The organism is Pseudomonadota bacterium (assembly GCA_022361155.1).
Lineage (GTDB): Bacteria > Myxococcota_A > Polyangia > Polyangiales > JAKSBK01 > JAKSBK01.
This window is the reverse complement of the sequence record JAKSBK010000095.1, coordinates 57,672-103,248: the sequence shown is the minus strand read 5'-3', so window position 1 is coordinate 103,248 and position 45,577 is coordinate 57,672. Positions and strand designations below refer to the sequence as shown.

Annotated in this window: 41 protein-coding genes, 2 tRNA genes and 1 pseudogene (1 of these 44 running past the window's edge); 20 read left to right on the top strand and 24 right to left on the bottom strand. The window is 64.6% G+C overall.

Features of this window, described 5'->3' with window-relative positions; genetic code table 11:
• Positions 1-1,068 (top strand): adenosylhomocysteinase (gene ahcY / locus MJD61_03230; protein MCG8554289.1); only part of this gene is annotated, 1,068 nt, incomplete at its 5' end.
• Here ahcY and MJD61_03225 read toward each other — a convergent pair.
• Positions 1,065-1,691 (bottom strand): metallophosphatase family protein, encoded by a 627-nt coding sequence (locus tag MJD61_03225; protein MCG8554288.1) that lies wholly within the window; start codon positions 1,689-1,691, stop codon positions 1,065-1,067. The two genes, ahcY and MJD61_03225, sit on opposite strands and share 4 nt — an antisense overlap.
• 154 nt (positions 1,692-1,845) lie before the next feature.
• Here MJD61_03225 and MJD61_03220 point away from each other — a divergent pair, with 154 nt between their 5' ends.
• Together MJD61_03220 and MJD61_03215 are read left to right on the top strand one after the other, a co-directional pair.
• Positions 1,846-2,295, top strand: a complete 450-nt coding sequence (locus tag MJD61_03220) for a hypothetical protein (GenBank protein MCG8554287.1) — start codon at positions 1,846-1,848, stop codon at positions 2,293-2,295.
• Positions 2,292-3,290 carry a tetratricopeptide repeat protein gene (locus tag MJD61_03215; protein MCG8554286.1) on the top strand — a complete coding sequence of 333 codons (999 nt, stop codon included), beginning with the start codon at positions 2,292-2,294 and terminating at the stop codon, positions 3,288-3,290. The genes MJD61_03220 and MJD61_03215 overlap by 4 nt, the downstream gene beginning before the upstream one ends.
• Before the next feature lie 41 nt (positions 3,291-3,331).
• On the opposite strand, the gene MJD61_03210 is transcribed toward MJD61_03215, so the two are convergent.
• On the bottom strand, positions 3,332-8,356 hold the full coding sequence (locus MJD61_03210) for a hypothetical protein (protein MCG8554285.1): 5,025 nt from the start codon (positions 8,354-8,356) through the stop codon (positions 3,332-3,334).
• 196 nt (positions 8,357-8,552) lie between these two features.
• Here MJD61_03210 and pdxH point away from each other — a divergent pair, with 196 nt between their 5' ends.
• The 3 genes from pdxH to MJD61_03195 all read left to right on the top strand — a co-directional run bounded on the left by pdxH (position 8,553) and on the right by MJD61_03195 (position 10,179).
• A complete protein-coding gene (pdxH, locus tag MJD61_03205) occupies positions 8,553-9,143 on the top strand; it encodes a pyridoxamine 5'-phosphate oxidase (GenBank protein MCG8554284.1) in 591 nt (196 codons plus the stop codon).
• Positions 9,144-9,229: 86 nt separating this feature from the next.
• Positions 9,230-9,595, top strand: coding sequence for a hypothetical protein (locus tag MJD61_03200; GenBank protein ID MCG8554283.1), 366 nt, complete (start codon positions 9,230-9,232; stop codon positions 9,593-9,595).
• Between the two features lie 374 nt (positions 9,596-9,969).
• Positions 9,970-10,179: a cold-shock protein gene (locus tag MJD61_03195; GenBank protein MCG8554282.1), complete on the top strand. Its 210-nt coding sequence runs from the start codon at positions 9,970-9,972 to the stop codon at positions 10,177-10,179.
• A 278-nt stretch (positions 10,180-10,457) separates the two neighbouring features.
• On the opposite strand, the gene MJD61_03190 is transcribed toward MJD61_03195, so the two are convergent.
• Positions 10,458-13,238 carry a UPF0182 family protein gene (locus MJD61_03190; protein ID MCG8554281.1) on the bottom strand — a complete coding sequence of 927 codons (2,781 nt, stop codon included), beginning with the start codon at positions 13,236-13,238 and terminating at the stop codon, positions 10,458-10,460.
• Positions 13,239-13,481: 243 nt separating this feature from the next.
• Between MJD61_03190 and MJD61_03185 the strand changes: the two genes are divergently transcribed.
• Together MJD61_03185 and MJD61_03180 are read left to right on the top strand one after the other, a co-directional pair.
• On the top strand, positions 13,482-13,895 hold the full coding sequence (locus MJD61_03185; protein MCG8554280.1) for an aspartate 1-decarboxylase: 414 nt from the start codon (positions 13,482-13,484) through the stop codon (positions 13,893-13,895).
• Between the two features lie 11 nt (positions 13,896-13,906).
• Positions 13,907-13,988: transfer RNA gene (locus MJD61_03180), tRNA-Leu, on the top strand.
• 136 nt (positions 13,989-14,124) lie between these two features.
• On the opposite strand, the gene MJD61_03175 is transcribed toward MJD61_03180, so the two are convergent.
• Together MJD61_03175 and mtnP are read right to left on the bottom strand one after the other, a co-directional pair.
• Positions 14,125-15,036 carry a PfkB family carbohydrate kinase gene (locus MJD61_03175; GenBank protein ID MCG8554279.1) on the bottom strand — a complete coding sequence of 304 codons (912 nt, stop codon included), beginning with the start codon at positions 15,034-15,036 and terminating at the stop codon, positions 14,125-14,127.
• Positions 15,033-15,905: an S-methyl-5'-thioadenosine phosphorylase gene (mtnP, locus tag MJD61_03170; GenBank protein MCG8554278.1), complete on the bottom strand. Its 873-nt coding sequence runs from the start codon at positions 15,903-15,905 to the stop codon at positions 15,033-15,035. The genes MJD61_03175 and mtnP overlap by 4 nt, the downstream gene beginning before the upstream one ends.
• 249 nt (positions 15,906-16,154) lie before the next feature.
• Here mtnP and MJD61_03165 point away from each other — a divergent pair, with 249 nt between their 5' ends.
• The 3 genes from MJD61_03165 to MJD61_03155 all read left to right on the top strand — a co-directional run bounded on the left by MJD61_03165 (position 16,155) and on the right by MJD61_03155 (position 20,696).
• On the top strand, positions 16,155-17,858 hold the full coding sequence (locus MJD61_03165) for an FHA domain-containing protein (protein MCG8554277.1): 1,704 nt from the start codon (positions 16,155-16,157) through the stop codon (positions 17,856-17,858).
• Positions 17,859-18,131: 273 nt separating this feature from the next.
• Positions 18,132-20,126, top strand: coding sequence for an OmpA family protein (locus MJD61_03160; protein MCG8554276.1), 1,995 nt, complete (start codon positions 18,132-18,134; stop codon positions 20,124-20,126).
• A gap of 9 nt (positions 20,127-20,135) precedes the next feature.
• Positions 20,136-20,696 (top strand): hypothetical protein, encoded by a 561-nt coding sequence (locus MJD61_03155; GenBank protein ID MCG8554275.1) that lies wholly within the window; start codon positions 20,136-20,138, stop codon positions 20,694-20,696.
• On the opposite strand, the gene MJD61_03150 is transcribed toward MJD61_03155, so the two are convergent.
• The 4 genes from MJD61_03150 to MJD61_03135 form a co-directional block, all read right to left on the bottom strand.
• The gene (locus tag MJD61_03150; protein ID MCG8554274.1) at positions 20,665-22,422 is read right to left on the bottom strand and encodes a hypothetical protein; all 1,758 of its coding nucleotides are present in this window, start codon (positions 22,420-22,422) and stop codon (positions 20,665-20,667) included. The genes MJD61_03155 and MJD61_03150 overlap by 32 nt on opposite strands.
• Positions 22,423-22,508: 86 nt before the next feature.
• Entirely contained in the window at positions 22,509-23,393 is an 885-nt protein-coding gene (locus MJD61_03145; GenBank protein ID MCG8554273.1) for a site-2 protease family protein, read from the bottom strand.
• 70 nt (positions 23,394-23,463) lie between these two features.
• The gene (locus tag MJD61_03140; protein MCG8554272.1) at positions 23,464-24,051 is read right to left on the bottom strand and encodes a hypothetical protein; all 588 of its coding nucleotides are present in this window, start codon (positions 24,049-24,051) and stop codon (positions 23,464-23,466) included.
• Positions 24,048-24,539, bottom strand: a complete 492-nt coding sequence (locus MJD61_03135) for a hypothetical protein (GenBank protein ID MCG8554271.1) — start codon at positions 24,537-24,539, stop codon at positions 24,048-24,050. Before MJD61_03135 ends, MJD61_03140 begins: the two co-directional genes overlap by 4 nt.
• 68 nt (positions 24,540-24,607) lie before the next feature.
• Here MJD61_03135 and MJD61_03130 point away from each other — a divergent pair, with 68 nt between their 5' ends.
• From MJD61_03130 to MJD61_03120, 3 genes are all read left to right on the top strand, one after another.
• Positions 24,608-25,552 (top strand): Ig-like domain-containing protein, encoded by a 945-nt coding sequence (locus MJD61_03130; protein ID MCG8554270.1) that lies wholly within the window; start codon positions 24,608-24,610, stop codon positions 25,550-25,552.
• A 55-nt stretch (positions 25,553-25,607) separates the two neighbouring features.
• Positions 25,608-26,894 (top strand): cyclic nucleotide-binding domain-containing protein, encoded by a 1,287-nt coding sequence (locus MJD61_03125; protein ID MCG8554269.1) that lies wholly within the window; start codon positions 25,608-25,610, stop codon positions 26,892-26,894.
• A gap of 255 nt (positions 26,895-27,149) precedes the next feature.
• The gene (locus MJD61_03120) at positions 27,150-28,412 is read left to right on the top strand and encodes a hypothetical protein (GenBank protein MCG8554268.1); all 1,263 of its coding nucleotides are present in this window, start codon (positions 27,150-27,152) and stop codon (positions 28,410-28,412) included.
• Between the two features lie 30 nt (positions 28,413-28,442).
• Here the strand turns inward: MJD61_03120 and rsmI are convergent, their stop codons facing one another.
• The 3 genes from rsmI to MJD61_03105 are packed head-to-tail and all read right to left on the bottom strand — an operon-like array spanning position 28,443 to position 31,148.
• Positions 28,443-29,342, bottom strand: coding sequence for a 16S rRNA (cytidine(1402)-2'-O)-methyltransferase (gene rsmI, locus MJD61_03115; GenBank protein MCG8554267.1), 900 nt, complete (start codon positions 29,340-29,342; stop codon positions 28,443-28,445).
• Positions 29,343-29,344: 2 nt separating this feature from the next.
• Positions 29,345-30,418, bottom strand: a complete 1,074-nt coding sequence (locus tag MJD61_03110; GenBank protein ID MCG8554266.1) for an RNA polymerase factor sigma-32 — start codon at positions 30,416-30,418, stop codon at positions 29,345-29,347.
• Positions 30,419-30,470: 52 nt separating this feature from the next.
• Complete coding sequence (locus tag MJD61_03105; protein ID MCG8554265.1) at positions 30,471-31,148, bottom strand: hypothetical protein; 678 nt, start codon at positions 31,146-31,148, stop codon at positions 30,471-30,473.
• 387 nt (positions 31,149-31,535) lie between these two features.
• On the opposite strand from MJD61_03105, the gene MJD61_03100 reads away from it, so the two are divergent.
• The gene (locus tag MJD61_03100) at positions 31,536-32,330 is read left to right on the top strand and encodes an SDR family NAD(P)-dependent oxidoreductase (GenBank protein MCG8554264.1); all 795 of its coding nucleotides are present in this window, start codon (positions 31,536-31,538) and stop codon (positions 32,328-32,330) included.
• A 29-nt stretch (positions 32,331-32,359) separates the two neighbouring features.
• Here the strand turns inward: MJD61_03100 and lgt are convergent, their stop codons facing one another.
• Positions 32,360-33,244, bottom strand: coding sequence for a prolipoprotein diacylglyceryl transferase (gene lgt, locus MJD61_03095; protein MCG8554263.1), 885 nt, complete (start codon positions 33,242-33,244; stop codon positions 32,360-32,362).
• A gap of 124 nt (positions 33,245-33,368) precedes the next feature.
• On the opposite strand from lgt, the gene MJD61_03090 reads away from it, so the two are divergent.
• On the top strand, positions 33,369-34,424 hold the full coding sequence (locus tag MJD61_03090; GenBank protein MCG8554262.1) for a hypothetical protein: 1,056 nt from the start codon (positions 33,369-33,371) through the stop codon (positions 34,422-34,424).
• A 9-nt stretch (positions 34,425-34,433) separates the two neighbouring features.
• Here MJD61_03090 and MJD61_03085 read toward each other — a convergent pair whose 3' ends face one another.
• From MJD61_03085 to MJD61_03060, 6 genes are read right to left on the bottom strand one after another with little or no spacing between them, the layout of a single operon-like run.
• Positions 34,434-35,282 (bottom strand): HAD-IIA family hydrolase, encoded by an 849-nt coding sequence (locus MJD61_03085; protein MCG8554261.1) that lies wholly within the window; start codon positions 35,280-35,282, stop codon positions 34,434-34,436.
• Between the two features lie 27 nt (positions 35,283-35,309).
• Positions 35,310-38,231: a tetratricopeptide repeat protein gene (locus tag MJD61_03080; protein MCG8554260.1), complete on the bottom strand. Its 2,922-nt coding sequence runs from the start codon at positions 38,229-38,231 to the stop codon at positions 35,310-35,312.
• Between the two features lie 57 nt (positions 38,232-38,288).
• A complete protein-coding gene (gene accC, locus MJD61_03075) occupies positions 38,289-39,641 on the bottom strand; it encodes an acetyl-CoA carboxylase biotin carboxylase subunit (GenBank protein ID MCG8554259.1) in 1,353 nt (450 codons plus the stop codon).
• 60 nt (positions 39,642-39,701) lie between these two features.
• A complete protein-coding gene (gene accB / locus MJD61_03070) occupies positions 39,702-40,175 on the bottom strand; it encodes an acetyl-CoA carboxylase biotin carboxyl carrier protein (GenBank protein ID MCG8554258.1) in 474 nt (157 codons plus the stop codon).
• A gap of 39 nt (positions 40,176-40,214) precedes the next feature.
• On the bottom strand, positions 40,215-40,691 hold the full coding sequence (gene aroQ / locus MJD61_03065; GenBank protein ID MCG8554257.1) for a type II 3-dehydroquinate dehydratase: 477 nt from the start codon (positions 40,689-40,691) through the stop codon (positions 40,215-40,217).
• A gap of 15 nt (positions 40,692-40,706) precedes the next feature.
• Positions 40,707-41,078: a hypothetical protein gene (locus MJD61_03060; protein ID MCG8554256.1), complete on the bottom strand. Its 372-nt coding sequence runs from the start codon at positions 41,076-41,078 to the stop codon at positions 40,707-40,709.
• A gap of 222 nt (positions 41,079-41,300) precedes the next feature.
• On the opposite strand from MJD61_03060, the gene MJD61_03055 reads away from it, so the two are divergent.
• Positions 41,301-41,384 (top strand) — tRNA-Leu (locus MJD61_03055).
• A 94-nt stretch (positions 41,385-41,478) separates the two neighbouring features.
• Here the strand turns inward: MJD61_03055 and MJD61_03050 are convergent.
• The 3 genes and pseudogenes from MJD61_03050 to MJD61_03040 all read right to left on the bottom strand — a co-directional run bounded on the left by MJD61_03050 (position 41,479) and on the right by MJD61_03040 (position 43,321).
• A complete protein-coding gene (locus MJD61_03050; GenBank protein ID MCG8554255.1) occupies positions 41,479-42,285 on the bottom strand; it encodes an aldo/keto reductase in 807 nt (268 codons plus the stop codon).
• Between the two features lie 6 nt (positions 42,286-42,291).
• Positions 42,292-43,074: a hypothetical protein gene (locus tag MJD61_03045; protein ID MCG8554254.1), complete on the bottom strand. Its 783-nt coding sequence runs from the start codon at positions 43,072-43,074 to the stop codon at positions 42,292-42,294.
• A gap of 82 nt (positions 43,075-43,156) precedes the next feature.
• A pseudogene (locus MJD61_03040) lies at positions 43,157-43,321 on the bottom strand (two-component system response regulator).
• Between MJD61_03040 and MJD61_03035 the strand changes: the two are divergent.
• Complete coding sequence (locus MJD61_03035) at positions 43,247-43,429, top strand: hypothetical protein (protein ID MCG8554253.1); 183 nt, start codon at positions 43,247-43,249, stop codon at positions 43,427-43,429. The pseudogene MJD61_03040 and the gene MJD61_03035 sit on opposite strands and share 75 nt — an antisense overlap.
• Before the next feature lie 83 nt (positions 43,430-43,512).
• Here MJD61_03035 and MJD61_03030 read toward each other — a convergent pair whose 3' ends face one another.
• On the bottom strand, positions 43,513-43,959 hold the full coding sequence (locus MJD61_03030; protein ID MCG8554252.1) for an SCP2 sterol-binding domain-containing protein: 447 nt from the start codon (positions 43,957-43,959) through the stop codon (positions 43,513-43,515).
• Complete coding sequence (locus tag MJD61_03025; protein MCG8554251.1) at positions 43,952-44,383, bottom strand: SCP2 sterol-binding domain-containing protein; 432 nt, start codon at positions 44,381-44,383, stop codon at positions 43,952-43,954. The genes MJD61_03030 and MJD61_03025 overlap by 8 nt, the downstream gene beginning before the upstream one ends.
• Here MJD61_03025 and MJD61_03020 point away from each other — a divergent pair.
• Complete coding sequence (locus MJD61_03020; GenBank protein MCG8554250.1) at positions 44,382-45,341, top strand: polyphenol oxidase family protein; 960 nt, start codon at positions 44,382-44,384, stop codon at positions 45,339-45,341. The genes MJD61_03025 and MJD61_03020 overlap by 2 nt on opposite strands.
• A gap of 65 nt (positions 45,342-45,406) precedes the next feature.
• Positions 45,407-45,577: the beginning of an acetyl-CoA carboxylase, carboxyltransferase subunit beta gene (gene accD / locus MJD61_03015; GenBank protein MCG8554249.1), read on the top strand. It continues 666 nt past the right edge of the window; 171 of the gene's 837 nt are visible here — the first part of the coding sequence; it begins with the start codon at positions 45,407-45,409; its stop codon lies beyond the right edge, outside the window.

Sequence of the window (45,577 nt, the reverse complement as noted above, 5' to 3'; positions counted from 1 at the left end):
CAGGATCATGCAGCGGCTGCGATGGCGACCGCAGGCGTCGCCGTCTACGCGTGGAAAGGCGAGACCGAACAGGAATACGAGTGGTGCATCGAACAGCAACTTGGAGCGTTCCGGCAGGGCAGGACGCCCAATCTGCTGCTCGACGACGGAGGCGACCTGACCAAGCTCGTCCACGAAAAGCACCCCGAGCTCTTTGATGGGCCCGACGCGGTTCGAGGCCTGTCGGAGGAGACGACCACGGGCGTGCTGAGGCTGTACGAGATGAGTCGGGCCGGCAGGCTCAAGTGCCCGGCTATCAACGTCAACGATTCGGTCACCAAGTCGAAATTCGACAATCTGTATGGTTGTCGTGAGTCGCTCGGAGACGGAATCAAACGCGCTACCGATGTGATGTTCGCAGGCAAGATCGCCGTGGTCTGTGGTTACGGTGACGTTGGCAAGGGCTGTGCCCAGTCGCTTCGCGGCCTCGGTGCCCGAGTCCTGGTCACCGAAATCGACCCCATCTGCGCACTTCAGGCGGCCATGGAAGGCTTCCAGGTGGTGACCATGGAGCAGGCAGCCCCCATAGGGGATATCTTCGTCACCGCTACCGGGTGCTGCGACGTGGTTAACGGCGCCCACATGCAAGCGATGAAGAATCAAGCAATCCTATGCAACATAGGTCACTTTGATTCCGAGATTCAGATGTCCTACCTGGAAGGGCGCGAGGAGATTCGCGAAGAGAACATCAAGGCTCAGGTCGATCATTTCATCTTTCCGGACGGCAAACGTCTGATCGTGCTGGCGCGAGGCCGCCTGGTGAACCTCGGCTGCGCCACGGGCCATCCGAGCTTTGTTATGAGCAATTCGTTTTCGAACCAGGTTTTGGCACAGATTTCGTTGTGGAAGGAGGCGGGGCGCTACAAGGCCGGTCGCGTCTACACGCTGCCGAAGAAACTCGACGAGGAGGTCGCCAGCTTGCATCTCGAAAAGCTGGGCGTGAGCTTGTCACGCCTAACCGAAGCGCAAGCACGCTACCTTGGCGTTGCTGTGGAAGGCCCCTACAAGCCCGACCACTACCGCTACTAGTACTCGACCCAGTGCTGCTCGATCTCGAGCCCGTGGGGGCTGGGGCTCAAGACCGTGTAGTGGGCAACGGGGCCCTCCGGGGCGTCTCCCACCGATCCGACGTTGACCACGCGTACCGACTCCAGATCACGACGGAAAGGGACGTGCGTCGCGCCGCACACCACCACGTCGGCAGGGTCGTCCGAAAGCATGGCCATCAACTCCGTATCGTCGACGTCGTGACCAATGCCTTGGTAGGGGTCGGCCGGGCAGCCATGCACCATTACCACTTCGCTTCCGTCGATCAGGGGCACACGCAAGGAGGTGGGCATACGCTTCAGTCGTTCGATAACCAGGTCGCCGAGCGCGCGCCGGGCTTGAGCGAAGTGCTCCGCCTTTATGCGTTCTTGAGCAGTGCTCGGGCTCAGATTGTCGGGGTCGATCGTGGCGAGTGCCGCGTCGCTGGCGCCCCGGGTGCAGCGCGCGCCGATCTGCTGCAGACGGCGCCACACCTCGAGCGGCTCACGCCCGCCGAGCAAGTGATCGCCCGCCACAAGCACGTCGGTCACGGCGCGGTCGGCCAGCTCGCTCAACACCGCCTCCAGAGCTGTCAGATTGCCGTGAATATCCGACAGGAAAGCCATTGGCCGGGACGCAGGCACCGACATGCGTGCGATCATACAACGCTCCCACGGCAATCAACGTGGTCGCCTGCGGCTGTCACGGCTTGGGGCATGCACTGCACCGGAATCTGGTGAGCAAAGGTAGGAGAAGGTATGATACCAGCTTGGTTCGGCAATGGTAGCTCAGCTCAAGCCCCCGGTTCGGGCCCGCGGCGCTGCCCTTCATGGGCGGCCCCGACAGGAAACCGTGAGCTCGTGTCTCGAGGAGGCGCTGCTCGCAGGTGCGAAGGTCCTGTCGGAAGGGAGCTGTCGAGGCGGTGAGGGACAAGAAGTCTACTACGGTAGCACCATGATCACTTGTGAGCTCAACGGCCTGCGCCCACACTGGCGGGGCCTTGAGAGCGATGCCGAGCAACAGCGGCTTGTTGCAGCCTTGAGCCGCTCGCTGCGACTGCGGGTTCACGCCATGCGTCTTGCCCGCGCGGAGGCCGCACGGCGGCTGCCTCACCGCGTACTGGGGGCCGCGGAAGTGGAGACGCAGCTGCGTCTCAGTGGCGGTCAGCTGCAGATTGATGTCGACCTCGAGGTCGAGGTCGGCGTATCTTCCGGTCTGAGGAAGTGGTGACCGACGATAACGTCATCCACGTCCGCTTCGGGCCGAGTGGCTCCAGCAAGAGACGCAGCGGCGCACGTGCGTCCCGGGGTCGCGCAAAGACGAGTGATCGCCAGGCGCGGGACCCTGCAGAGGATCTGTACACGGCAGAGGAGGTATCGCGGCTTCTTGCCGTCAGTACATCGAGGCTCCGCTACTGGGATCGTACCGGTTTCATCCGGCGTTCTGCGAGCTGCGGCCGACGGCGCTACTACACCTTTCAGGATCTAATTGGTATTCGCACGGCAAAAGGGCTCGTGGACCACGGCATTCCGTTTCGCGACGTGCGACGTCAGGTGGAATCGCTGCGAGCCCACCTGCCTCGCGTCGCGCGTCCGCTGAGCGATCTGAGGATACTGGTGGACGGTCAAGCCTTGCTGGTGCGGGACCAGGGAACGGTGTTCGAGCCTTCCACCGGGCAGCTGCTGCTTGACTTCGACGTCCAAGCGCTCCGAGACGATGTGGTACGCGTGCTGCGCCCCCAGCGCGCGCAACGCGAAGGCAGGCATTCGGCCTACGATCACTACCTCGAGGGCTGCCGCCTGGACGAGGACCCCGAAGCCTTTGAGCGGGCCGAGCAGGCGTACCGGCGAGCGCTCGAGCTCGATCCAATGCTTGCCAACGCCTACACCAATCTCGGCAACCTGATGTTCCGCAGAGGCATGGTCCACAAGGCCGAGGACCTCTACATGCGCGCGCTCAAGGCCGACCCCAACCAGCCGGAGGCCTTCTACAATCTCGGGTTCTTGCAGTACGACCGCGGCGATTTCCAGGGCGCTGTCCGCAACTTCCGTCGCGCGTTACGTTGCGATCCGGCGTTCGCGGATGCTCGCTTCAACCTCGCGATGGCACTCGATCAGCTCGGCCAACGTGAACAGGCGCAGACGCAGTGGAAGGCTTACATAGAGCTCGATCCCGACAGCCGCTGGGCCGAGATAGCTCGGCGGCATCTGCGCACGCCGACCTGAGGGCTCGTCCCGGCATAACGGGTCGAGGACCGGCCCCTACCTTAGTGATCGTCCCGATTGGGCCCCTCGGGCTCGCCCGAGCCGGCCTTGTTTCGTTCGCTGTGCCCCGGCCTGCTTGGAGCGTCCTGCGGAGCATCGGGCGCTATGGAGTCTATGAGCTCTTGCAGCTGCGCGCGCGTCTCGTTCGCTTCAGCGATACCGTGGCCTGCACCAGCATGAGGCGTACGGAGCCGCAGCTTGTCGGCCCGCTCCGCGTCGGGGTTGTCACTATCGGGCCCGCCGGCCTCGTTCACCGGCGTGCCCTCTCCGGGAGCGAAGGGGGTGTCGGCGCGCGCCGCTCGCACAAGCGCTTCAGGGGTGCGCGCTACCATGGTAACCGTATCGTTCTCCAGCGGCGCTTCCCCTAGCTGGCCGATATCGGGGACCTTCGGAGCCCGTAGTAGGCCGGTGTCGGCGAACAAGGCTTCCTCGTCAGGCGGTGGCGGGTGTGTGGCTCGCTGCAGGCGCTCGATCGCCTCCTTCGCCTCCTCGTCTCCGGCGTCGTGCGCCGCGACCTTGTTCCACGCATCCAAGGCCTCCCAACGGTTCTTCAGGCGGTGCTCCCAGATATGGGCTACGTCCTTGAGCAGGCGAAGCTTCTCCTCGTCGTCTCCGGCGTGCTGCAACCGCTGGTCGATGGCAACCAACAGTTCCTGGTAGCGGCCGGCGCTGCGAAGGCAGCCAAACAGGTGATCCGGAGCTTCATCGTCATCGGGACGGATTTGCAGCAGCTTGGCATAGACGTCGGCCGCTTCCTCGTGGCGCTGCAGGTCCTCTTCCAGCACCCGGGCTCGGCGCCGCAACAACAGTACCGCGGTCTCGGAGTCGATTGCGGCGTCGACGAGGCGCCCCAGATGTACGTCGAGCGCGTCGAGGTGATCGCCAAGCTTGGCTATCTCCTCGAGCTCGTCGAGGGCTTGTTCGTCGTTGGGGAACAGACTCGTGGCGTGTCGCAGGATGTCCAGCGCCTCGTGGGGATCGTCAAGCTCGCTGCGTAGCAGATTGGACGCACGCAACAACAGCTGCACAGCAAAGTCGCCAGCCGACGCCTCGTCGGCCAACGCCCGGTAGGCCTTGACGAGGCCACGACGTGCGGTCTGCCGGAGCTGTTCGGGGCCCTCTTGATCGAAGCGGTGGGCCGCTTCCTCGAGCACGGCAACGAGCTCGGGCGCGCGGGGCGTGAGTTGCACGGCTTCGGCCAGCGATGCGGCGGCCTCCTCGTACGAACCGAGCTTCTGGCAGAGCTCCGCTCCACGCAGCATCAGCTTCTTCTTGGTCTCGCTGTCCTGGGTCTGCTCTGTGCGTCGCGCGTAGACCCTCGACAGTTCCTCGCGTCGGTCGCTCTGTTGCGCGAGCGTCTCGAGGCGCTCCAACAACCCCTCGTCGCCAGGCGCGAGCGAGGTGGCCGTCACCATGCGCTCGAACGCTTCCAGGGCCTTGTTGCTGCTCTCGAGCAACTGGATGTGCCGCAGCAGCAGGGCCAGCCGCTGCTCGTTGCCGGGGGCCGCCTTGGCCAGCCGGTCGTACACTTGGTGCAGCCTCGGCCATGCGCCGGCCGCCGCTGTCAGCCTCTCTACGCGAGCGAGCGCGGCTTCGCTCGAAAGGTCGGCGGCGAGCTCTCGCAATGCGGCCTCGAGCGCCTGCTTCGAATCGCCGAGCTGCTCCTCGTACAGGTCGGCCACCTGCCCCCAACGCCGTGCTTGCTGGGTCGCATCCTGACTCGCTTGTGCGAGCTTGATGTACACTCCCGCCAGGCCCTCGAATCGCTCCCCCGCAAACGCCAGCGCCCGCAGCGACTCCTCCGCGAGCTCGTCGCCGCGGCGCACCAGCGGCACGAGCCTCTTCCAGGCGGCACCCACGTCCTGCAGCTTTTCGTACGCCAGCTCCGCTGCATCGCGCGCCGCCTCGTCGCGCTCTTCGGCTTCGGTCTGTGTATCCGCCAGCCGATCCAGCACCTCGAGCAGGTCCTGCCAGCGCTCAGCTTCCTCGAGCTTGGTCCGCAGGCGTTGCAGGGGGACGGGATCGCTCGGGTCGGCCTTGGCCCACTCCCTGAGGGCGTGAAGACTGGCCTCGCTGTCGGGCTGCTCGTCTTCGTACAGTGCTGCCAATCGCTTGGCCACAGCCAGCTTTTTCGAAGGTTCGTGCAGGGCTTCGAGCTCGTGCGACAAGGCGCGGCCTAGCTGCTCGGTGTCCCCGATCTCCTCGCTCAGCTGTGCCCAGAGCTCCACCGCGGGCAGGAAGTCCGACTGAAGGTCCGTGACGATCTGCGCCAGCACGCCTATGGCGTCGGCCGCGCAGTCCATACGCTGGCCTAGCAGGCGCGCGCGCTCCATCAGCAGGTCACGCTTTTCCTGGGGCTGTTGGGACAGCTCCGCGAGCCTGCGCAGCGCATCTTCGAGCACGACGATGTCGTCAGCTTTCGTCGCCCTTGCTCGCAGCGCCCTGAGCGCCTCATCATCTTCTTGCAGCTCCAGCAGCTCGCGCCACGTGGCCGCGGCTGCGTTCTCGTCACCAAGTCGTTCAGCCAGGACGCGTGCCAGGCGTCGCAGCAGCTCCGTCCTGCTTCGCACCACGGTCTCGGCTCGCGCGCGTGCCTCGAGCAGCTTTGCGAGCTCCGAGAAATCGCCACGCGTGTCGAGCAGCTCGGCCAGCTCGCCGAACACCCCGGCGTCGTGCGGGGCGAGGTCGCAGGCTTGACGCAAGTAGCCGGCGGCGGCCAGCGAGTCGCCGAGCTGGCTCTGGGCAACAAACGCCATGCGCCTCAGCACAGCGACTTGCTCGCTTTCCGCGAGCGCGGCGCGGCGTCGCTCGAGCGATGCGAGCAACCGGTCGTAGCGCCCGTGCTGTTCGTCAAGCGCCTCGAGACGCTCGGCAATAAACATGTCGCCAGGAACGAGGTCTGCGAGCATCGCAAGTGCGTCGGCAGCGTCTTCGGATTCAGCCTGTCCGGTCGCGTCGAGCAGCTCGATCAGCTCACGCAGCAGCCGGGTCCTCGCCTCGGGATCGGCTTCGACCTCGAGAGCGTGCCTGATCAGAGGAATTGCTTCGGCATGTTGTCCGGCCGCAACCAGCGTGGCGCTCAGCGCCTGTCGGGTATCCTGGCTGGGAGCCAGCTCGTTCGCCTTCGCGTACGCGGCCGAGGCCTGGCCGAGATCCTGGCGTTGCTCGCGGTGAAGAGCGCCGATCCGCCCATAGAGCTCGGCTTGCTCGCGTCGCTCCTTCGTTGCCCGAGTCCTGCGTTCCAGCAAAGCCACCAAGTCGTCCCACCGGGCCTGTGCCCGCAGAAGTCGTTCCACCTCGCTGTCGGCTTCAGCGTCCTGAGGTTGCAGTGCGAGCAGCGCATCCCATGCCTCGAGGGCAGCAGCCGAATCGCCCAAGCGCTCTTCACTGAGCACGGCAGCTTGACGCAATCTCGCACGGCGCACGTCAAGTGGCAGATCGGCGTTTGCGGCGGAATCGACCAGCAGTGCCCGCAAGCGCATGTAGTCGCCTTGCTCGGTCAAGTACGCGGCCAGCTGGTCGAATGTTTCGGCGTCGTCTGGCCGCAGCTCGAGTATCCTCGTGCACCGATCCGCGGCGTCCTCCCGGCGGTTTTCCTGCAACAGCTGCCGGAGCTCCGCACGCAGCGTCTCGATCTCGCCCCCTGCGGCAGTCGAGACGGGCTCGGCTCCGGGGCCGGTAAGAGCTTGGGCCGGCTTGCTCGGGGCCACCACGCGCGGGGAGGTGGTCTCCTCGGCGTCTGGTGGGTCGCCGGTTCGGAGCGTCGGTTGCGGCGCGGCCGGTTGTGGAATCTCGGTTCCGCCAGCTGGCGCCTGTAGGGATTCGCCGGCGTTCTGCAGGCGTTCTTCGATTTCCTGCAAGGCTTGTCTTGCCTTCTTGCTTCCCTTGCTCGCCAGGTACTCGAAGCACACCCGAGCGTCCTGGAGTTGGCCGGCTTCCAGATACGCCTGCCCCAGTCGAGCGCGGCGTCGATCCGCTTCACGGCCGCCGGGTTTCACCTGCAGGAAGGCGACCCAGTAGGGAGGCAGCATGGCTTCGTTCTTGTTGCGAACCGCTATCAGCTCCAGCAGGCTCAGCGCCTGCTCATGGCCCGGCGCATAGCTCAGCGCAGTGCTCGCGTATTGTGTCGCCTGCTCGTCGGGCACCCCTCCCGCGATTTCGTAGAACAGCTCGGCGGCTTCTTCCCTGGCCTTGTTCGGCCCGCTCTGCGGTTCGGTATGGGCCTGCGGTTGCATATGGGTAGGGTGTTGCTGAGCGTCGGCCCACTTCAACAGACAGGTGGCCAGCTGGTGCTGTAGCTTGGGGTCGCTCGGCACTTCCTTGAGTGCTTGCCGCAACCCATCAATGGCTGCCTTGGTGTCGTTGAGCTGTTCGTCCTTCATGCGCGCCGCTTCGCCATAAAGGGCTGCCTTGCGGTCTTGATCCTTCTCCGCGCCCGCCTCCCGATCGCACAGGGCCACCGCATCGGGCCAGTCCTGTTGGGCCATCCGGATCTCGCGGGCCTCGTACATGGCTGCCAACATCGTCGGATCCAGCTCGTACGCCCTGGCGTAGTGCTGAAGCGCGAGCTGGTTGGCTCCAGTCTGCAGGCCCAACGCGCCGGCTTGCTTGTATGCCCCCGCTAGCGTGTAATGGGTAAGGGCCAGCGACTGGTCATCGCCACTAGCTTGCTCCAGCAGTCCAGCGAGGAACTCTGCAAGTCTCTTGGGCTGCCCCCCGCTGAGTGCCTGCAGGCGCGCCAACGCCTGCGCGTGTCCCGGGTAGTGTGTCAACGTGCGTCGCAGCAGAGTCTCTGCCCGTTGCGTGTCCTTGAGGTGTGCCAGTGCGATTTCAGCCGCTTCGAACGACGCAGAAGCGGCTTCGCGCGGGTCCTTGCGTCTGGCGGCCCAGCCGTCCATGAGGTTGACCAGCGAGGCAAACTGGCCATGCCGTTCGTAGCTCTGGCGCAGCGCAGCGAAGGCGCCGACGTCGTCCGGATTACTTCGCAGACGAGCCACCAGGTCGTCTGGGCCTTGCTGCTGCTCCACGATCGGGCAGACCTTAGTGGCTGCCGACCGGTGGGGCAAGCGCGAACTGTCCGTGTTTTTTGGTACTCCGCGGGCGACTCGTGCGGGGGCACTCGCCGGCAAAGCGCCTGAAGACCCGACCGCCAGGGCCTGGCCAGGGCCTGAATGGTTACGATACGCAAACTGTATTTTTGTTCAGCCAGGATCGAACGTCGTCATGAACAGCAAGCGAGAAGTGGATCCCATCGAGCGCTTCACACGCGCTTTGGAGCGCGCGAGAGAGACCGAGCTCTTCGACCCGACACGTGCCGCCCTCGCTACCAGCAGCGCCGACGGGCGTCCCGACGTTCGCTTCGTCTTGGTCAAGCTGGTGGACGAGCGTGGTTTCGTCTTCTTCACCAACCTGAATAGCACCAAGGCACATCAGCTCCGAGCCAATCCATACGGCTCGCTCGCATTCCACTGGTCCTCGCTTTCCATGCAAGTGCGGGCCTGCGGAGTCGCGGAGCTCGTGTCTGCCGAGGACAGCGACGCCTATTTTGCCACGCGCCCTCGCGGCAGTCAGCTGGGCGCTTGGGCATCCCACCAGAGCCGGCTGCTGCTGGATCGCGGTCAGCTGGAGGAAAGCGTGCGCGACTACGAGGCTCGCTTTTCGGGCGCCGCGGTTCCTAGGCCGCCGTACTGGGGAGGCTACCGAATAGTCGCGCAACGCGTCGAGTTTTGGCAAGGCCGGCAGGACCGGTTGCACGATCGGGACCTGTACGTTCGCTCCAAGCAGGGATGGACCGTGCAGCAGCTACAACCGTAGACTCGCGCATGTGCGCCTCCGGCGATGCTGCGACGCGCGGTCCTTGCGGGTGAACTGCCAACGTTCCAAACGTCTTTTCGCAGGGCATGCAAGACAACAAGCCGCCACCCATCCGCAAACCACCGCGTATCGAGTTGCCGGGAGAGCGTCCGGCAACGATCATTGTCCACAGGACCAACATATGTTTGATCGCTCGCGCGTTTCTCTCGAACAACGCACGCAGAATGGTGGTGTTTGTTCACCCGCACCCGCTCTGGCCCGAGCAGCTGCAGCCCGTGTGTGATCGAAGCTGCGGTGCACTGTGGGTGCTCAAGCGGGTAGGCGAGCACGTGGGCATCACGCAAGCGCTCGGCAAAAGCACGCACGCTCAGCGCGCCTTGTTCTTGGTGCTGGCTCGCATCGCCCACCAGGGCTCGCGCCTTTCAGCGGTGCGTTGGGCCAAGCAGTACTAGTTTGGTGTCGTACCAGCTCGGCGCCTCGCCCACATGCTCGGCGCCGAGCTGCACATCGAAGCCGGCGCGAATCACCTCTTTACATCCTGGCAGCGTAGGATGTCGGGGCACACGGCACACCTGGTCGTACCTGAGCTTGCATAAGTGCTGAAGCAAACCGTTTATTCACAGTGTCTTTCAATTCATTTGTTCAAGGGAGAATTTTCTTGACTGCCAGAATGAGTTGCTTATTCTGGCGAACTATAGGGTGACGCTCCAACAAGAAGTCCGATTTGTCTCTTTCAAAAGGTTGTGTCGAGTCTCGGGAGCCTGGTAGGTTGAACGGGGACACGTGCGCTGACCGATAGGTAACCGCTAGCATGGAGGAAGTGGGAATGGCCGTTGGAACGGTGAAGTGGTTTAACGATGCCAAGGGATTTGGGTTCATCAAGCAGGAAAACGCATCGGACGTTTTCGTTCACTACAGTCAGATCGTGGGCGATGGATTCAAGACGCTGGAAGAAGGTCAGCTCGTAGAGTTCGAGCTGAAGGAAGGGCCCAAGGGGCTCTTCGCAGAGAACGTCCACAAGACGGCCCAAAACTGACACCCTCGTGGTGGGGTGCTGGGCGGCACCAGGGCTCGAGTCGAGCGCTGTTTTTTGGCGCCTGCTGAGGGAGGGTTCGGTTCGGTGGTGGGGCGCGCGCGGGTTTGTCCTTGAGCCAGCTGCGGCCACCTTTGCTCGCTCGGGCCGGTTGCCCGACCGCTGCGCGGGCTCATCGAATTGAGCATCACCCGATCGGGTTAATGGCAGTTGAGTGCCGAACTCGAGGCTGGTACCTGCCCACAGGAGTCCAGATCGTTCGGCCCTCTTGCCACGGGCCTTTAGGGCGTCTGCGTGTCCGGTTGCAGTTCGCGCAGCAAGGCCTCCACCCGTGCGAGCGCTTGGCCGTACTCGGCCCAGTTGCCTTCCCGCTGCGAACGAATAGCGCGCTCGAAGTGCTGCAGTGCCTGCACGGCCAATGGCTCGCTTTTCAGGATCGCCTTCGACGTGTTCGCGCGTTGCGCAGTGGCGACAGCCTCTCGCGCGGAGGCGGCTTGGGGTGCAGGCGACCTGCCGTCTGGTGGGAAGATAGCGTCCATGGCTGCGCTGAGTGATGGTTCCATCGCGATCTTGTTCTCGTACACCACAATCACGCGTTTCAGTTCCGGTATGCGTCCGCCCGCCGAGCGCAGATAAAGCGGTCGCACGTAGATCAGGGATTCCTCGATGGGAATCACAAGCAGGGTGCCGAACAACGCTTCGGATCCACGCTGATCCCAAAGTGAGATCTGCCTGGAGATGTCGGCATCCTGGTTAATGCGGTTGATGATCTGTTGTGGCCCGAAGACAAGTCGATCCTTGGGGAAGCGATAAACCACCAGATGCCCGAGCTTGTCCCCGTCCGAACGCGCGACCATCCACGCCGCCAGGTTGTCCTTGCTCTTGGGCGTGAAAGGAAGCATGAGAATGAACTCTTCCGATTCTTCGCCAGGGAGTTTCATGATGGTGTAGTAGGGGTGCATTTGCTCGCGGCTCTCCCCGCGAGAAATCAGCGGTACCTCCCACTGATCCTCGCGGTTGTAGAGCAGCGCGGGCTCTCCCATGTGATACACCGTGAACATTTGGGTCTGCAGTTCGAAGATCCTTTCGGGGTAGCGCAGGTGGGATCGGACATCTGCCGGCATTTCGCTCAGGCCTCGGAACGTTTCGGGGAACACCGAGCGCCACATCCGCAGGACCGGGTCCTTGTCGTCGACCGCGTAGAACGTGACCGAACCGTCGTACGCCTCGACCACGACCTTGACCGAATTGCGGATGTAATTGACGCGTTTGGCAGCGGACTTCGCGTAGGGATAGCGATCGCTGGTCGTGTAGGCATCCAGGATCCAGACCAGGGTTCCATCGTGGCGCACCACCATGTAGGGGTCGCTGTCGTAGTCGAGGAAGGGTGCGATCTTGCGAACTCGCTCGTTGATGTTCCGGTAGAGCAGCATGCGGCTGTCGCCGTCGACATCCTGAGACAGCAGCAGCTTCACCGAGCCGATCCGGGAGGCGACGGCTGCACGCATGAGCCAGCTACCGATGGTGATTCCTCCCTTGCCATCGTACTCGGAGTACACATTTCCTTCGCCAGAGGGGTAGTTGAACTCCCTGGTTCGTGTGCCGACGAAGACGTGGTCGTTGGACAGTTCGCCGTAATAGATGGATGGACGCGTCACTGTCACCGATGCTTGCGTTGCACCAGGTGGGATGTCCTTGATCATCAGGACCGGCAGCCCTTCGTTCGTTGCCTCGTTGACTGGACCGAGTGTGAGGCCGTAGCCGTGTGTGAAGGTAAAGCGCTCGTTGATCCATGTGCGGTTGGGAAGGCTCTGAGTCGACAGCTCGCGTGGCGAGAGCATGGTCTGCCGCAGCCGGCCCTCGATTTCGTAGCGATCGTTGTCCACCGACGCGAACTCGTAATAGGTGCGGATCTCTTGGATCTGAGCGAACGTGTCCAGCAGCGGCTGATGATCCCATAGCCGGATATTGGCCACCGTGGGCTCGTTTCGCTCGATGTCCTGCCGGGTCAGCGCGATCTCGCCACTGAGCTCACGCTCGAGGACGTTTTCGAGACCATAGGCGGCGCGAGTGGCCGTGATGTTGTGTTGAAGGTACGGGCTCTCCTTCTCGAATTCGTTGGGAACGACATTGAAGCGGTGCACGAGATAGGGGTAGAGGCCCACGCCCAATACGTGTGTGGCGATGTAGCCCGCAAAAGCCGCCGCAAAGTAGGCCGGGCGCGTCTGCAGGATGGCGTACACGAGGACGCCCCCGGCCAGCAACGCGACGGCAGCCTTTACTCTCAGCGCCGGCAGGCGCGCGTTCACGTCCGCGTAGCTCGCACCGGTCATGGGCCCGAGCTCCGAGTAGAGCAGACCGTATGCGTCCAAGTAGGTGTCACAGGCCAGACCGAGGAAGAAAAGCCCCGCGAGCACAGCGAGATGATGACGGGCTCTGGGATGAACGCTGATTTGCCCGACCGAGCTCGCAATGGCGCCCCGCATCAAGTAGACGGCGCCGGACGTCAGCGCGATGAAGCCCACGGTCCACAGGAACAGCCCCGTCAGCGTCTCGAGCAGCGGGAGTCGGAATAGGTAGAAGCCCACGTCTCGGTCGAAGATGGGGTCCGCGGTTCCGAACTCCATCGCGTGGGAGAACTTCAGCCACAGGTCCCATTTCGCCAGGTTGCTGAGCATCGACACCAGCCCGATGGCGATGCTCATGGGCAGCACGAGCCGCTTGGCCGCCTGCCCCAGATCGACTCGCGGGATGCCATCGGGATCGGTGAGCTTGGCCGAGGTCAGTCCAGCCGAGGCACGCAGAGCGAACTGTAGGTTGGCCAGGAGCAAGGCCAGCGTCACCAGTCCCACCCCCGCGCCCAACCAGGCCTTCGTCGATAGCAGCGTGACGAAGACATCCTCGTGCCCGACCGAACGAAACCACTGGTAGTCGATGTAAAAGTGCGCCAACGCTGGAAGCGAGAACATCAACAACACAAGCAGCAGAATGCCGCCCTGCCAGGCGATGGTGCGGGACGATGGGCGTGGATAGCTGGTGGTCACAACGGCACGCGCTACCACGATTCAGGCTGCGCTCGCAATTAGACGCATGCCTTCAACGGCCGAGGACGCGCCCTTGCGACCCTCAGGCGGCGACGCTACACCGGGCGCAGGGCTCTCTCGGGAGGGGCTCAAGGGGGCTGTCTTCACGGCGATCATCGCAGGCTACGATCGCGGGCTGCAAGCGCAGGGCACCATCGCAGGGTACAATCGCAGGGCACCATCGCAGGGCACCATCGCAGGGCACAATCCATTAGGGTACAGATGCGTCGTCGCATGTTCTTGGGCAAGATTCATCGGGCCGTCATCACGCACGCGGATCTCGACTACGAGGGGAGCCTGACCGTGGATGCCGACCTCATGGACGCGGCCGGTATGCTTGCCCACGAGGAGGTCCACGTGTGGAACATCACACGCGGCTCACGTCTCGCCACCTACCTGCTGCCCGGCCCGCGACAGTCCGGCGTGGTGTGCGTAAACGGGGCTGCGGCGCACCACAACCGACCGGGTGACATGGTGATTCTGGCGGTTTTTGGCGAGCTAACCGAGGAAGAGGCAAGGCGCCACCAACCCCGCGTCGTGCGTGTCGATAGACAGAATCGTCCATGCGGCATCGAGCCCGAGGTGCCTGGTCCCGGCCGGCGCCCTTCGGATTCGCCGGCACCGAGGACGTTGTGATCCCTGGAAACGCCGGGGTGGCGGAATGGCAGACGCAGGCGACTTAAAATCGCCGACCCCAGTGGTGTGCGGGTTCGAGTCCCGCCCCCGGCACTCCGTAACTTGTGTGATACCGGCACGTTGGCGTCGCCTGCAGCCGATGTGTCGGCGCTTGCGTCGGCGACCCCGCCGGTACTGCCCGGTTCCACGCCGCAAGCCGGGCGACTGGAGCGAGCTCTGGAACGGGGTCTTACCCCTCACCAAAAGCCACAAGCTGCCGAAAATGGGCAAAGCGCCGGCGCAGGTCCGTGTTTGATGCGCTGATCAGGCGTTCGGGACCGATTCCCTCCACGCACAGGGAAGCCACGACCGAGCCGTAGACGACGCCGCGCCGCAACAAAGCGGGGCTCACGTCTCCGCGGCTGGCGAGAAAGCCGAGCAGACCTCCAGCGAAGCAGTCGCCGGCTCCCGTCGGGTCCGAGATCTGGTCGAGGGGTAGCGCCGGTGCCGTGAAGATCTCCTCGCGATCGAACAGGAGAGCTCCATGCTCTCCCTTCTTTACGATCACCGCCGAGGGGCCCATTTTTTGCAGGGCGCGGCCTGCCCGAACGAGATTGGGCACGCGAGCCAGCTGTCGAGCTTCCTCGTCGTTGATGACCAACACATGCACGCGCTCGAGCACTCGCTTCAGCTCTGCAGGCTTGCCTTCGATCCAGTAATTCATGGTGTCGGCCACCACCAAGCGCGGTGCGGTCACCTGATCCAAGACCAGCAGCTGCAGGGACGGATCGATGTTGCCCAACATGAGGAAAGGCGTTTGGCGCCACGAGTCCGGGATTTCGGGGCGAAAATCCGCGAAGACGTTGAGGTCCGTGCGCAGCGTGGTGCGAGCGCCGAAATCATCGGAGTAGCGGCCCTCCCAGTGGAAGGTCTTGCCATCGCGCTGCTCGAGTCCCGCCAGATCGACGCCCCGCTCGCTCAGTGTGTGCTTGGCATCCCGAGGAAAATCCCGTCCCACGACGGCTACCAGGCGCACGCCCGTGAACATCGAGCCGGCGAGCGAAGCGTAGGTGGCAGAGCCGCCCAGCACCCGCGGATACACCTGCTGCGCGATGTGGAGCGTGTCGAAGGCGACCGAGCCGACGACGAGCATCGAGGTCATGCGTTACCTTTCGGTCGAGCAAGGAGCGGCCCCAGGTCGGCCAACGTTGCGGGGGGAAGGCCCGCCAAGTCTGTCAAGACGGCATCCTCGAGAGCCTTCGAGGCTGGGCTCTTGGCCGGGTCCGGCAGGCGCGAGGTCAGCTCGGACAGTATTCGCTGTGAGTTGCGTGCGTTCGCTTGCAGCACGGCGAGCACGGCCTCCACGCTGACGGGCGCCTCGGTCTGGTGCCAGCAATCGTAGTCCGTCACCCACGCCATGCTCGCGTAGGGAAGCTGGGCTTCTCTTGCCAGGCGGGCTTCCGGCAGGTTGGTCATGCCCACTACCGCGGCGCCCCAGGCCCGGTAGAGGTGCGACTCTGCGCGTGTCGAAAACTGGGGCCCTTCGATGCACACGTACGTCCCGCCCCGGTGCACGTGCACGCCCACCCGCTCGGCGGACTCGGTGATGGCGTCGGCCAAGGCCGGGTCGATCGGGTCCGCAAGCCCCACGTGAACGACGACGCCGTGATCCTCGAAGAAGGTGTTGGCCCTCTTGGTCGTGCGGTCGAGGAACTGGTCCACGAGCACGAGCTCTCCCGGCCGCAGCTGCTCGTCGAGCGAGCCCACCGCCGACACGCTGACGATTTGTTGAGCGCCGAGCTGCTTGAGGGCGAGGATGTTGGCCCGGTAGTTGATCCGATGCGGCGGCAGGTGATGTTCCCGGCCGTGACGAGGCAGAAACAAAAAGCGCACCTGCCCGAGCCTGGCCTGCACGATGCGGTCGGACGGATTGCCGAACGCGGTGCTGACCTCGATCTCGTCGACGTCAGCCAAGCCTTCCATCCGATACAGGCCGCTGCCTCCGATAACTCCCAAGGTTGCTGGCGACATGGTCTGGCTCACGGGGCGAGGAAGCTAGCACGCCAAGGGCCCGCGAAAGAACAACTTACGCATTTGGGCGAGGACCGCCGTGCTCCAAGGGGCCGCCCAGCGCTGCCCCGCGTCCGGGTCTTACCGGACAGTTCGGACTTTGGTATACTTTCCAGGGTCGCCTTCGCGCTGCCCGTGACATGGTACAATACCTTCCGCCGCGGGAATCGGGCCAACACTGACGATGGGATAAGCTAACACACTGGACGGATGTACAAGCTTGTCATCTCCGATGATGAAGGTCGGACGACCGTGGTGCCGCTGGTGCGTGACGAAATCGCGATCGGCCGAACGGAAGGAAACACCATTCGCCTGACCGAGCGCAACGTCTCGAGGCAGCATGCCGAGCTGCGGCGGTACAACGGCGCCTACCATCTGCGGGATCTACAATCGTACAACGGGGTCTACCTGAACGGCCAGCGGGTGGAGGGCGAGCCGGAGCTTCAGGCCGGCGACAAGTTCTCGATCGGTGACTACGTCCTCGCTATCGAGCTTGACCGGGACACCGACAGTCCTCCTGCCCCCGTGGCGGCAGCGATCCCAACCCAGCCCGCTCAGTTACCGCCGCGCGTGGTGATGATAGGTGGAGCCACGCCGGGTGCCGAGTTCTCGCTGTCGGACGGGGTCTACCGGATGGGCCGCGCCACCAACATGGATATCCAGCTCAACGATCGCACGGTGGCCCGCGAGCACGCCCAGATTCACGGGCAAAACGGAGTGTTCCGTCTCATCGACTCGGGAACACCGCTAACGACCTACCTCAACGGCGCTCCCGTGACCGAGGCGACGCTCGGTCCGGGCGATGTCATCCAGGTCGGGCGCGCCGTGTTGCGGTATGTGCCGGCTGGACTCGATTTCCTCTTCGATCCCGAGGAGGCAGCGCAATACATCATCGATGTCCCCGTCGCGCAACGCCGGCTGGCTCCGGCGGTCTTCGCAAGCGTCGCTCTGGCCTGCCTGGCCGGGGCCATTTGGTTTGCGACTAGCCAGGGAACCACACCCGGGTCCGGCGGGAGCGCCAAGGTCGAACCGGCGCCCGACAATCCGCCGGTGACTCGAGGTGTCACGAGGATCGACAAGCGGGAGAGCGTCGCCGAGTTACGGGCGCGGTGCGAGGCGGCCGTGGCCGCGGGCGACTATGCGCTCGCCGTAAGGCATGCGAAGCGCGCTCTGAAACGGGAGCCTCGCGACCGCGCAGCCAGGGCCTGCAGGGACAGGGCACGCCTTCAGCTCGACGATCAGCAGGCCTACGCCGCCGGCAAGCACGCGCTCGAGCAGGGGGACGCCAAGGGCGCCTACTTGCACTTCTCGCAGCTTTCGCCTGATGGCGCTTTTGCTGCGAAGCCGGAGCTTGCGGAGGCCGCGCGACGGTATGCCGGCGAGCGCCTCGAGCAGCTGCGCCGGATGATCGAGGCCAAGGACACGACGGGGGCGGACGCCGAGTTGCGTGCGGTGCGCAAGCTGTCCGATCTGCCACAGCAGGTACTTCAGGAGCTTGAGACCTTGGAGACGCGGCTTGACGCCTTGAAGCAACCCGCGCCCGCCAAGGTCGTGCGGGCGCCGGCGCCTCGGCGTCGTCGCCCGCGTCGACGAGCCGCAAGGAGCCCACAACCGGCGGCCGTCAAGGAGGTCCGGGCCGCCAATCAGGAGCCAGCGCCGGAAGCCGATCCAGCCGACCTCGACAAGGTCGTCAACGACTGCCTGGTGCGAGGCGATCAAGCCTGTGTGATCCAGGCCCTAGGCAACGGTCAGGCGCGTACCGCGCAGCAGTGGGCGATTCTCATAGAGACCTACAGGGCGGCAGGTCTGATGGACGACGCCCTTAGGGCGATGAAGAGCTATAGCGAGCGTTATCCGGGATCAAGGCGCACCGCGGGGTACTTGCGAATCCTCGAAACCTACTCGGAGAAATAGACCGGTCGCCTGCGCGGCCGGCAGCGTTTTGGCCGAAAAACCGACTTCCAGGGGCCTGAACGGTTACGTCGCCTGTTACACTGGCAGTTCGGCGGTCTCGTGAGTTTGACACGATTAAACGTTACGTGATAGTTCGCCTCCCACGCCGAAGGTCTGGGATGTGAGCGAGAGGTCGAGGGGTCAGTGTAAATGCTGCACCACCTGAGTGGGTGGGTACCGCACTCCTGGATTGGCCGTATTGGGTGTGTCCTTGCACTTGCCCTGACGCCCAGCGTGGATGCCGTCGCTCAGACCGCCGAGCTGACGAGCGGTGGGGGTCTTGACGTGCGCCTGTTCAGACAGCCCATCGACTCCAAGGGCTACCTCGCGCTCAACGGCACCGACGTGCTTGGCCACAAGGACTACAGCTTCGGTCTCATTCTGGACCTCGGCTCGGACATCCTTCCGTATCAGGGCTTCACGTACAATCCGGACGTCTCTATCGGGGGAGGTTTGGCGTCCTCGCCTGAGATGCTCGAGCGTAACAAGCACCTGGTCGCGCGAGCGTTCACCGGAACGCTCAGCTTCAACTACGGTTTGCTCAATCGCTTCGTGCTGGGCGGCCAGCTTCCGATTCAGGTGCTCAGCGGTCCGAAGACCGTGATCCCGAACCTGTACAACGACGTCGCGCTTCCTTCGGGTCTCAACGCTCAGGGCATTGGCGATCTGGTGTTGCACGCCAAGGCACGTCTGTTGCGGGCCGAATACGATCCGCTGGGCGTCGCATTGACGCTGCAGCTGGGGCTGCCAACCGGCAATACGGCGGCGTTCAGCGGGGAGCCGGGGATCTCGGTCTGGCCAAGCCTGGCCGTCGAGTGGATGCCCGTGTCTCGGTTTCGGGTTGGCCTGAACGCGGGCTACCGTTTCAACGCGTCGCCAGGCGCCACGGTCCGGTTGAATGCCCGCTCGGATCCTCTTGCGCTGGTGCCGCCCGTTTCGCCGCCACCACCATACTGCCAGGCGCAGCCCGCGACCGGTGTGGTCACCAACGCCACCTGTCCGTCCCTGCCCATGGGAGGCGACGAGATTCGGTACGACGACCTGATCACGTTCGGCTTGGCCACGAGCCTGCGCATCGGTGGACCGCTCGAGCTTGTTGGGGAAGCCTACGGCGCCCAGGTCATGGGTGCGTTCGGGCAGCGCGGGGGCCTCGGAGTCGAGGCGCTTGGAGGGATAAAGGTCTTCGTGGAGCGCAACAGCTACTTGACCCTGGCCGGGGGGGCCGAGGTCCAGCAGGGCGTCAATACCGCGGAGCTTCGGGCGGTGCTGGGTTTCGTGTTCGAGCCTTCGATCGGCGACCGGGACGGCGATGGCTACAAGGATGACGTCGACCAGTGTCCGGATGAGCCGGAAGATTTCGACGGTTTCGAGGACGCCGAGGGTTGCCCCGATCCGGACAACGACCGAGACGGGCTCCTCGATGTGGACGACGAGTGCCCACTGATCCCCGAGGACCACGACGGCGACGCAGACCACGACGGCTGCCCGGAGGAGTCGCTCGGGGATCGTGACGGCGACGGAATTCTCGATAACGCGGACGAGTGTCCTGATGACCCGGAGGATCGAGACGGCTTCGAGGACGAAAACGGCTGCCCCGATCCGGACAACGACAAGGATGGGATTCTGGACTCCGACGACATGTGCCCGGAGGATCCGGAGGACATCGACCAGTTCGAGGACGACAACGGTTGTCCCGATCTGGATAACGACCAAGATCGGATTCTGGATCGCGACGACGAGTGTCCCAACGATCCCGAAACCTACAACGGGACCGCGGATGAGGACGGCTGCCCGGATGAGGGCTCGGTCATCGTAGAGGAGGATCAAATCGTCGTTCTCGACAAGATCTACTTCGCCACGAACAGCGCCGAAATCTTGCCACGCAGCTTCCCCATCCTCGATGCGGTAGCGGCAACGCTGCAAGGCAACCCGCAGCTGCGCCTGGTGGAGGTTCAGGGCCACGCGGACGAGCGCGCGAGCGATGCGTACAACATCAAGCTGACGCGGGCCCGTGCGGCATCGGTGGTGGACGCCCTGCTGTCACGCAGGATCATGCCCGATCGTTTGCGAAGCGCGGGTTACGGCGAGCGCTGTCCTGTAGATGCCGGCCACGATCCCGCGGCTTGGGAGAAGAACCGGCGCGTGGAGTTCAAGATACTGCGTACCGACATGGGAGAGACGGGTGTTGAGATCGCTTGCCCTGCGGGACGAGACTTGATACCTGAGTAGGCGTGACCCATGTCGCGAGAGCGGTTCATAGAGTTCATCCGGGAGGCCATCATCGGGCTGCCTCATAGCCTCAAGGCGATGCTGAGGATCGTGGAGGACCCCGATGTTCCCGACGATGGCCGCGTGGCAGCGGCCGGCGTATTGCTGCATTGGCTCTCGAGCGCCAATGTGATTCCCGGTGCACGTGGCGTGCTGCAGTACGTCGATGACGTGCTCGTGATGAACCTCGTCCTGGAGCAGCTGCAGCAGACCGCACCCGACGCGATGTCGGCGCACCGGCGGTTCTCGCCGGAGCTGTTTGTCGGGCTCGAGGATCGTCTCAGCGCGAGTCGTTCGTATCTTGGGGAAGCGGTGTTCGTCTTGGAGAAAGCGGCCGCAAGCGCCCACAAGCTCAAGCTCAAGGGGCACACGGCGAGGTCGTGCGCTCTGCACGACGAGGGCAGCACCTGGCTCTACGACGAGATCCAGAGCGCTCTGGTCGATTTCGACGTCGAAGAGGACGAGGTCGTGCGCGCGGTACGAGGTATCGACAGCATTATTATGCCGCTGCGTCAGCGACTATCGAAGTGATCGTAGGGGTAGGTGGCGCCTTGGCAGGATGGCTCGCCGCCTGGCGCAGCGCGGCTTTGAGGGCGTCGAGCTCTGCTGTCCCGTCCAGAACCGGCCGAACGTATTGACCGCGTGTCCATGTGCCGCCGGGGAGCGCGGCTTCGAGCGCATTCGCGAAGGCCGAGCCGGCGAAGGTCGAACCGGCGCCGGCGTCGCACACCCAGCACGCGCGCAAGCCGTAGCTTCCCCCGCGCCAGTGTTCCTGAATGCATAGATGCAGCCGTGCCTCTGCGGCTGCCTGGGGGGTCATCCGCAGCGCAAGCCGCGCGTCGCCGAGGCGCCAAAGCTCGGATGCCAACACCTCGAGACTCACTTCGACCGCGCTTCGCGGTTGTCCAGGCAGCGAGTGGGCGTAACGATCGAGCAGCGCGACGCGATCGGCCAGGGCGGGGGGCAACTGCTTTCGGGTGGCCGACAGCCACAGCGGTGTGGCCAGTGCCCACGACAGCGCGGCCCACTGCGCCTCCCGGTGACCGGACGCATGGAGCGTGGCGGTCAGGGCCATCGCGAGCAGCAAGAGCGCGGCCCCGAGGGGCGTCGTGGCATCAAACCAAGCTGCTCCGCCGAGCACGTCCAGCCAGCGCCCGGCACGGACGCGGTTGCGATCGCCGGCCTCGAGCGGGCGCCACGAGGCGGTCGCGGCCTCGGGTAGGCGCACGAAGCTTCGATCGAGCCCAAGAGCCACGCAAAGGGCCAGCAGCGCCACGCCTGCCCACGGGGCGAAGCCGAAGGCTGCGGGCGACGCTGCAGCCAGCGTCACCGCCAAAAAGCATCGAACCCGCCCGGAGCGCAGCTGCAGCAGGGGACGTCGCCGCAGGCGGCGGCGCAGCACGACAACCCGCACTGTGTGCAGCTTGAGGAGCGTCAGCAGTGCGATTAGCCCCGAGACCCACCATGCTGGCGCCTTGACCTCCAATGCGACCGGGGGAGGTCGGCCGGCTTGATCAACCTGACCGGTCACAGCGCCGCCGCTCGGCACGGCGAAGCGCACCGTCCAGGGCAGCGTACGCGGCAGATGGACCTTGCGCCAACTCAGCAGGGTCAGGGAGGGGAGCTCTCGCCGGCTGACCTGGTCGTGTCCTTCTGGGTAGCGCTCTGCGTAAGAGCCCGCCGGAGCCGCGACCGAAATGCGCACATCGGTCAAGCCGCCTCGCCAGGCAGGGAGCGTCCACTCGTAGCGGGTGTGGTCCCCAGCGACGGAGCCCGCGATAGCGCTCGTGTACATCACCACCACGTGGTAGCGCCCGCGCCAGGGGGCCTGCCGCTTGTTGGGGAAGCTCAAACGCAAGGTGCCGTCACGCATCAGCCTTGCGAGCGGCCGGTACTTGTCTCCCTTGGCCCCCTCGATCCAGGGCGGCTTGAGCGGGTCGAGCAGCAGGCTGCGGTCCAGTCCTGCGATGTCCAGGTGCGTGAGCCAGCCACCACGTACCTGCAACGTGAGCACGAGGACAACCCGCACTCGAGCTGGGCTCAGCAGTTGAACGTGACTCTTGGCGCTGGTGATGTACGCCCTGGTCCAGGCCCGGGCCGGCTGACTCCAGACCGCCACGGCCAGCAGGCACACCAGCACCCATGGCGACCGCGCACCGAGGCCGTTCGCGCCAGCATGGGGGGCGTTGGTCGAGCCATCACGGTCGAGTGATGGAACGGCGGTGTTGAATCCGCAGCGGTGAGTCCGCGGGGGCACTAGGCTTGCAACCTACCAGTTTGGAGGCAGGGAGCCGAGAATTCGACGCGGCGAGCAACCCGAGCCGCGTGGCCGCCCCAACGGCCCTACGGCGCACCCGAGCTCACTCGGAGCCAGGCCGGCATGAACAGCAGGAGAAAGAGGCCGAGTGTGACCTGCGCGACCACCTTGCGAGGTGCCGATAAGGGCCCCGCATCGGTTGGTGGGTGCTCCTCGGGTGACATTCTACGCATGAGGCCGAGCACGACCCACCATACGAGCCATGGCAAACCGGCCTGCAATTCTCCTACGAGCGCATCGCCCTGTTTGCCTCGAGCATACGCGCTCGCCGCGTACGCCAACCCCACGCCCGCGGCCAGCCACGGCAGCGCCGCGCGAAAGCGCCGCGACAGCGATTGCTGCCGTTCACCGAACAGCGCGTACGCGACGTGCCCTCCATCCAGCTGTCCCACCGGAATCAGATTGAGCATGGTGACCCATAGCCCGGCCCATCCCGCCAGCGCGGTCGGAGTCAGAAACACGTCGTAGCCATCGGCTATCGGGCCCTTGGTGAGATAGAGCAGCGCCACGTAGAGTATGGAGCGGCCTTCGATCAGCACCGGAGCGTCCGGGATAGGCTGTACCGGCGATTCCAGCAGTCCGTACACCAGCACGGGCAGCGCCACGAGCAGCCCGATCAGCGGTCCCGACGCTCCGACATCCAGCAGCGCGTTGCGTGTACGAATCGGGCCGCGGATGACGATGACGGCGCCCATGGTGCCGAGCAGAAAAACCGGCATCGGAATGAAATAGGGCGCGGACACGTCGATCCCGTGGTAGCGGCCCGCGAAGAAGTGACCCAGCTCGTGCGACAGCAAGATCGTCATCAGAGGGATCGAGAAGGCGAAGCCGGCGGACCAGCGCCCACCCGCCAGCGGGTCCTCGCCCGCCATCGCCGCCGCGCCCACGTACGTGGTGGATACCAGGGTCATTGCAAAAAGGACAAGCGCCAATCCCCAGCGCGGACCGGCCCGCCCGGCGCCGGCGCCAGAGCCTGCCGCTTCAGGTGACCGTGTGTGGGGGCTCCGAATCCGGTTCTCGCTCACCGCTCGTGTTTAGCCTGTGGTCGCTGGGTTGTCGCGGGCGCGCTGGGAGCCGTGTGCAATCCCCGGTGACAGAGGTCAGAGCACCGGCCAGGGCAGCGAGCCTTACCTCCACGCGCGCATCGAGCCGGCCGAGGTCCGTATGGACAACGCAACCCCCACGGCCCACCTCGGGATCCGCCCGCACGCTGAGCGACTGCAGCCATGGACGTGTCGCCTCGAGCTGTTCGAGGGCCTGCCGTGCCGAGGGTTCGTCCCGTGGGTTGACCGTCAAAACAGCCGTGCGTGCTCTGCGGGTGCGGTCAAGCAGGTCGCTTGCCCAGCGTGCAATCACATCGGGTCGGGTGCTCGGCTCGTTGCCGATCACAAGCCGCGCCAGTTCGGTCGCGAGCTCGATCAGCTCCTCGCGTGCGCCGTCTACGAGAGCGCTGCGGTAGTGCATCGACTCCAGCAGCGCCCGCAGCTCGTTGGGCCCATCCGGTGCCCGAGGTTCGGCTCGGTCCGAAGGCGTCCCCGCCTGAGGCCTCGCACGTATGATCCTGCTCAATCGACCCTGCTCAATGCTTCCCCTCGCGCAGGAGGGCCGTCGGGTTGAAGCGGCATCTCCAGAGCGCGTCGAAGGGCGCTGCGAAGACCGGGGTCCGCCGCGAAGCCCTCGCGCAGCGCAGGGCGGCCAGGCACGTCCGAGGGCTCCTCGGCCGCCCCCGCGATGAGCCGCTGGCTGCGTACAAGGGCCCGTGCCCGGTGCGGCAACCCGCCGAGTCGTGCGGCGTCGGTCAGCGACAGTGGCCCGGCGTAGCTATGGGCGAGGCGGGCTACTTCCTGCCTGCGACCCATCTGATTCAGCAGCGAAAGCTCTCGGGCGACAGCGCACGCGACCTCACGCAAGGCCGGCGACAAGCCCGCAGCCGCGAGGCCGGCGCCGGGATCACCGGCCACCGTCGCTGCAAGGGCTACGCCTTCGCTAGCCTGCCGTGCGAAGTAGTCAGCCTCGCCATGGGTGGGGGCGAACGGTATATCGTGATGCTCACTCACGGCAGCGTTTCATAGCATGTCGGCGTGGACGCTGCCGATGCATGCCGCTCCGGCTATACTGGCAAGTCATGTCTGCTCGCACGCCGGCGTTGATCGCTGTGGCCGCATGGGCCGCGCTGGCAATGCAGGGGACGGCCCATGGCCAGGACGTGGGCTGCGGCGCTATGCCGGCGTCCCAGCAGCGCGTCGAGTGGATTCCGGCCAGCGGCGCCCAGGGAGTGACGCTCGACGCGCACATCATAATGCGCTTTCGCCACTCGATCGAGGTATCGAAGCTCAACGCCAACCCCTTTACGCTGCTCGAGCTCGACGCCACGACCTGTACGCCGAAGGACGCGGTCCGCCGCATCGCGGGAGCCCTCCGGCAACTCGACTCCCATACGCTGGCCTTCACGCCTGATCGCAGCTTCAGGAACAGTACCTGGTACTGGGCCGACGTCGTCACGGCCCAGGGTTCGCCCAGCACGCTCGCGAGAGCTCAGACCTGCTTCAAGACGGGTGAGACGTTGGGCGTCGATCCCCCCATGTTTCCCCCTGGAGCCAGACCTCTGGAGGTGTCCACCGATCCCGCTGCAAGTTGTGGTGGACCGGACGGCAGCCGGCTTGTTTCGCTGATCTTTCCGCCCGCGGTGACTTCGGGATCCGAGGGTAGCCTGGAGTATCTGGTCTTTCTGACGAACGCCGAGGACCTGCAGGCGCCGGTGCTCCGCAGGAGGGAACGTCACCTTGCCGGCGGCAGCGTGAACACCGGATTCGTCCTTGGGCCCGACGAGCTTGGCAGCCCGGTGTGCGTGGCGATCGTCGCGGTCGATGGTATGGGCAACCTGTCAGGCAACGAGTTGCGGACATGCTTCGATCCCCTGTCGGGGAGTTTCTTCGCACCGCTTTGCAGCCTAAGCGGTCCCCCCGGTGCGGGCGGGCGCCCGCCGGCTGGGTTGCTGTGGGTGTTGCCGGTCGTTTGGCTGGGCCTGCGCTCGCGCCGTTGGGGCCGGCGTATGGGCCCAAACCGGTAGCTGCTCCGGCCGGTCGATATTGACGCGTGCCCGGCGGGCATAGTTAAATCACGCCATGAGTGAAGGAAAGGCCCTGCGTTTCTGGTCCTCGGCCGACTCCGGCAACGCCTCACGTGCTGGCGCGGACAGCGTGCTTGTGGATGGCGACCTCGGCTTGTTTCTGGTGGCTGACGGCGTCGGATCGCACGAGGCGAGCGCGGAAGCGAGCGGTTTGGCGGTACAAACTTTTCGCCAAGTCCTGCTCGCCGAAACCGCGGTCATCGACGGCGTGAAGAACGGGCTGTCGCCAAGGGCCCGCGAAGACTTGCTGCGCCTGATGGAAAAGGCATTGCAGCAGGCGTGCGCGGCCGTGTTTGCCCGGGCCGAAGCCGAGCCCTCGAAGCGGGGCGCCGGCACGACGCTGGACGCGCTGCTGGTCGTTGGCTCGCGGGGCTACCTGGCGCATGTGGGCAACTCGCGAGTGTACCTCGTCCGCGAGGGTTCGGTGCACCAGCTCACGGAAGACCATCTTCTGATAAACGAGCTGCTCAAGCGTGGCCGATTGACGCAGCGACAGGCCGAGAAGCTGGAATACAAGAACGTCGTTACGCGAGCCGTGGGCTTTCACCAAAGCGTCGAGGCGGACACGTTCGATCTCGACCTGCTGCCGGGCGATCGTCTTCTAATGTGCACGGATGCCTTGAGTGGGCATCTCGAGCCAAGCGACATTCGCAAGACCTTCGAGGAAGGCCCGTCCGATCAAGTCGCCCAGCTCTTCATCAATGCGGTTCGACAGCGAGGAGGTGCCGACCACGTTAGCGCGATCGTGCTCGAGGCGCCCGAGGAAGCTGGCCCGGATCCGCTTGCTCGAGAGGTCAATCTCAAGTTGGAGGTCCTGCACAAGATGCCGGTCTTCCGCTACCTGACCTATCAGGAGCTCGTACGGGTGATGGGTTTTACCGAAAGCAAGTGCTTCGGACCCGACGAGGTCATCGTCAAGGAGGGCGACGACGGTGAAGAGCTCTACATCGTGCTCTCGGGTGAGGTTCGTGTGCACTCGGGAGACAACGAGATCGTGGTTCTTGGTGCTGGCCAGCATTTTGGAGAAATGGCGCTGATCGACAGGGCACCTCGCAGCGCGAGCGTTACGAGCATCTTGGAGTCCAAGCTCATCGTGCTGCGTCGCAAGCAGTTCTTCGACATCGTGAGGGAGGACCACGACGTTGCTGTGAAACTGCTGTGGAGCTTTCTGGGTGTCCTTGCAAAGCGTCTGCGCAGTACCTCGAAGGAGCTGGGCGACGCGCGGGGAAGACTGTCCATGGAAGAAGTGGATCCGCTCGTGAGCGAGGCCGTACAGGACTAGTCCTTCAAACGCGTGACATTGATCGATGATCGCGGTGGAGCTGGTGCCGGATGCAAGGACGACGACACAGGAATGGCAGGTCCCATTTCAAGGAGGAGGACGCGGAAGACGGCGCCAGACCGGCCGTGAGGGCGATCGAGGTCACGCGGTTGAAGGACTAGTGTGAACGGGTGCAGCTCGAGGTTGCCCTTCGCCCTCGCGTTGTTCGGCCTGGGTGCTGAATCTGTCAACGCCCAGCAGAACGAGGTGCGCCTGATGGCAGAACCCGCCAGCTACACGGACGTCATCGACGCGTTTGACGAACAGAAGGGGTTCGACATGGACGTGCGGATAGGCTTCGTTCGACGGCGTGTGGCCGGCCGGGTCGTACGCGAAGGGGCAGGCTCGCCAGCCGGCCGAGCGCACCACATTCATATGCTTGACCACGTCCACAGCACCAACAACCTCGTCGTGGGGCTTAGGGTGGGCCTCTATCGGGATCTCATGCTCTACTCGACCCTCCCTTTGGTACTAAGCGACGAAAGGCTGCTTCGTGTCCCCGCAGGACGCACTGCGAGCGAGATCGATAGCGCGTTGCTCGCGCCCGTCCCCAGCTCGTTCTATAGCAGGCCGCCCGCGCCCCGGGACCGTCTGCAATACGATCGCTTGTTTGCTCTCGGGGACCGAGCTCACTACCAGGGACCAGCGCGTTCGGGTTTCGATTGGGTGGGGTTCGGACTTGCCTGGGGCCTGACGAACCAGTTCCGCCGTCCAGGCCTTCCCAATTGGGTGGCGATGGTGGAGGGGCGCTTCGGGCTGGGTGAACCCATGCGCGCCGGAAAGGCGCGGGCAGTCAGCCGTGGTACCCATGCCTTGCGCTTCGAGACGCGAACGTCGCGCCGTTACCGTTACCTGGAGCCCTTGGCTGGAGTAGCGTTTCAGGCGGAATGGCCGGTCGCCAACCGTGCCGTGTTTGGTGTTGGCCAGGGGCTGCCGCGCGGGGCACTGACCCGCCCTCCACGCAGCGTCGAAGCGGTTGTGGGCGTCGCAATCGTACCCTGGGAGAGCCGTGCCCGCTTCCAGCGAGTTACCGTGGACCTTCGATTGCTGTGCAGCCGCTTGTCTCGCGGCCGCGACTATGGCCCCCTGTTTGATGCACTAGGCACCTCGAGCAGTCCCTTTCTCACGCTGATGGATCCTACCGCCCGTGATCCTACCCCCGGTCCGATGCCGCGCTTCGCCGGCCTCACAGATACCGACTCGTACGCGCGTATGGCAGCTCAGGCCGGTGTAGTCATTCGCGCGGCACGCTACGTGGGATTCACCGCCGGTGTTCGGCTGGCTCGCGATACGCCGCATTGGATCACGGGCGGCAACCGTTGTTTCGACAACACGATCGCAGCGACCGGCAGTCTCGCATGCGGTGCAGGCACCCCGAATCCGCAGCACAGGGCCGTGATCGACCAACCAGGGCAGCGCTTTCGGCTCGAGGGGCAGGTTCTCGTCGAGGTCTACACGCACGCAACAGGGCATTTCTAGCTCTGGCTCAGCTAGCTCGGCCAAAGCTAGCTATAGCTGGGAGTTTCGCGTGCGCCGCCTCAACTCGGCCAGTACGCGCGCGTACGCATCGCGCCTGCCCACAGCCGCGCTGCGTGCGACCCAACGCGCAGCGTCCCGCGGGCTCTGACCTTGCTGTAGTGCATCGCTGACGAGCGCTTGCAGGGGTCCCTCGGCAATTCGTGCTTCCCTGGTCGTCTGTGCCGGCCCCACGACAACGGTGGTCTCTCCGCGGGCCTTCCCGGCGAAGTGTGCTGCGAGCTCGGTCAGCGTGCCATGGACAAACTCCTCGTGGATCTTCGTGAGCTCACGACACACCGCGGCGGCGCGCCTCGGTGACAGCCTCGCGAGCTCGTCCAGCGTTGCGCCCAGCCGGGACGGTGCTTCGAACAACACGGTCGCGTAGTCAGCGCGAGCGATCTCCTCCAACCGTTGGCGTCGGCCCCGACCCTTGCGCGGTAGGAACCCAACAAAGCGGAAATCGTCGGTTCCAAGCCCAGCTCCCGCCAGCGCGCAGGTAATGGCGCTTGGGCCGGGCAGCGACTCTACCCTGGCACCCGTTTCGTGCGCCGCCCGCACCAAATCCGCGCCTGGGTCGCTGAGCAAGGGGGTCCCGGCGTCGCTGACCAGCGCGATGTGCGCGCCCGCCCGTAGATCCTCGACCCGTCGCTCGAGCTCGCGCCTTCCCGAGTAGGCGTGAAAGCTGTGGACGCGCCGCACGATGTGATGCCGCGCACACAGGGCTCGAGTTCGACGCGTATCTTCGGCAAGAATCAGGTCCGCCGAACGCAGGACGCTTAGCGCGCGTAGCGTGATGTCTTCGAGGTTGCCGATGGGTGTCGCTACGATGGACAGACGCCCCCGTCCGGCAGGAACGGCCTTTCTCCTGGAACGCGACTGGGCCGAGGTCACCGCTACGTTGCCGCGCTGCGTAGCTCGTCATCCAAATAGGCTCTGAGCTTTCCCTGCAGACGCTTCTCCAATTGCCGGACTCGCTCTCTGCTTACTCCAAACTCCTTGCCCAGCTCGGCCAGGGTCCGTGGGGTTTCGGCGAGCAGCCGTTCATCGAAGATTCGGGCCTCCTTGCCGGACAGGGTGTTGCCAAACTGGTGGATTCTGCTCTTGAGCAGCGTACCGTACTCCTCGTCGGCGAGCAGCTCATCGATGCGTTTGGACTCTGCAGGAAGCAGTTCTACTCGCGTGCTCGACGACCCCTCACGGCCGGAGGGCGCATCGAGGGATAGATCGCCCGAGGCGAGCCGCCGGTCCATCTGCACGACCTCCTCGGTGGGCACCTTCAAGCGTTTGGCCACGACCTCGGGTGTCGCATCGATGCCTAACGCGCTTAGCTTGGCCTTCTCCTTTCGGAGATTGAAGAAGAGCTTGCGTTGCGCCTGGGTCGTCCCCAGCTTCACCAGGCGGGCGTTGTTCAGGATGAATCGCAGGATGTAGGCGCGAATCCACCAGGCGGCGTAGGTTGACAGCTTGACGCCTCGATAAGGGTCGTACTTCTTCACCGCCTGCATGAGCCCGATGTTGCCTTCCTGTATCAAATCAAGCAGGTTGCGATAGGCACGACGGTAGTCGTAGGCGATCTTCACCACGAGCCGCAAATTGGCCGTGACCAGCTGTGCGGCCGCGTCCACGTCACCCGTCTTGCGATAGCGCGCAGCGAGTCGCCGCTCCTCGTCGGGCTCGAGCAGCGCGTAGCGCTGCACGTCGCGCATATAGACCTGGAGCGCGTCGTAGCGAGCAAGCCTCACGCCTCCAAGGTTCCGGCTGGCGAGGCTCGAAGCGGCCGATTTGGTCTCGTCAGCGTCCGAGGCTGGGACGCCGGCAACCTCCGCCTGGAGCGGCTCGACAGTCGAGCTCTCCACGATCTCTGCCTCGATGGGGTCGCGCCCTGCCTCGATGGGGTCGCGATTGTGGTCGTCGTCTTGCGTATGCTTCGAAGCGCCCGTTTTATCCTCTTTTTTCGGGTCGTCCATTGCTCCCAGGCCCGCAGGCGTTCTCCCACAAGCTGGGGCCGTGCGCAAACCGCTAGCCCGACTCGAGCAGCAGCTTGGCGGGACGCAACAAGGCGATCAGCTCGTCGTATTCCTGGAACAAGGCGAGCTCTATTCCGATGCTCGAGGCGTTTAGTCGCCTGGACCAGACGTACGTGGGGTCGAGGTGCTGAAGCGGTTCGGACGCGCACGCCGGTGCCTTCCATGAGACGCCGATGTACTCGCTGCGTCGCAGGACCCTATCGAGTCCTTCCTCGTCGACGAGTGCGCTCAACATCGTGCACTGGGTGTGGTCCAGCGTGTTGAGCGTACGCACGGGATCGTCCGCGCGCGATACGAGCACGCTGCGCATGTAGGGCAGGCCCCCACGTAGTAAGACCTGCGGTACGTGGCAAGACTCCACATCGAGCTTGAGCTGTCCTCGCCCACGGCGCTCGATATTGCCTACTGCGACCAGGCTGTCCCTCAAAGTCTCGTGGAGCAGCTCGCCATCCGCATCACGCAGGATATCCACGATTTCCATGCCGATGTCGTCGGGGACTATGAGGTACGAGTCCTCGTCGGAGATATGGAACGGGGGTACGAGCGAGAGCTCCCCTTCACCGAGTGTCGCGAGCTTTTTGATAGCCGCCGCGTCGGCGAAGACTACCGACAGCGGTCCGGAGTCCGGCGTGGGATCAGCTTGCTCGCGGGCTTGTGCGATGGCCTGCATGCGCTCCTTTCTGAAGATGCCTCCAAGCACCGATCGAGTCAAAGAAACGGCCCGGTGTCGGGTTCCAGCGGCGCCCGGGTCGTGCGATCGGCGGTTTGTGGAAGGGAACCAGGTGCAAACCAGTGAGTACCGGGGAGCGTGTTCTCGGTCAACCGATCCGAACGTTCAGGCTACCCTTGGGGTACAGCGTCGCCGGCGCTGGCAGCAGCTGTGGCGTTGGCTTGACTTTGCGAGGGCTTGCGTCACACAGCCAGGTGCCCAGCGACGGCAGGCGATGGGCGCGAACGTGGACCTGTGGCGGGGCGGGCAGTCGGTGAGACCGCAAACAGGAGGGGCGCTTGGATGCCAATTATGGGGAGAATGGAATTTCGGTCGCGGTGGGTTCTCGTGACCGGCGCCTCGTCCGGGCTGGGCCGGGAGATCGCTCGCGAGCTCGCGCTTCGACATGGTGCCAACTTGGTACTCACGGCACGCCGCAGGGATCGGCTGGACGCCTTGCGTGGGGAGCTTACGAAAGGTGCGGGTGTACAGGTAGAAATCGTCCCTGCCGACCTTTCACGGAACGGAGAGCCCGACCGCCTGTTTCGGCAGGCAGTGCAGGGTCGGGTGCTCTACGGGGCCATTCTCAACGCGGGCGTAACCCACTTCGGCGAGCATCTCGAGCTGGACTGGTCCGCCTTCGAAAAACTCATGGCGACCAATGTGACCAGCGTTGCGCGGCTCGTGCATCTCGCCGTGCCCCATCTGATCGAGAACGGCAGCGGCGGAGGGCTGATGCTCGTCACGAGCCTCACTGCTCTCATACCGGTGCCCTACCAGACGGCTTACTCCAGCACCAAGGCCTTCATCACGACGCTGGGACGAGGTCTGCACCACGAGCTGCACAACAAAGACGTATCGGTGACGACTTTTGTGCCCGCTGCGATCGACACCGAGATGATACATCTATCCGGAACGGTCCACACGTGGAGCCCAAAGAGCATCATGGTTCAGGCTGCCGACGCCTGTGCTCGCGAGGCTGTCGAGGCCTTTGCCGCGCGCCGTTACATGTACGTGCCGCGCAGGTTCAACCGCTTGCAGCTTGCCCTCGCGCCGCTGCTGCCACGCGCTTTTCTCGGTTCGCAGCTTGCTTCCCAGTTTCGCAGGGCGTTGCAGCGCGTCCGGGAGCAGCGCAACGACTAGACAGGCTTGGCTCGGTCAAGCCTGTCTGACTAGGCAGATTTCAGGCGTCTCCGGTTCTTGCCGCCGCCCTTGCGTTTCTTCCTGCCCTTGCCGTTTCGTCCTGACTTCAGCTCCAGGGTCGTGTCGCGCGACTCTTTGGGTCTGGCTGTCCTGATGTTGTGATCCTTGGAAGCTAGCAGCATGTACGCTGACAGAGCGACCACCGGTAAACTCAGGCATTGGCCCATGGTTAGTGGAAGGCCGGGGTCCAGTACTTGATAGGCCTTCAAGTACTCGACAAGAAAGCGGCCAACGAAGTAGGTGCCGGTCAGCAGATAAAAAGTCGCGCCGTCGCGCAGTCGGGCTCGGTAGTTGCGGTCGAGCCAGTAGGCGAACCACAACAGGGCAAACCCCCCCAAGGCCTCGTAGAGCTGAGTTGGGTGACGAGCTTCCGGCTGCCGGAGCGCAAAGACAACCCCCCAGGGTAGGTCCGTGGGTTTTCCGTAGATCTCGGAGTTGAAGAAGTTGCCAATCCGAACCCATGGAAAGATCCAGATGGCTCCGATGAGCGAAGCGTCGAGGTACCGATGCAGATCGAGGCCACGGCGCCGAACGTAGATAAGTAGTGCGACAACAGCGCCCAGCGCGCCGCCGTGGCTCGAGAGGCCCTTTCCGATCTCGATGATGCGTTGCGGCTGCTCGATGAACGAGCGTGGCTCATAGAAGATGAGGTGAACGAGGTGCGCCCCGAGGATCATTCCGACCGGCAGCCACAGGGTGAGCCGCTGCGCGTGTTCCTCGGCCAACCCCCGGCGGGCGAAGATGCGCGGATACGCTCGGGCCGCCAACAGCAGCCCAAAGGCGAAGAAGAGTCCATACCAGCGCAGCTCCAGCGGACCGAGCTCAACAATGATCGGGTCGACATCCCAGCGCACGTGTCGGGTACTAGCGGTCGCATGATTGCGACGCAAGACCCCCCGGCGACGAGCTGGCGGCCGGCACGTCCCGCCTACCAGCCGGTCCTGCAATGGCGGGGCCAGCCGGCTACACTACCGGTGCATGCCATCTCGCCCATCATGGCCCCCTCCCGGCATCGTGCAGAGGGCTTGGCTCGAGCTCGCCGACGGCCGGTGCCTCGTCGATGCCGTCGAGGTAAGCACCAGCGTATCCACGAACCAGGTGTTTCGAGTAACGCTCGACGACGGGACCACGTTGGTGACGAAGGTCTCCTCCTACGGTCGCTTTCGCGATTTCTACGACGACCACGAGAGTATCCGAGGCTGGACCGAGGCGCTGTCGCATGGGCCTTACGCAAGTTTCTTGGCGCGGGCGGTCTGCAAGGACGACAAGGTGTACGTGTACAACGAGGGTCGTCATTGGGTCGTCTTTTACGTGGACGTCGTGGTCAAGGACCGCTTGCCCAGGATCCTGTCCGGGTCCCAGATCGTGGACCTCGCCGAGGCGTTGGCACGGTTTCACGTCCAGAGCTGGGAAGTACGCGAGCAGGTTCCGGGGACAGCCAAAAGCATCGAGTCGGATCTGGCGGATCTCGCTCACCGTCTCTCGAACGAGCGCTGGGTCTTCGAGTTTCCGCTTTCGGTCGTGGAAGCCGATTTCCTCCGAGGCCAGATCGACGTGCTGTCGTCGAATCTGGAGCGCCTCGAATACCATCAGACTCTGAAGATTCCTGTGCTGATTGACTGGAACACGGGCAATTTTTCCGTGATCTTCCAATCGGGTCACTTCCGTTTCTTCAGCCGGTGGGACTACGATTGGTTCCGCTTGGGCTCGCCGCTTCTTGATTTCTACTTCGCGAGTCGCGTCGTGAGCTCGATGGGCGATCGGAGCGAATTCTCCTACGCTCCCAACACGTTGCTGGATCCACGCTTTTGCCTATTCCTGAGAACCTATTCTCGGGTGCGCCCTTTGGCTCCAGAAGAGCTTCTGCTCTTGCCAGAGCTTTATCGTTTCTTCGTGCTCAACTATGTTGTGAAGGATGGAGAGCATTTCTTCCGCCCCCGAATTTGCCGCAGGTTGCGCAAAAAAGTGGTCAAGCTGCACTTGCCGGCGCTGGACGCCATGGATCTTCGGATGCTGCGCCGGTGCGTGTCTTAGGACGGGACCTCAGGTCGCGATCGATGCGCAAACGAAGTTTGGCAGGATACCCGTAGCGTGGATTCGAACCTCGGCATCGCGTTCCTGTGTATTTCCCGAGAGAACCAGCAGCGTGTCTATTCCAAATTTGTTTCCGCCCAGGATATCTGTATGTAGTGTGTCACCGACCATCAAGACTTGCTTCTTGCTTGTGAGCGGATCGCGAGTCAGCACTAGGTCGTATGCGAAATCAAATATCTGAGTGTCCGGCTTGCCAAAACGAATGAAGGTTTTCTGGATGATTCCTTCGATCATATTGGCCAGGCTTCCTACTGCGATCGAGACATCGGTTTCGCTGGCCGGATAGGACAGGTCGGTGTTGGCCACGACGACGGGTACATTCTGACGCCGCAGTAGGTTGACGCAGCGGTTGATATCTGAAAACCAGTCGAAACCTTCGTCATCGAGCAGCACGAGAGCATCTATGGCGTGGTCGTCGGCGCACTGAGCGACCGGCAGCGGCGTGTGTCCCGCGGACTCGATGTAGTAGGCGGACGACGGCTTGCCGACGTAGGCTACACGACCGGGGCGGACCTTGGAGGCAAGAAAGTCACTGGCCAGCATACCCGAGGAGATGATGTGCTCGACGGGGACCAGCTCGCCGTAGCGCGGGTGGCAGTAGCTGCGCGCCATTTGGCCTGGAGAGCGGGACGCGTCGTTTGTAATCACGTAGCAGTCGCTACCCTGTTCCCCCAGTTTGAGCAGGGTCTCCGCGGCGCCCTGGATCATGCCCGTGGAGTTCTTGAGCACGCCGTAAGCGTCAAGGAACACGAACCGATACGCCGAGGCGATTTCTAGAAAGGACGCTTCGATTCTCAAGGGCAGGTCCTAGTCCTAGTCCCAGTACTAGTCACCTTTGATCAGGATGTTGTCGAAGAGGCGGTCGACCTCGTCGGCTTCCTCGGCTGTCGCCTCGAGCCGGCTGGTCAGGCGTTCGAGGCGTGTCTTGACATCACGGAACCCGGGATCGAGTCGATGGGCGTGCCTGTAATTGTCGAGGGCAAGGGCGGCGTTGCCCAGCAGCTCATGAGCGTTGCCGAGCTCGAAGTACAACGCGAGCTCGTTTGCGTGATCGCGGCGCGGAGCCCTGAGCCCCTCGGTGAAGTGGTGAACGGCATTGGCAAAGTCGCCCTTGGCGACGTTGCTGAGGCCTATCATCGTCTCGGCTATGCAGCGGTGCTCGTCGCTGTCGAGACACAGCTCGAATTCCTGAATCGCGTCGTCATGCAATCCCATTTCCATGTAAGCAATTCCGAGATCGTAGTGCGTCTGCGAATCGCCCTGGCCGACCTCTCTTCGAACGCCTTCTTTGAATTGGCTGAGGACCTCTTCCATGGCCGGCTCGGATGCCGGGGGCTCATCCAGGGCCTCTTTCGTTTGGGCTGCCGTCGGGGCCTCCGACTCGGTTGGCGAACGCTCATCGGCGGCTGGGCTCGTAGACCGCTCGCCGCTGGAGGCGGGGGGCGCGAGGCTGACCGCTTCGAGCACAGCGCTGTCGTCCTCGTCGATCTCGATGAGGTCATCGCTGGTGAGGGTCGTTTCCACCTCGGGCAGGCTCGCGCTGGTGTCCGTGGTGGCCTGTTCGTCCTCGCCGGCGATCGCCGGCCCTGGGATCGTGGTGACCGCCAGCTGGGTGGCTCGTTCGCCGCTGCTGTCGTCGTTGCCCGGCTCAGGGGACGACGCTCGCTCGTCGGCCCGTTGATCGTCGGCGACCACAGACCCTGGAGCGTCGTTGTCCATTGCCCCGTCCAGCGGCTGAGCGGCAGCGTTGCCTCCGAGCTCCCTCAGCTTGTCCTCGATGACGTGGGCGCCTGGATGCTCCCCGAGGGCGTCGAGCAACAGGCTTCGAGCTTCGGACAACCATCCCTGTGCAACGTAGAAGTCGGCCTCCTCGAGAGTCTCCTCGATCTCTTGGGCAAGCTCGGCCGCGCCGGCGTCCGAGACATCGCTCGACGCGTGCGAAGCTTGGCGCGCGCTAGAGGCCGACTCGGACGCGGGCGGCTCACTTGCCTGAATCCTGCCCCCGTCGCCTTCTTCCGCCGCCCCAGAAACGACCCGAAGCGGGGACGACGCGGCCAGCTCTTGCGGCGAGGCCTCTGCCAGCGCCTCGGCCTCCCGTGCAACCTGGTCCTGCAGCATCGGATCCGATGCTGGCAGAGGATTGGTGGGACGGAGCTCGCCCGAGCCCGTGCCGGCGGTCGAGGAGCGCTGCGAGCTGCCGGTCCCCGCCTCGACCCCTTTGGTGATCCGGCTGAGCCGCTGCTCCTCATCAATGAAGATGACGCTGTCGTCTTCGTCCGAGGCCGAGTCCGGCGCTTCGGGAGCGGCAGTCCGCGGCCCTGCTTGCTCTACCGGCTCTTGCAGGGCATCGGGAGCCAGCTCGCGTGCCTCCGCCAAGTACCTGTCGGACGCTTCCGGGTCGTCGCCTCTCACCACGTCGGCGAGCCGTGCCGCCTGTGCGGCGGCTCTTCGTGTGTCGCCGATGCTGAGGAACGTTTCCTTGAGCTTTTCGTGGGCGGTCACGTGCGAGGGATCGAGCACGAGGATGCTTTCGAGGCGGCTGATTACCTTGTCGTGGAGTGCGTACCGGGTAAAGACCTCGCACTCTTCGAGGAGCCTCTCGATCTGCCCCTCACCCGGCCCGACGGGTGGGGCATTCGTCCCGGAAAGGGCGGCAGCGTGGGGCCGGAGCGACGCGGCCAGCGGGGCCGCGGCGGTCGGGGGAAGCGACAGCGGTCGCGGGGCGCCCGAAGGTGGCGCCTCGCTCTCCAGGAGCTCGAGGGCGTCGTCGTCGATCTCGACGATCTCTTCCTCCCCCTCGCCAGCACTCGGAACACGGTGGGCGCCGCTCGTCACGAGCGCGTTGGCCGGCCGCATGCTCGCCAAGGTGGTTCGCGCTTCCACATCACCGGGATCGATCTCGACGATACGTTCGAGCGCGGCCGCCCGTTCCGTCAACCGCCCCGATTCGTGGTGTAACTTGGCGATCTCACGGTAAACGGCGACAGCCTTTTGGACCTGACCCAAAGCACGAAAGGCCTGCGCGAGCAATTCGAGCGTGTCGCAATCTCTGGGATCGGCCCGGAAGCAAGGTTGCAGCTTGGCGAGCGCATGTTTGGCCTCGCCGCGGTTCAAGTACACACGGGCCAGCTCTTGAGCCAGAGGAGCCTCGTCCGGCCGGTGAAATAGCAGCCGCTCCGCGACTTTGACGTAGTCATCCTCTCGGTCTTGCTGTCGCAACAGACCGGCGGCCACCCGAAACGCTGCCACGGCTTCCTGGTTCAGCTTGGCCTTGGATAGAGCCTCGGCCAGCTTGATCTGCGACGCCACGTTTTCCGGATCCAGGTCGACCATGCGGCGGAGCGAAGTGATGGCGGACGCCGTGTCACCGCGCTCCGCGTAGCTGTTTGCGACTTGCTCGTAGGTGTTGAGCGCGTCGCTGACGAGAGAGAGCATCTCGTACATCTCGGCGAGCTTCGTGCGCGCCTCGAGCCGTTGTGGCTCCAGCTTGAGGATCTGCTTGTAGACTGCGACCGCTTTCAGGAAGAAGCCCTGTTCGGCGTAGTGCTTCGCGACCATGTCGTAGGCTTCGATGGCCTGGGCGCCGTTCCCCTGCCGCGCTCGCAAGTCGCCGATCTTGAGGAGGGTGCGGACGTCGTTGGGGTCGGCGCGCACCAGGCGCTGGTACTCCTCAAGGGCCCGGTCGTAATTGCCGCGTTGCAGATGTTTCTGAGCGGCGGCAAGGACTTTGGAGCGGTCGATACTCACAGAACGGTGCCTCGTCGGCCACCGACCCCGAAGTCTACGGTCCTCCCAACTACGCGGTCAAGCTGGTGGGCTTGTTCGCTGCGAGCGCAATCGTTCGAGAAAACGAGTTGAGAGGCGGCCAGCCACGAAGTCAGGGTGTGCCAGGATACGGCGATGTAGGTCCACGTTGGTTCGGATCCCCGTCACGATCATCTCGTCGAGGGCTCGGCGCATCCGGGCGATCGCTTCCTCACGCGTGCGGCCGTGGCTGATCACCTTCGCCAGCAGCGAGTCGTATTCGCTGGGTACCTTCCAGCCCCCGTAGATTCCGCTATCAACACGTATGCCCGTTCCTCCGGGCGGATGGTACTCGGAGATCAATCCCGGCCACGGAGCAAGCGTTTCGGGATCCTCGGCGTTGATCCGGCATTCGATGGCATGACCCCGCGGCTGGGTGCAGGCAGCTTGGAAAGAGGCTTGCTCACCCGCGGCCAGGCGAATCTGCTCCACGACGAGGTCGTATCCGGTGATCATCTCGGTGACGGGATGCTCGACCTGAATCCGGGTATTCATCTCCATGAAGTAGGGCTCCTGCCCGTCCATCAAGAACTCCAGCGTTCCCGGCGAGCAATAGCGGCTCGCGAGCATGGCCTTGGCGATGGCGGCTGACATGGTGCGCCGCAGATCCGCGCTCACGGCGACGGCCGGTGCCTCCTCCAGCAGTTTCTGGTTGCGCGCTTGGATCGAACACTCGCGCTCGCTGAGCACGGACACGAAGCCTGCACCATCGCACAGCACTTGGAACTCGATGTGACGTGGCTCCTGAATGTAGCGCTCGCAATAGAGATCGCCGCTCTTGAAGGCCGCGGCGGCTTCGGCCCTGGCCGGTGCGTAGGCTCGCCGCATGTCCTGCGCCGAACGAATCACCTTCATTCCGCGCCCGCCTCCTCCAGCGCTCGCCTTGAGCATCACAGGGTAGCCGATCGCGTCCGCTTGCCTCACCGCGTCGTCCTCACTGCGCAGGATCGGGCTGCCCGGCAAGACCGGAAGCCCGAGCTCCACGGCGAGGCCGCGGGCCCGTACCTTGTCGCCCCATTGGCGCATGTTGGCAGGGGTGGGGCCGACGAAAGCGAGGCCGCAGCGCCCGCAAATCTCCGCGAAATCGGCGTTCTCGGCCAGGAAACCGTACCCGGGGTGAACGGCGTCGGCCCCGGTGATTTCGGCGGCCGCGATGATGGCCGGGATGTTGAGATAGCTCTTGGACGCAGCAGCCGGGCCGATGCACACGGCTTCGTCCGCGAAGCGAACGTGCAGCGCCATGTTGTCGGCCTCGCTGTGGGTCGCAACGGTCGCTATTCCGAGCTCGCGGCAGGCGCGGATGACACGCAGGGCGATCTCCCCTCGGTTGGCGATCAGGATCTTCCGAAACATGGGCTGCGGCCGGTCCGGGGGCGCCCGCCAAGCCGGGCGCCTGCTAAGGGCCCGCGGGGTCTATACTTTCTGAACCTTGAACAGGCGCTCACCATATTCCACGGGCTGCGCGTCTTGAATCAGGATCTCGAGTACGGTGCATTCGTACTCCGCCTCGATTTCGTTCATTAGCTTCATCGCTTCCACGATGCAGAGCACTTGTCCGGGTGCCAGGTGCTGGTTGACTTCGACGTAGGGTTTTTCGCCCGGAGACGGAGCACGGTAGAAGGTGCCCACGAACGGCGACGTGACGTAGGCCGTGTTGGGGTCTTCGGTCACCTTGGGCGCAACCACCGCCGGCGTACTCTCGGCCCGCATCGAGGGCGGCAACTCCGACTGGGTCGCCGGGCCCGCCAAGGCGGGCGCCTCGCTCGAGACCTTGGCGACGCGGTGCAGTTCGATCCGTTCGTCGCCCTTTTCGACGACGAGCTGCGACAGCCCGAATTCCTTGATCGCTCGCATGAGCTCGCGAAGCTGCTTGAGATCGATATCCATGGTGCGGCCTGCGCGGACGGGAGGGCTCGCCCCCGCGTGCTACGGGGAGGAGCCCGCTGGGAGTGCCTTCAGATAGTCGATCAAGCCCCGCAAGCCAAGGCTGTAGGCGCCGGGTCCGAAACCGACGACGCTGCCCACGCAAACCGGAGCGGTAAGCGAGCGCTGACGGAACCGCTCCCGGCGCTGCGTATTCGAGATGTGCACCTCCACGCTCGGCAGGCCGCAAGCGCTGATCGCATCCCGCAGGGCCACCGAGGTATGGGTGAAGCCACCTGGATTGATAACCAGTCCGCTATGCTGGCCGCGGGCCTGCTGAATCCAGTCGATCAGTTGACCCTCGTGGTTGCTCTGGCGGCAGTCGACGTGGCAGCCGAGGGCAGCGCCCAGCTCGGCGAGCCTTCCGTCAATCTCCGCCAGCGAGCGGTTGCCGTAGTGCTCGGGCTCGCGCGTGCCCAACAGGTTCAGGTTCGGTCCATGCAGCACCAGCACGCGCAGGGTTGGCTCGAGCGCGGCCATGAGCTAGGGACACACCTACAGCCCCGCCGCGAGTCTGGGTGCACCCACGCGCAGCAGATAGCGGGCCTTGCCCACGTTGCCCTCGGGCTTGAGTGCCAATGCCACGAAATACTCGTCGCTGAGCATGCGTACCACGGCGGTCATGTGCTCCGCCTTGATGGCGACCTCACGAGCTGGACCGATGCCCAGCATTTGGGCGGCCTGCTTGATCTGCGACAGCACCACGCTGTATTCCATGCCCACGCTCTCGACGCCCACCTCCTCTTCGGCCCCGACGTACTGGTCCACCGCGATGCCGTCGAAGCCCATCAGGACGCCGGCTATCGCCCCTTCGGTCTTTGTCACGCATTCTTTGAGCACTTGTTGGAACATGACGAAGCGGACCATAGTCCAAGCCTCGCCGCAGCGTCGACCCAATTCGGCGGATAGCGCGCAGTCTTGAACAGGTAGTCCGTTCGCCACGGCAACCCACTGCTTGACCGAGCCGGTCCGCGTGGCTACATGTGCCAACTGCAGGCCCGTCCCAACATGACTTTCCCGTTTTCGCCGGCCCTGACCACCGGCCGTCGTCGATCCCGAAAGGTCATTGTTGGACGGGTCCTAGCAAGCGCGGACGTGGCGGAATTGGCATACGCGCCAGACTAAGGATCTGGTGGGGGAAACCCCGTGGAGGTTCAAATCCTCTCGTCCGCACCGGTGATCGCGGGGGTCTTGCGCAGCGGCTGTCTGGATCCGACCCCGGCGCCGAACGGGGTCGGATACCGGCTCGAATCGGAGGCGGATCGTCTCACGCACCCCGCACGGCGCGGCCGAAGCGACGGATCCGCTCGTCCTCCTCGGGTGACAGCGAGCCCCTGCCCAAGGCGCGCAGGTTCTCCTGCAGCTGCTGGCCGCTGCCCGCACCGCACAGGACGAGGTCTACGTGGGGGCTCGAGAGGCAGAAGCGGTAGCAGTCGCCGGCAGACATGGCCTCTCCGTCCCAGCCCTTGGGTGGCTTGAGCAGCTTGCGCCATGAGGTTGCGGTGTAGGCGACCGTCAGCGGACGGCGCTGCGCGTAGCTGGGGAAGATATCGGTCTCGGCGCCGGGGTGCGCGGCGTTGTAGCGCAGCATCAGCAAATCGAGGGGCGAGTCAACGGCCAGCCGAGCCGCGCGCGGCCGATCGTGGATGGATACCCCGATGGCCCGCGCCAACCCCTGTTCGCGCAACCTCACGAGCTCTCGCTGTACGGATTGGGTGAAGGCGGACATCTTGCCGAGCCAAAACACCTGAAACACATCGATGTAGTCGACCCCGAACAAGCGCAGCAGCTTCTCGGCGGAACGTCGCACGCTGCCACCCAGGAATGCCAGCGCCGGCCCGCTTGCGAGCACATAGCGCTCGCGATCGCGCTGGAGCGCCGCCTTGATCGCTTCGTGGCACTCGCCCGTACGGAATTTGGTCCAGAACAGGTAGTTCACCCCCTTGTCGAGCGCTGCCTGCACACCCTGAGCGTCCACCCCGTAGTTGAATGCAAGCCCCAGCCGGTGCACGCGTTTGTTCACGACCGGGAGTTGACGGTGCAGGAAATCCATGTCGTTCATCGTTCGCGTCATGGGGTTCTAGCTGGGTTGGACGCCTGGGTTGAGCTGCAGATCGAGTAGCTCGATTTCCAAGTACGCGTATTCGCCCTCGGGCGGATGCCAGCGACCTTCACCGCGGCCGGGCACGCGCACGGGGCCGAAGTTTCTGTACTGCCCGACGGGGGTCGACCAGCGCTGCTGGACGAAGTGTTTGCCGTCACGTGAAGCAGCGAGGCGGTCGTCCGAAACGAAGTCGACGAGATCGCCGGTCTCACCGAACCACAGCACGGCGCTGACCGTGTTCGAACCGACCGTGTAGTGCCCCCGCGCCGACCGGTCGTTCAGGGGCTGCCAGTGGATCTCCGGGTCGACAAGCTCGGCTGGGGCCAGCACGCATATGTCGTTGAACAGCGTGACGGTTTCCGCGCGAGTCATCTCGGGGCCGCGTGCGTCAACCAGCGGAAAAAGCGACAGCAGCCGCACGCGCATACTGGCCGTCCCGCCGGCAAACGCGTGGTACACATCGAGCGGCACGCCGCTGCGCTTGGCCTTCATGAAGAAGAAGCGGGCCGGCTCGTTCGGCCAATTATGCTGCTCGGCGGTGAACTCCATCCATGGCTCGTCAGCGCCGGCGCGAATCCGTCCCTGCCAGCTGGCCTTGAAGTGGTGCACTCGCGGCCGGCCGAGGACTCCCGCCTTTCGCAGGTAGCGCCGCACAGGTGGGGGCAGGCGGGACAGGTGCGCTTCAATCAGCGTCGGACGCGAGCCCCGCTGCCTCAGTCGTTCCTGGGTGGCGCGGGCATATTGGGTGAACAAGCTCACGGGTCCCTCATAGGCCACGATCCCGCCGGCTGCTACTCGCCGCGCATGCGGGCACGATAGAGCAGCTAATCGGGCGGCCGACTTGACGTGCCTCACGCCGCATCTTCGCTTCGCGCAGTTCCCGCTCGACGACGGGCACGAGTCGTGACAATTGGTCCTTGCGCAGGTAGTCATGCGCCCCGGCCTTCATCATCTCGACGGCCGACGTTTCACCGATCGCGCCGGACACTATGACCAGGGGCAGATCGGGATCTCGGCCGCCGCGAGCAGGCTTTCCGCCCTGCAGGCGTCGGTTCAAGTGCAGGTCGAGGTCAGCGTTGAAGTCAGCGCTGCCGCGGGCGTCAGCTCCGGTTGAGCTGCTCGGTCCGGTGTTGCGGGACGGGTTTGCGCCGGCGATGGCAAGCGCTTCGCTGCGCGCGATCGCGGCTCTTCCGCCCCTCAGTTGACCGACATGAGGCGTATCAGCCGCAGCAGCATGGGCAGGTTCGCGAGGGCGCCGTAGACCCGCAGCCGGCCTTGGCGCAGCGCCTCGGCCATGGTCCGCACGGCTTTCCCCCGCGGGCTCGGCAGCCCGAGCCGTCCAACTTCGAGCAGGGAGAGGTTGATGACGGTCTCGCTGTCGGCACGAAGCGTGACATCGGGAAGCCCTACGACGCCGTGGTGGACAACGACGCGTCCCGCGCAGAACTCCAACGTGAGCGAGACCTCTGCGTCCTCCGCCACCAACGTCACGCGGCCGGAAATGCGCCCGAAGTCGGCTCGCTTGGCCGGCTTGTCACGCAGGTTTTGTCGCAGCAGGTCCGCCAGCATGCAGGCCAGACCGTTTTTCTCGCTGCCTGGAGCAAGGGCTACCTGGGACTGCTCGGGCGAATCGTCGCTACTCATGGGATTGTACGAACTCGGTGGGCACTCTTTGTGCGCTGCTGACAAGCTGACGCGACGACTCCACGTAGCGGATTATCGTAGGCAGGTGGCCTTTGGTCAGCTTCAGCTTGCCCTGCATCATGGCCTTGATGGGGTCGAGCTCTCCCTCGATCACCGAGCGCCAGCGGGCGTAGCTGCCCTCGATCACGAACGGCGCCTTGCCCCGGCCGGTGTCCGCGTCGACGAAGCTAGCGGCGTTGCAGCGGCCAGCATGCACATCGAGCAGCATCCCCATGTCCCGATCGATGCCCAGGTTCGAGTCGGCTGCGACCACCATCAGCACGGCGCCGTGGGTCCAGTCGGCGCCCGCGCGAGCATAATCGGGGTTCTCGTTGACCGCGTCCTTGAACGCTGCCGTCCACTCGGCCGATGGAAATCTGTGCATGCTGCGAGCTGAGCTCCGCATCGCGGGTTGCGGTTACGCTGTGCGCTTGCTTCTCGTGCCTGCTGCTTGTGTCTGCTGCTTGTACAAGCAAGAGGAGGCAGGGAAGATAGGGGACGTGGCGATCGAACGCAACGCAGGCCGGCTCATGGCTTCGGACTCCACCAAGGTTTCGGGCACGCAGGCGCTTGCCCTGCAGTCGTCTCTGTTGCTAGCGGCCGGTTTCCGGCATGGCATGTCGCTACGCGCAGGTGGCTCGAGCTCGGCGCCGTTCGATTCGCTCAACCTCGGGCGTGATCTGGGCGACGCCCCGGAGCAGGTGCAGGACAACCACCGCCGGCTCGCTGCCTCGCTGGGCTACTCGTGCGCGCGACTGTTCGAGCTGAGCCAGGTTCATGGCTCCGCGGTACACATCGCGCATCCGGAACAGAGTCCGGAGCGCTTCCGGCAACGCCAGGGAGACGCGATCGTCGTGCGCCATCATGGACTGGCGGCGGGCGTGCGTGTGGCCGATTGTATCGCGCTGCTGCTGGCAAACCCGGCAACCGGCGGCGCGGCTGCGGTTCACGCGGGTTGGCGAGGCCTGGTGTCCGGGGTGATTGCCGCCGCCGTGGCGGTCCTGGCCGGGCCCGGTCGGGGAGCTGGCGCGCGCGTTTTAGCCGCCGTCTTCCCCCACATCCGAGCCTGCTGCTTCGAGGTGGGTCAAGACGTGGCGACCGAGCTCGCCGGCGCGGCCGGGGACCAGCGCGTCGTAGACCGTCGCCGGCCGCGCCCGCGGGTGAGCCTTTCGGCGGTGGCACGCGCCCAGCTTCGGGCGTGTGGCCTGGGCTCCGAGCGCATCGAGGACATCGACGGCTGCACGCGCTGCGAGCCCGAGCGCTTCTTTTCGTATCGCCGAGACGGGCCGCGTTCGGGCCGGCATCTGGCGGTCGTGGTCGGCCGGCGCGCCGGCCAGCGCTAGCAGGCTGGGGGCGCGCATGCGAGGTCTACCCGCCCCCGACACTTCGTGCTATGCGCAGCGCGCCGATGGGTTGGTTCACCAAAAACAGGGCGGCCCGCAACGAGAAGAAGCGCACGCTCGGTGAGGGTATCTTCCGTCGCTGCGAGAATTGCGGCGAAACCCGCACAGCCGAAGAGTTCAACGCCAACATCGAGGTCTGCCCGGGCTGCGGTTTCCACTACCGGCTCAGCGGAGAA

Coding starts and splice junctions, on each gene's coding strand:
- MJD61_03105 (MCG8554265.1), bottom strand. CDS start 31,148: ATGCAGGCCATCGCACAAGCCCGCGAGCAAGCTGATCCCACGCCGGAC.
- MJD61_03110 (MCG8554266.1), bottom strand. CDS start 30,418: ATGGACGACCCGAAAAAAGAGGATAAAACGGGCGCTTCGAAGCATACG.
- MJD61_03050 (MCG8554255.1), bottom strand. CDS start 42,285: ATGACGCGAACGATGAACGACATGGATTTCCTGCACCGTCAACTCCCG.
- MJD61_03155 (MCG8554275.1), top strand. CDS start 20,136: ATGTCGCGAGAGCGGTTCATAGAGTTCATCCGGGAGGCCATCATCGGG.
- MJD61_03120 (MCG8554268.1), top strand. CDS start 27,150: ATGGCAGAACCCGCCAGCTACACGGACGTCATCGACGCGTTTGACGAA.
- MJD61_03165 (MCG8554277.1), top strand. CDS start 16,155: ATGTACAAGCTTGTCATCTCCGATGATGAAGGTCGGACGACCGTGGTG.
- accC (MCG8554259.1), bottom strand. CDS start 39,641: ATGTTTCGGAAGATCCTGATCGCCAACCGAGGGGAGATCGCCCTGCGT.
- MJD61_03200 (MCG8554283.1), top strand. CDS start 9,230: ATGCAAGACAACAAGCCGCCACCCATCCGCAAACCACCGCGTATCGAG.
- MJD61_03035 (MCG8554253.1), top strand. CDS start 43,247: ATGCGCCCCGGCCTTCATCATCTCGACGGCCGACGTTTCACCGATCGC.
- MJD61_03125 (MCG8554269.1), top strand. CDS start 25,608: ATGAGTGAAGGAAAGGCCCTGCGTTTCTGGTCCTCGGCCGACTCCGGC.
- mtnP (MCG8554278.1), bottom strand. CDS start 15,905: ATGTCGCCAGCAACCTTGGGAGTTATCGGAGGCAGCGGCCTGTATCGG.
- MJD61_03145 (MCG8554273.1), bottom strand. CDS start 23,393: ATGACCCTGGTATCCACCACGTACGTGGGCGCGGCGGCGATGGCGGGC.
- MJD61_03185 (MCG8554280.1), top strand. CDS start 13,482: ATGCGTCGTCGCATGTTCTTGGGCAAGATTCATCGGGCCGTCATCACG.
- MJD61_03060 (MCG8554256.1), bottom strand. CDS start 41,078: ATGGTCCGCTTCGTCATGTTCCAACAAGTGCTCAAAGAATGCGTGACA.
- MJD61_03225 (MCG8554288.1), bottom strand. CDS start 1,691: ATGGCTTTCCTGTCGGATATTCACGGCAATCTGACAGCTCTGGAGGCG.
- MJD61_03090 (MCG8554262.1), top strand. CDS start 33,369: ATGCCATCTCGCCCATCATGGCCCCCTCCCGGCATCGTGCAGAGGGCT.
- MJD61_03130 (MCG8554270.1), top strand. CDS start 24,608: ATGTCTGCTCGCACGCCGGCGTTGATCGCTGTGGCCGCATGGGCCGCG.
- MJD61_03020 (MCG8554250.1), top strand. CDS start 44,382: ATGCTGCGAGCTGAGCTCCGCATCGCGGGTTGCGGTTACGCTGTGCGC.
- MJD61_03220 (MCG8554287.1), top strand. CDS start 1,846: ATGGTAGCTCAGCTCAAGCCCCCGGTTCGGGCCCGCGGCGCTGCCCTT.
- accB (MCG8554258.1), bottom strand. CDS start 40,175: ATGGATATCGATCTCAAGCAGCTTCGCGAGCTCATGCGAGCGATCAAG.
- aroQ (MCG8554257.1), bottom strand. CDS start 40,691: ATGGCCGCGCTCGAGCCAACCCTGCGCGTGCTGGTGCTGCATGGACCG.
- MJD61_03030 (MCG8554252.1), bottom strand. CDS start 43,959: ATGAGTAGCGACGATTCGCCCGAGCAGTCCCAGGTAGCCCTTGCTCCA.
- MJD61_03025 (MCG8554251.1), bottom strand. CDS start 44,383: ATGCACAGATTTCCATCGGCCGAGTGGACGGCAGCGTTCAAGGACGCG.
- MJD61_03175 (MCG8554279.1), bottom strand. CDS start 15,036: ATGACCTCGATGCTCGTCGTCGGCTCGGTCGCCTTCGACACGCTCCAC.
- pdxH (MCG8554284.1), top strand. CDS start 8,553: ATGAACAGCAAGCGAGAAGTGGATCCCATCGAGCGCTTCACACGCGCT.
- MJD61_03195 (MCG8554282.1), top strand. CDS start 9,970: ATGGCCGTTGGAACGGTGAAGTGGTTTAACGATGCCAAGGGATTTGGG.